Consider the following 57671-nt stretch of genomic DNA (forward strand, 5'->3'; position numbering starts at 1 on the left):
ACCACCCACCACCTACCACCTACCACCTACCACCTACCACCTACCACCTACCACCTACCACCTACCACCTACCACCTACCACCTACCACCCGGCACCCGGCACCCGGCACCTACCAGTCCCACCTCTCTTTCCTCCTCTCCCAGTTTGCCTATTGCCGAAACTCAGTGCAGGCTATGGCTGTAGCGCATCACAGTCATCGGTCTAGCACGAAAGGCATCTTATGGCCCAGGCAATCATGAATCCGGAAGAGGTCCGGCGGTTCGCTGAAGAACTGAAACGGTTCAACACGGACCTCCAGAGCCGTATGGGGTCCCTGCAGGCGAGGTTCGCGGCGTTGGGCGATAGCTGGCAGGACCAGGAACATGAAAAGTTCTCCGAGGAGTTCAAGCAGACGATGAAGGCTCTGAAGAAGTTCGTGGAGGTTTCCAATCAACACTCTCCGTACCTGCTCCGGAAGGCTCAGCGGATCGAGGACTATCTGAATCAGCGTTAACTCCACGTGCCCGAAAAAGCCAAAATCACTTCGGTCGATGCCTTGGAGGCGTTTCGGTCGAATCTGGTGGTCTACGTCTCGAAGGCTCGGCCTGCCCTCGAGGAGGTCAGCTCGGATGTCATGCGGCTTCGGCTGTGGCTGCAGGAGGATCGGACGGACCATTGGCAGGCTCAGGTGAAAAAGCGCCAGAGGGTCCTGGAACAGGCGCAACAGGCCCTCTTCAGCGCCCGAATGTCGAATCTCAACGAGGCCACTTCAACGGCCCAGTTTGATGTCCATCGCGCCAAGCGCGCTCTGGAGGAGGCGGCTGAGAAGCTTCACAAGGTCAAAGCCTGGGATAAGAAGTTCGAGTCGCTCTCGAGCCCTTGGCTTCGCCAGATGGAGAAGCTTCACAGCGTCCTGGCCCACGACCTGCCTCTGGCGGCGGCGCACCTTTCCGAGATGGTCCGGTTGCTGTCCGACTATGCCGAGCTCCGCGCCTCCGGTGGCGCTGCCGCTGGCGCTCAAGCTCCTGCTGCGGAAGCGATCGTTTCTGAAACCTCTGCGGACGCTCCAGCGTCTGCATCGAACGACTCTTCCCCTGTGATTGGTTCCGGGTGAGGCTGGATCCTTTGTACGGAGTTCCGCCTTTAGGCGGTTCCCTGAGGCTTGATGACTATGAAGATGCTAAAATCCTACGCTGCTAGGCCAATTCCTGCGCCTTTTCCGCCTGAAGGCGGAACTCCATGCAATAGAGCGAGTGTCTCATGGTGCCTTGGATCGGCAAGCAGCCTCACCAGGAAAGAATCACACCCCTAAGTTTCCTCCTGACATGAGCATCGTTGCCAATCGAACCCGTTTGGAATCCTCCACCCAGCAGCTGCTGGCGCAGTGGCGTCAAACCAAGGAATACTGGCAGGACGCCAAGGCGTCGGAGTTTGAGCGCAAGTACCTGGATGAGTTGCTCTCGAGCGTAAACGTCGCCGTCGCGGCGATGGAAGAATTGGAGAAACTGGCGTCGAAGGTAAGGATCGATTGTGAATAACCCTTGGGCAGTCAAGCAGGCACTGGAATGGGTGGAGCAGCTTCGGACGCTGGTCGCTGAGGCAACCTCGCGCGAGGAATGGCTGAACAACGATCTGTCCACCCGAACCAAGCTTGCTCGACAGCAGTGCCAAGCCGCGGTGGACGTCGTGCTTCGCCAGTTCGCCAGCGAGCGCACGGCAGTCGAAGCCGGACTTCAGTCGGCTCGCCAGCGGGTTCTTGAAACCTACGAGCGTCGCAAGGCTCGGTTTAAAGAAGCTCACAAATCGGCCAAAAAGCGCGCGCTCCTGGCGATTGAGGAGGAGGAGGGACGTCGCAAGTATAAGCTTCAGATGGGGACGATGCAGGCGACCCGTGACCGTGACTCGGGTTTGGCCGCGGCCGACAAGGCCTTGGACGCTTACCAGAAGGAGCGCGAGCAAGACTCCAAGCGTTTGGATCACCTGGAGGAGCGGGCAAATGCCTCTTTCAGCGGCTATGGACGGTGGCAGCGATGGCTAACCGGGCAGGGCACTCGCGCCGAGGTGGATGAGGCTCAGGACGAGCAGCAGATGGCCGAGCAGATCCGCGCCCTGATCGACCGAGTTGAATCCGACCTGCAGCGGTTCCGGAGCTTTTTCCTGCCCGCGTTGTTCCGCTTTCTTCCGTTGTGGGTGATCTTGGTGCTGGGGTTGGTTCCCATGGTTCCGGTGCTTCGCCAGTTTCAGATCCCGTTTCTTTCGTATCGCGATGCCGGCATCGCTGCCGGCGCGCTGTGCGTGCTGGGGCTCGTGCTTCATCTGTTGGGCCGTCGACAGGGAGATCCGGTGGCTCGGGAGATTGCCCTGGGATGTTTGAATTCACGGCGCCTGATCGAGCTAGGCTTGGTCAAGGCCGATCAGCGGCGGACTGCCGACCGTGAGCGGATCGAGAACACCTACCAGACCCGAGTTCAGGCCATCGAGCAGGATTGGACGCAGGCTCTGGCCGATGCCGGCTCTTGGCGCGAGAGCTGGCCCGCCCGGCTGCAGGCCAAGGAGACCAGGGCCTTCGAGACGAACGAGCGATTGCACCGGCTTCACCTGAGCCGCCACGAGCGTCAAGCCGCGGAGGTTTTGGGCAAGCTTCAGGGGATGGCGGATGCTCGGCAACAGGAGCTGCAGGCGGTCTGTACTGAGAAGGAGCAGCGGCTCAAGGCGGAGCATGATGCGCAATGGGCACAGCTGGAGTCGAACTGGAAGAGCCGCATTCCCGCCCTTTTGGCCGAAGTCAACGCGCAGCAGCAGCTCTCGACGACCTTGTTTCCGGCCTGGGATGCCCGATTTCTGGCCGCCTGGAAGCCGCCGCTGGAGTTGTCTCCGTCCGCTCGCTTGGGGGAACTCCGAGTCGACGTGTCGACATTCGCCAAGGGCCTTCCCAAGGATCCACGGTTGGCTTTTCCCGGGCCAGCCCGTTTGCTGGCGCCACTCGAGTTGGTGTATCCCGGCCAGGGTTCCATTTTGTTCGAGACGTCCGAAACCGGACGCGATGAGGCTGTTGCTTCGCTCAACAACTTAATGCTGCGGTTGCTCTCCACCGCACCTCCGGGAAAGGTTAACTTCACGGTGTTCGATCCGGTCGGGTTGGGACAGAACTTCGCGGGTGTCATGCATCTCGCCGATCACGAGGAGCACTTGATCAACGGTCGGATCTGGACTCAGACCGAACAGCTCGAGCAAAAGCTCGCGGATCTGAATGCGCATATGGAGAAGGTGATCCAGATGTATCTGCGCAACGAGTACCAGACCATCGCGGATTACAATCGGGAGGCTGGCAATATTGCCGAGAAGTATCTTTTCCTGGTTGTGGCCGACTTCCCCAGCGGCTTTAGCGAGACCGCGGTACGACGCCTTATGAGTATTGCCACGAGCGGGGCCCGTTGCGGCGTCTACACGCTCATCCACTGGGATAGGCGGCTGCCGCTTCCGCAGGATTTTGTTGCAGACGATCTGCGCAAAGCCAGTGTCGCCCTGACGGTCCGATCGGCTGATCTGATCTTTACCGGCAACGTCCTGCCGGGCACGCAGGTCGCTTTGGATTCGGGACCCGACGCCACTCTCGCCGTTGAGTTTGTTCACAAAATGGGACGAGCTAGCCGCGATTCGAATCGGGTGGAAGTCCCCTTCTCCCACGTGACGCCGCCCGATGCCGAGATGTGGACGCAGGAGACCACCTCTGAACTGCGGGTGCCGATCGGCAGAACTGGCGCCACCAAACTGCAATACCTGGCCATCGGCAAGGGCACTCGCCAGCACGCGTTGCTGGCCGGTAAAACGGGCTCCGGCAAATCCACGCTTTTCCATGTGGTGATCACCAATCTGGCTTTGTGGTGCAGTCCCGATCAAGTGGAGTTTTACCTGGTCGACTTCAAGAAGGGCGTTGAGTTTAAGTGTTATGCCACCCAGAAGCTACCGCATGCCCGCGTCGTGGCGATCGAGAGCGATCGCGAGTTTGGGCTGAGTGTGTTGCAGCGTTTGGACGAGGAACTCAAGCGCCGCGGCGATCTGTTCCGCAAGCTCGGCGTTCAGGATGTGGCCGGATACAAGAGATCGGGCGGCACCGAGCCGATGCCCAGGACCCTCTTGCTGATTGATGAGTTTCAGGAGTTCTTTGTGGAGGACGACAAGGTGGCGCAAGGAGCTTCGTTGCTTCTGGATCGAATTGTGCGCCAAGGCCGTGCGTTCGGCATTCATGTCATCCTGGGATCCCAGACCCTGGGTGGCGCTTACACGGTTGCCCGGGCGACCCTGGGTCAGATGGTCATCCGAATTGCACTGCAGTGCAATGAGGCGGATTCTTATCTGATCATGGATGAGAACAATTCGGCGCCGCGTTTGCTCTCGCGTCCCGGGGAGGGCATTTACAACGACAGCGCCGGCACCCCTGAGGGCAACAGTCCTTTCCAAGCCGTTTGGATCTCTGACGAGGAGCGCGATGCCGCGTTGTTGAAAGTCCGGCGGAAGGCGGCGGAGTCCTCCCGGGTGTATCCGGGTCCTTTCGTCTTCGAAGGGGATGCGCCGGCTGACTTGGCGGAGAACGAGCCCTTGCGCGCCTGCTTGGCGCAGGATCGGGTGCTTCCTTCCCGCAGCCCGCGGGTGTGGCTCGGGGCGCCCAATGCGATCAAAGGTCCGACCGAGGCGATCCTCCAGCGGCAAAGCGGCAATAATTTGTTGCTGGTGGGGCAGCGCGAAGAAGCGGTTCTAGCCATTGTCACAGCCGCGATCCTCTCCCTCGCCGCTCAGTCCCCGGCGGGAGCGTTGCGGGTTTATCTGTTCGACGCAGCGGCTCCGGGCACCCCTGAACGGGAGTACATCGAACGTTTGACCCGGGCGCTGCCGCAGCAGGTGACGTTGGTCGGAAACGGCGATGCGGCTCAGGTCATGAATGAGCTGACAGAGGAACTGAAACGTCGGGCCGAATCAACTGATCTGGCTGCGGAACCCCTCATCCTCACCTTGGTTCACGATCTGCAGAAGTTTAAACGCCTGCGCAATGAGGAGGAATTCAGTTTCTCCACTGACGACAGCGAGGCTCCGAACACCGGCGCTCAGTTCACCCGGCTCATCTCCGAGGGGCCTGCCTTGGGCCTGCATGTCATGGCTACTTGCGACACCTACAACAACGTGAACCGTTGCCTGAACCGCAAGACGCTCACCGAGTTCGAGATGCGGGTGCTGTTCCAGATGAGCGCCAACGATTCTGCCAGTCTGATCGACACTCCCAAGGCCAGCACCTTGGGGCTGCACAAGGCGATCTATTACAACGAGCAGCAGGGCTATCTCGAAGTGTTCCGGCCGTATGCGCTTCCGGACGCGGGTTGGATCGACGCGTCTGCGGCTCGCTTGGTGCGGCCGGCCTCCCCTCTCCCGGGTGCATGAATCCGAAACAGCAGTTCACCTCCGGGCTCCTCGTTTCTCTGTTATTCGCGGCGCTGTGTCTCTGGGGAGGCAATGCCTCGGCGCGGGATCTGTGGAGCACGGGGTATCATCCGGGCTGGACGCAGGGCCAAATGCCTGCGAGTGCGATTGACTATTCGGCGCTGAGCCACGTTATCCATTTCGCGGTGATTCCCCGAGTCGACGGAACACTGGACACCGAGACTCTGAGTCTGACGTCCAGTCATATCACCGACAGCGTAGCGCGTGGGCATGCCGCCGGAGTAAAGGTTTTGGTCTGCGTGGGCGGGGCCGGAACATCCGCGGGTTTTCGCGGAGCAACTCAACCTGCCAAGCTCGCCGGCTTCATCAATCGCCTGGTGACGTTCGTCACCTCGAAGGGTTACGATGGACTGGATGTGGATTGGGAACCGCTGGATGAGTCTGATACCCCCGCCTACCAAAACCTGATTCGCGGGTTGCGCTCGACTTTGACTCAAAGGAAGCCTGGTTCATTGCTCACGGCTGCGGCTGCGGAGCAACCCGCTCTCTTCAGTTCGGTTCAGGGGGAGTTCGATCAGATTAACGTGATGACCTACGACATGGCCGGCCCATGGCCGGGTTGGGTCACCTGGTTCAATGCGGCCTTGTTCGACGGCGGCTTTCGGTTTCCCAGCACCGGCGGTTTGATCACTTCGGCAGACGGCCTGATCAATCGATTCATCTCGGCCGGTGTTCAGCCCGCCAAACTCGGACTTGGCATCCCATTCTATGGGATTGTCTGGAAGGGTGGAACGGGACTTCCGGCTGGAGGGGCGACCTTGCCTCGCCAGGGATGGACATCTGCTCCGGAGGTCACTGCGGTGGCGTTCCGTGAGATCATGGCGAATCACTACACGGCGGCGCGCTATCGATGGGATCCGAATGCCTACGCTCCCTATCTGACCGTTAATAACCCGGGTTCGAGTGAGGATCTGTTTGTCGCCTATGATGACGAGCGATCTTGCCGAGCGAAGGTAAGCTATGCTCGTAACCGGGGGCTTGGCGGTGTGATGATCTGGGAGTTGAGCCAGGATTATCAGGCCTCATCGCCTTTGGCCCAACGTCATCCGTTGCTTGCGGCGATGAAGGAGTCGTTGGAGGCGCCGCGATTTAGTTCCATCGAGCAGGTGGGGCAGAGCGTACGTCTCAGTTTTCAAACCATGCCGCTCGCGCGTTACGCGGTTCAGTGGTCGACCGGGATTCCAGGAGGAGCTTGGTCCAATCTGGTGATCCGGATCGGTGACGGGGAGCAGATGGTGGTCAACGACAGCCTTGCCGGAAAGGGGCCGGCCCGATACTACCGGATTAAGACGCCACCGTGAGACGGGGCAACCTCAACCAGGTAGGGAGAGACTCCGTCGAGCCCATGCATGCCCAATGTGTGAACGAGCGTATTGAGTCACCGCGAAGAGCGATGATGGGTGATCTTCTTTACCTCCAAAATTGGGGACTATAGACAAGTTGGAGGAGATTCTCACTTCTTCGCACGAGTTCCTGAGGCCGAAGCCGAGAACCCACAGGGTTCAAAGAGGTTTTTTCAACCTGTTTTCTCTGTGTTCTTTGTGGTTTCCTTCAACTGTTTTTTCCAGGTTGAATCGGACAACGCAGGTTTCAGAAGCCGGTGGCATCGCTGCGCGATGCTGCGTACTTTTAACAGTTTCCGGGGGTGCGAGCACCCCCGGCTAAATTTCTTTGAACCCTGCGGGTTCGGGGCCTCTACCGCTTTTCGGCTTAAACCTTCAAGCCGCGGGCTTGAACCTGTGCTCGAGTGCGCTGGTGATCTTCCTGCAGGATCACTTGCCAGCCGCGTCGGACTCCCGTCTCAATGTTCTCCGGTCGATCATCGATATAGAGAATATTGCTCCCGCGGCATCCGGTCATCTGCTCCACCACCTCGTAGAGTTTGGCATCCGGTTTCATGGAGCCATGCTCATAGGAGAGGATGTATCCGTTGAAATTCGAGAAGAACGGATAGGCCTTCCGAATATGCGGGATGGCGATGTTGTTCGTGTTTGAAAAAATGAAGGTGGGGATCCCCAAACCGCGGATGGCGGCGTGAAGCTCGATCATCTCGTGCATCGGCTCGAAGATGTTGGAAAAGATATCCACGAATTCATCGAAGCTCCCGCGGAATCCGGTGGCCTGGCTCACCGCTTGGTAAAACTCCTGCTCGGTCATTAATCCGGTTTCAAACCGGTAGAGGAGCTGAGGTTGGAGAATAAGCTCTCGAATTTGCTCAACGTTTCTGACGCCACTTTCGGCGAGACGGCGGGAGGCGATTGAGTAGTCGAATTCCAACAGAACTTTGCCCAGGTCGAAAACGACCACTTGGGGAGACTTGATCGAGGGTTGAGACATCGGTTCGCGGCTTCGTGTTAAGGTTGGAAACGAGTGGGTGGATGCCTAGGTCAGCTCGCGGCGTCCTTCGAGCGCTCGATGAAGCGTGAGCTCATCAGCGAACTCGAGTCCGGTGCCCGCCGGCAGACCATGGGCGATCCGGGTGACTCGAATGCCCCGCGGGCTCAGCCGTTTGGCTAGATAATGGCTGGTGGCATCGCCTTCCACATCGGTGGCGAGAGCGAGGACAATCTCTCGGATCGGCTCCGTGCTGAGGCGGTTTTCCAGCTGGACGATGCGCAGGTCCTCGGGTCCTACCCCATTCAGGGGGGAAAGACGCCCCCCGAGAACATGGTAGCGCCCCCGGAAGTTGCCGGCTTTTTCCAGGCTGAGGATATCGACCGCCCGCTCCACCACGCAAACGAGCGCGCCGTCGCGCGAGGTGCTGGCGCAGATGGGGCAGGGGGTGGCTTCGGTCAGCGCCCCGCAAATGCCGCACAGGTGGACCTTCTCGCGAGCGGTGTTGAGCGCCTCGGCCAATCGGCGGATGGAAGCTGGTTCCGTCTGCACCACGTGCAAGGCCAGCCGCTCGGCCGAACGAGGGCCGATACCGGGTAGCTTGCTCAGTTCGTCCTGGAGGCGGGCGATGGCTTCGGGTAAGACGCTCACGAATTCCTGCCTACATGAGACCGGGGATGTTCATTCCGGCCGTGACCTTGCTCATCTCGGCGTTGGCGATATCGCGCGATCGGTTCAAGGCCTGGTTGACGGCAAGAAGGACCAGGTCCTCCAGCATGCCCACATCGCCGGAGGCGGCGGCTTGGGGATCGATCTTGATCGAAGCGATGGTGCTGTCCCCGCGGGCAACGACCTTCACGGCCCCGCCCCCGCTGGTTCCCTCGGCGGTCAGGTTAACCAAGCCTGCCTGCACTTCTTGCATCTGCTGCTGCATGCGCGCAGCTTGCTTCATCATTTTTCCAATACTCGACATAGGGTGATCTTCTAGGGGTTGTTTGAAAGGAAGATAGACCTGGGATCAGGAGCGAACTTCGACAATGCGACCGCGGAAGAGTTCCAGCGCCTTCTGAATCAGAGGGTCGTCCTTGAAGTCAGTTGGATTGAGCTGCACGGGAGGCGCAGGTGGCGGTGTGGCGGCCGCTCGAGCGGCCGGGGGGGGAGCCCCGTTGGGCGTCGCTGGGGACGGTTGTGATGGTGCAGGAGTCGCTCGTTGAGGTTCAGGTGCCGGCGTGGGAGCGGGTTTGGCCCGGTCCGCGGGAGCCGTCGCCTTGACGAATTTAACGTAGGTTCCCGGCCGGCCCAGCTCCTTGAGCTTGGTCTGGAGAAGCTCGATGTTCTTGCTGTTGTTGACGAGCTCAATGTGGTCGGCGAACTCGGGTTCAAAGCCAATGGTAAAAATGCTCCCTACATGCGAGACCGGGAACGCTTCGAGCAGGTAGCTGCGCGTAAACGGGCTCACGCGACCCACCGCCTCCAGCAGTTGGGGCCACAGGGCCTCGAGATCCGCCGGCCCGGTCGATGGAGGTGCAGCTTTGGAAGCAGATCCCGCGTCGATGATCTCCGCCGGGACAGCTGGGGCCGACGCAGCCGCGGCGGGCACAGCGGCAGCCCGCGGGGCGGGCGAGGATGATGGAGGCGCTGGCCGCTGAATCGCCGCCGGCGCCGCCATCGGTGCCGCACTCGCAACCGCCGCCGCCGGAGCTGCCGGAGTAGCCGCCGAGGAACCACGAGGGGCAGCGGAGCCTTGTGAGCGGAGTTGCTTGAGCTGTTCCAGAACGGCGTTGATGCCCAGCGAATTCCGAGCTTGGATCGCCTTCAAGAAGGCAACTTCGAGAAAAATCTTTTTGGAAGCCGCTTCACGCATCCGTCCCTCGGACTCAGTGAGTACCTCCATCATGCGCGTGAGGACTTCAGCGCTGGCTAGGGCCGCATGCTCGCGAAGCCCGGCTCCTTCGGTCTCTGATACCTCGAGCAAGCTGAGATCACCGCCTGAAACCTGATAGACCAGAAGGTTGCGAAAGTGGCTGAGCACATCCGAAAGCAGTCGAGTGAGATCCTTCCCATGACGACACAGGGCATCCAGCTCGCGTAGCACCGCGCCGGCATCTGCTCGCAAGATCCCCATCGCGATGGCTAGAACCTGGGCGTGGGAGGTGAGCCCGAACATGGAGAGCACATCTCCCTCCTCGATGTGGTTCCCGCAAAAACTGATCAGCTGATCGAGAGCGGACTCGGCGTCACGCATGCCGCCATCGGCTCCCCGGGCGATCGCGTGAAGCGCGGCTTCGTTGGCATCGACTTTTTCCAGCTTCGAGATATGGGCCAGGTGCTTAACAATCAGGGCCACAGGTATGCGGCGGAGATCAAAGCGCTGGCAGCGCGAGAGGATCGTGGGAAGGACTTTCTCCGGGTCCGTGGTGGCAAACATGAACTTCACATGTGCCGGTGGCTCCTCCAAGGTCTTCAACAGGGCGTTGAAGGCCGCGGTTGAGAGCATGTGAACCTCGTCAATGATGAAGATTTTGAACTTTGAGGAGGCGGGAGCGAATTTAACCGTGTCGCGCAGTTCCCGCACCTGGTCGACGCCGTTGTTGCTGGCACCGTCGATTTCTAGCACGTCCAGCGAACGCCCCTCGGTAATCTCCTGGCATCTTTCGTCGTCATCGCTGAAGTCCACACTGGGCCCCCCCGTGCAGTTCAGGCATTTCGCGAAGATGCGTGCGACCGTCGTTTTGCCGGTTCCTCGCGGGCCGCAAAACAGATACGCATGAGCAATCCGGTTTTGCGCAATGGCATTGGCCAGCGTCTGGGTGACATGCTCCTGGCCAACGACATCGGCGAACCGTTGCGGGCGATACTTTCTCGCAATGACCTGATATGACATGTGCGGCCCCGTCAAAAAAATAAAAAGCCAGGGTGACCACGGCGGATGGAGAGCAAACTGCCGTTGCTGCATTCCTGCCCTGGCGGGGTTCGTAAGTCCCCATTCCATGGGCCCTGGCAAAAGACGAGGAGATTAAGCCTGACCCCTTCTGAGGCGGCAAGCAGTTAATTGGGACTCTTGTCTGGGTGGGGGGCGGGGGGTAGGGAGAGACTCCGTCGAGCCCACAGCGGCCCGAGGCTGCGTTGCAGACGGAAGCTGAACCCCGATGAGGGCCTCTCCGCGTGGGTTATCCCTGAGCGCTTCTCGCCGTGGCTCTCTCCACCTTCCCAGATCCTGGGTATTCATGAGCAAGTCTTTGCGGATCCGGGTCATCCGAGAAATCCGCGGTGAGTTCATTTCCGGTTTTAGGTTCAACGCCCGGGAGTGGAGATGACAATCCGATAGAAGCGCTGAGCTGCCGGCGGATCCGCGTCCAGGTAGCTCGACTCGCCACCCGTGCCAGAGAGGGTGACGATGGTCTCCCAAGCGTCGATGGTCGCTGACCGTTGGATCTGATACGTGACGCCAGTTTCGCCGCGAAAGGAAAGTTCAAACCCGCTAGGGAGCGTTCGACCCACCAGGGCGGGACGCTCCGGGGGAAGGAAGGTGCCGAACAGCTCCAGCTTGAGGCGGGTTAGCTGGCCGGTATTCAGAAAGCGGCGGTCAGCCAGTTCGACGACCCATTCTCCTTCGGCCGGTTCCCCCCAGTGCCGCACCGACAAAAAGGTCCAGTTCAGGGTGGTGCCGAACGCTGGCGAATGAGGCTCGGCCAGCAGGCTGGTCATGCCACTAGGGGATTTCAACAGGAGGTGCAGATCGCCCCAGTCATCGTGGGTCAACTGCACCTGCAGGGTGGCGTGTTCGACCCTAAAGCGGGGAGCCATCACTGGAAGGGAGACGCGCAACCCAGTGGCTTGGTTGTCCGGAATGGACAGGTCGAGGTTCGACCGCTCGATGGCTGTCTGCTCGCGGTCCCCCAAGGGCTGCCACTGCGCCGCCAAGACGACTGCAGCCTCCGCATTCACCAACCCCGCTCCATATTTGTGGTTGAAATGAAGTCCCGCCCCATTGGTTTGCCAATCAAGATCTGAGGGGTCGTTGCGCACTGCGGACCGAATCAGAATTTCTTGAGCGTCCCGCCAGCCCAGTTGAGGATTCTTCGACAGCATCAAAGCCAGGGTCGCCGAGACCAGAGGGGCGGACGCCGAGGTGCCGGTAAAGTTGGTGGTGTAGTCTCCCGAAGCTGCGCCGTCGAGTCCGAGCAAATCGGTCGTGGTGAGTCGAGGCAGTCCGGAACTGCCGGAAGGAGCCGATACCACCAAGCACGCGCCCGGCTCTCCGTAAGAGGTTTGAGTACCGTGATCGTTTACCGATCCCACCGCGATCGTGTAGGGGGAGTTGGCGAAGCCGTCATAGTTGGCATTGTCGCCGACCCCGCGCCCGTTGCCTCCGGCAAACACGATCAGGCTCCCACGGCCACCCCGCCCGAGTTCTGCGGCGTCCTGAAGGGCTGCGGTGGCCAAAGGCCCGATACCCTCCAGCAGGCCCGTTCCGTCCGGGGCTCCCCAGCTGCAGTTTTTGACGGCCAGGCGATCATTGAGGTACAGCAAGGCTTCCGCTTCCGCGGAATCGGTGGTGGGGGCAGCGATTAACCGCAAGCTTACCAGCTGAGAGCGAGGCGCTCCCCCGGTTACTCCGATGCCATTCCCTTCGCGGGCAGCGATCAACCCCGCAACTTGGGTTCCGTGAATGTCCTCATCGAGGTTGCCGGGGCTTGGATCCCCGTCTCCGTCATTCCAGTCCCAGCCCGGTAGATCGCTCAGGTTCGGACTCAGGTCAGGGTGGGTGGATTGCAAGCCATCATCAACAATACCAATCGTAACGCCTTCGCCCCGGACTTGCTGCCACACCGGAAGGCAGTTCAGGTCGATGCCCGGCAATCCTCCAGACTGACCGGTGTTGCGGAGGTGCCATTGTCGGGGAAAAAGGGGATCGTTGGGCTCGGTCTTCCGACTGCGCTGGCGGGCTAGGACCGGTTCGAGCTGAGCGACCTCCGCGGCCGACATGAGCTTGCGAGCGAGTTCCAGCCCGGCATCGGGAGATCCGGCATCCACCATAAAATAATGTTGCCGCGACGCTATTGGATGCCATTCGCCGACGCCTAGCTCGCGGAAGATGCCTGGAGCTTGAGCGGGTTCGAACAACCGGACCAGCAGGCGACCGTCGAAAGTGGCTTTGGTTTGCTGCGTGTGAGGAACTCCGACGGGGCGCATGACCCAATGGTGCCTTACCACACCTCCAGGCTTTGCCCCAGTCGCGGGCTCCTGCGGCGTTGGCAAGGGAGTCGGATCCACTCCCCACTCTTGGATTTGGCCCGACCTCCAAATCGAAAGGCGTTTAACGGGCGGGCTGGCAACCGCTCCCGCAGCACCAAGCGGCCAGGCACCTAATGATAAGGTGATGGCAACCCCCGAAATGAAAGCTCCGATTCGCACGGCTTCTCCGTCTCAGATGCTGCCTCATCATCGGCTGAACGAGTGGCTTGCTCAAGGCCGGCCCTGGAGATTTCTAGCGGCTGACTTCACTTCCGACTTGTGAGACCGCCCGGACTGAAGTATAACCGACACGCTGGATGTCTAGTTCCAGGACACCAGCGAATTCCCGATATTCCAGAGTCGCTCTCCAGTCAAAACGGATTTTGACGATGGTTTCAACGGCCCCTAGGTGGGGCCAGTTGATGAGGGATAGCACGGAGAACCATCAGGACCCCCAGCGTCCACGGCTGGCGGGTTTAGCTGGCCAATTGATGATCAAGATCTTGGCCTGCTGGGATGGTTGCCGATGTGTGCCAGTAGACGTTGCCTTTATGTTACCGAGAATGCTTTGTAGGCTGTTGTTGGTTCGTGTTCTTCTGCCTGGGTTGATCGCGGCCCCCTTGCTAGTGCCTCTGACCGCCGTCCAGGCCGCCTGCCTTCCTCCGCCCGTCGGCCTCGCCACCCTGTATTCGGGTAATGGCAGCGCACTGGAGCCGGTAAGCGGACTCCATGGTCTCATGGGCGCCGGCGTGACAATCACCAATGCCTTCGCCGGCCAAGGCTTCGCCTTTCGGGATGATCCCTCGAGTGTCATGTATCTGCCCGAGAGCCCGGTCTGGTCGCCCACCAACAATCAGTTCAGCATCGAATGCTGGATCCAACCAAATTTTGCGGTGTCGGGGGACAAGTTGGACACGATTCTGTCCAAACGCGAAGGGTGCTCCACGGTCGCTTATCAGTTTGGAGTGTACAAGGGGCACCAAGGCCCGGCAAAGGTCGGCCTGCTGTACTTCAGCATTGGAGGCGTCGGGCTGGATTCCACCAATCGAATTCCCAACGACGGCCAGTTCCATCACGTGGCAGCCGTGTTCGATGGATCCCAAACCAACCAAAATATGCGGCTCTATCTGGATGGAGTGGCTGTGGGTGCCGCCTCGGTCTCGGTCACGATTCCCGTGACCTCGAGCGCTCCGGTCATCGGCCAGCACGGTGGCTGCAATTACTTCAGCAGTGCCGTGATGGACGAGATCAGTTTCTACAACCGGCCGCTGTCGCTTGCCGAGATTCAATCCATCCAAGCGGCCGGCTCTTCCGGAAAATGCATCCCAGCGGTAACGGGCGTTCCGGTTCCTTATTTTACTGATTTTGAGTCGGGGGCAGGAGCCGGTTGGTCGCTTCGTCTCACCGACGGCAGCGAACCCATGCGCTTCAGCCGATTTCTAGGTCGCTTGGGCAGTGACGACGTTCTGCTCACGCTCACCGGACTTTCGCCCGGCACCTCCTACACGCTGGGTTTTGACTTCTATGCCCTGGATTCTTTGGATGGAGGAAACACCTCCAGCGGCGACGTGCTCGGCGTCTGGGCGGACAATCAGCTTCTCTTCCGGGAAAGTTTCGCGAACTACAATGGCAATCCCCCGGGTGGCGTCCAAACCTTTCCACGCTCGCCGGACGAAGGACGTGCGGCCTTCGGTTTCGTGCCTTCCTATGTGGATGCCATCTATCGGAACATTGAGCTGACCTTCGTGCCGTCCAACTCAGTCTCGGTGCTGCGCTTCTGGGGCTTGAACTTGCAGGAGCTGGGGGACGAATCCTGGGGTATCGACAATGTCCGCGTTCGCTCCACGGCTGCGGCCGGGGCTCCCATCATCAGCTCCACCACCCTGCCGACGCCCGGCACCACCCAATCCATTGCGCTGGATCGATTCACGGTGGCCGCTTCCCGCCCTTTGCAACCTGCCGCAGCGACCAACCTGGCTAACTGGTCCCTCCGTTCCGCCGGCCCCAACTCCACGCTCGGGGACGGGGATGATGTCACGGTCGGACTCTCGGCCGCGCTGGTCCCCGCCTTCAACACCGGCCGGAGCATTCAGTTCACCATTTTGGGCGCCGTTCCCCTGCAGCCAGCGCGCTACCGGTTCTCCAGCGGAGCGGGTTTGGTGGATACCAATGGCGTGGCAGTGACGCCCTTCACCCAGGATTTCACCATCGTCCATCCGTCGCCGGGTCGGTTGGAGACTCCGGGTAGCGACAGCATCGCGACGGCCTCGGACCTCAGCATGATCGAGACCCCGGCGGGCTCTGGTTTCCAGACCGCCATTGGGTCTGGCATCTTCAGCGCTGCGGGCGATGTGGATTATTGGCGGTTCGATGCCGAGGTGGGGGATGTCGTCACGCTGCGCCTCGAGACGTTGGGAGCCGGTACCAATCCTCAGATGCAACTCCAGACGGTTTCGGGTTCGAACTTGGCCAGTGTCGGAGGCGGAGCTGATGGAGTTGTGGGCATCGATCGGTATCGGTTCGGTTCCCCGGGCACTTACTTTGTTCGGGTGTGGTCGGATCAGCGTCCGGCAGCCTACCGGCTGAGAGTGGATCTGGGTCGTAGTGCTCAACTCGAGGCTGAGCCGAACGATACGATTGCCCAAGCCACCCCGTTGACCCTGACCTTCGGGGCTGGGCTGGCCCAGGGTCGTGTCGCGGGAACCACCCTGGGTGCTGTCGACCTGTTCGCGCTGTTGAATCTCAATGCCGGCAACTCGGTCAGTGTGACCGCGCGTTATCCCGATGGCTCCACTTTGGCGCCGCAGGGGGTGGTTCTGAGCCTGCTCGCCGGCACTGAGCCGGTGGCGACGGTGGCTGGTAACTCCTTGAACTTTCTGCTTCAGGCGAGCACGAATTATTTGGTGAGGGTCACGTCGACCAACGCCGATCTCCGAAGCCAGTACGTCCTGGATATCGCAGTCAGCGACAGTGTTCCGCCTCAGATCACTTCGACCAGTTTTCCAGCGCAAGGCGGTTCCGCCGCTACGCTGTTCGACCGGTTTACGCTCGGTTTCTCGGAGGATATGAGCCCGGTTGCGGTGACCAACTCCTCGGTTTACGAGCTGCGCAGTGCGGGACCGGACGGGAACTTCAACACAGCCGACGATGCGATCTATCCCATCGTTCCGGATGCTTACTCAACCGGGTTGTCCGCGAGCTATTCGATATTGGATGGTCCGGTTCAGCCCGGCCTGACGCGGCTTCGTGTGAGCACTGGTCTTAGCGACCGGATCGGAAATGGTCTGGCCAGCACCTTCCAGCTCACCTTCACGATCACCAACCCGCCGGGCTATTTTATGGAGACCCGCGGCAATGACGTAGCCGGCAAAGCAGCGTTGTTCCTCAACCCTGGCAACGGGAATCCCAGCGGCACTCTCGGTTTTGCCTACAATCTCACCGGATCTAACAACCCAGAGTTCATGGCGGCCGCCGACCTGAATGGTGATGGTCGCCCGGACCTGGCTGTCGCTCAGCGAGCGGGTGGGGTGATGATTTACACCAACGACGGAACCGGACAGTTAATCGCATCCACCAACCTCACGGGCATCAACGATGCCGTGTCCGTGGTGGTGGGCAGGTTCAATAACGACACTCTTCCGGACCTGGCGGCGACGAGCTACAACGGGGCGTCGGTCGTCTTGGCTTTGGGAGTGCCGGGCGGTTGGGTTGTGGGAACTCCCATCACCGGCGCGCCGGGGGCTTACCAGCATGTCGGGGCTGATTTCAACAACGATGGTTTCACGGATCTCGCCGTGCCGAATTTCAATGGCGGATCGCTCGTTGTGCTGCTGTGCAATGGCAACGGCGGTTTTGCCCCGCCGGTCTCGTATCCCGTGACCGGCAATGTGATGCAGGTGGCGGCTGGGAAACTCAACAACGATGCCCACGTGGATCTGGTGGCGACCAGCACCTCTGGCAACGTTGCTGCCCTCTTGGGTAAAGGTGATGGCACCTTCCAACCAGCAGTGAATTATCCCTCGGGAGCCGGCACTCGGGCGGTGGCGATCGGAGATGTGAATGGAGACAGCTTGCTGGATGTTGTTTCCGCCGCCGTGGGAGATGACACGGTGAACGTTCTGCTGGGCAAAGGTGACGGGACCTTCCTGGCCCGTGTGGATTACAGCTCTGGAGTGTCCGATCCCTATCATCTCGGGTTGGGTGACTTCGATGGCGACGGACGACTGGATGTCTTGGTCCCGGGTTATGGAAGCGGCAACTGGTCGCTGCTCATCAACAACGGCGCCGGTGGTTTTGAAGATCCTAAAGTCTACCCTCTGGGAAATAGTCCGATCGGCACCGCGATCGCCGACTTCAACGCGGACGGTCGTCAGGATGTCGTGTTGAGCCGCTATTCCTCGCGGCTGTTGTCGGCTTACTACGGGTTGCCAAATCTCGCGCCCGCCGAAGATCCCGCGGGCTCCGGCGTTCGAACCCATCTCGCCCGGGGCACGCTCTCCACTGGTGCGGATCAGGACTACTATCAGTTTTTCGGGCAGGCTGGCGAACGAGTGGTGGTGGCGATTGAGGTGCCGGGTGCTCCCAGCAACTCGGGACTCCGGGTTGATCTGTATCGATACGATGATGTCATTCTGAACACCTTCTACGCCACCAGCAGTGGCTGGGGGCAGTCTCCTCCGCTGACGCTGGCGCAGAAAGGCACCTTCTTCGTGCGAGTCACGGAGAATCATGGCTATCGTGGAGAGTATCGCATCCGGGTCACTCGGGTGCCTGCCACGATCGGGTTTGAGGTGGAGGACAATAACACCATCGCGGGAGCGAACTATCCCTCCTTTGTATCCACCAACAGCCAGCTGACTGGCGTGATGGCCGGGTACCTTAGCTACGGCGATGCGCTTGGGGATCACTTCGACCTTGGGTTCCTCGAGGCTGGCACCACTATCAATCTGGGCCTCCAGCAACCCTCCTCCGCCGGGGTTCGTGGCGTGCTCTCGGTTTTGGACGGCTCCGGCCAAGTGCAATCCTCCTCCGCCTCTGGTTCCACCAACCTGAGCTATGTGGTTCCTGTCGGTCCAGGAGGCAACTACTCGGCCCGTATTCTGGCCGATCCCCTGCCGCCTGCCCAAACGTTTGGCGGCACGCCGGGAAGCTCCCTGTTGTTCAACGGCCTCAACCAATATGTGCGGGTGCCGGACGCGCCCGCCCTTCGTCCGGCCAACCTCACACTCGAATGCTGGGTGAATTTCGCCGCTCCGGTGGATGCTGATGTCCTGGTCGCCAAAGGACTGGGCAACGGCGACGACAATTCCTATGCCCTTTGGTATAGCAAGCCCGAAGGAGTCCTTCGAGGCTACATCTCCGGCGGCCCGACGTTGAGCGTGCCTTGGGTTCCTGAGATTGGACGTTGGTACCACCTGGCCTATGTGTTCGATGATGCCGCCAATCTCCAATCGCTCTATGTAGATGGCCAGACCGTGACGGCAGGCACGGTCAACACGTCGATCAACTACGACACGCGGCCGCTGCACTTGGGGGCCGATTCCGTGGGCGATGGGGTGAATCATCATTTTGCCGGCAAGCTGGATGAGATCCGAGTTTGGACTGTGGCGCGGGCTTCCAATGAGATTGCGAGCGCACGCTCCCTGCGTCTGGTCGGCACCGAGCCCGGGCTCGCCGCCTACTGGCGTCTGGATGACGGCGTGGGTGCGGTGGCGGCGGACGCGACTCCGAACTCCAATCAGGGCGCTCTGATCGGGTTCCCGGTTTGGTCTCCTTCAGGCACCGCCGCCCCGTCGTCTGCCCCGCTGGCTGCTCAGTACCTCCTGCGTCTGAACCTCCAGGAAGCCAAGTCCCTGCAGGTTGTCACCACGACTCTGCCTTCGGAAAGCGCCTCTATTAGCAATCTCGTGCAGAGCTTCGTCGTGGGATTCAACGAGGAGCTGGATCCCCAGATCAACCTGCTGAACCGGGTGGTCTATACCCAGGGCTCCCGCCAGTTCGTGGTTTCCGACACGGCCTTGAGCTGGATCGATGCCGAATCCTTGGCGGTCTCCTTAGGTGGTCACCTGGCGCGCGTCACCAGCGCTGATCAGAACGCGTTCCTGGCTCGAACGTTCTCGGCCGCTGCGACCGGCGATCTCTGGATCGGTTACAACGACCGATCCGCCGAGAATTCATTCTCGTGGGTGGGCTCCGGGGCTCCCGGTTATGTTAATTGGCAGAACGGGCAGCCTGATAACAATGGCGGCGCCGACGGGGCCGTCTTGGCGATTCCTGGCGGCGGATGGTACGATGATGTTATCCGCACGCAACGCCGAGGGTTAATTGAAGTTCCCCAACTCCCGGATGCGGACGGAGACGGTCTGGCCTCCTCGTTGGATCCCTACGCCTCGGACCGCTTGAACGGATTTGACCTGCGCGCCTCGGGGACGGACGGACTCTTCGACACCGGGGACGACTTGCTGTACCGGCTGAGGCTGAACACCTACGCGCGGGGCACCAACGTTTCGTTCTTTGTGGTGGACGGTCCGCTTCAATACGGTTCCTACCGCTTTTCGGTCACCCCAAGTATTAAGGATCGGTTTGGAAACGCCTTGGCTGCGAGCTTCGTCCGGCGGTTTGCGGTAGTTCCTGTTTCCGGCTTTGGAATCGAGGGACGCACCAACGGGACTTTGGGTCTGGCTACCCCGGTCACAGGCAGCCTGCCGGGTGCCGCCTTGGACGGCAGCTTCCAGGAAACCTACCGGTTGTCCAAGGGTTCCAAGGCCCACCACCTGGTGGCAACCAATCTGAACGGCGATGCCAACATCGATCTGGTGGTGAATAATTTTGATGACGGCACCCTGTCTGTCTTCTTAGGCCAGCCCGACTCGAGCTTCATCAATCTGACCAACGTTCCGGTAGGGAGCGGGCCGGTCGGATTCTCACTCGCCGATTTCAACAAGGACGGGAAGCTCGACCTAAGTGTCGACCTTTATCAGGCGGCGCGCATGGCGATTTTGCTGGGTGATGGGACCGGTCGCTTCACCGCGTTGACGAACTATGTGACTCCGAGCCAGCCCTACTATCAGGCGGTCGGAGATCTCAATGCCGACGGGAATCTGGATGTGGCCGTGGCGACCGTGGCCGGGGGGAGGGTGACTTTGTTCTTCGGTTTGGGGAATGGCGCCTTCAATCCCGGCGTGGATATCACAACCGGTGCCGGAGCCTTTAGCGTGGCTATTGGGGATATCGCCGGGGATGGCACGGCTGACGACCTTGCGGTGGCCAATCGCAGCGCTCAAACTCTGAGCGTCCTGATCGCCAACGGGGGAGGGACCTATGCCGCTCCGGTGCAATATCCCGTCACCACCACCGCCGGCGCGCTCGCCTTGTATGACTTTAACAGCGACACCTTCCTCGATGCCGTTGTCGTGGCCGGAGGCGATATCAACTACTTCGCCGGCCGGGGCGACGGAACCTTCTTGGATCGCAAGACGTTCGCGGTTCCGACCAGCGATCCCTACGAGACTGCTCTGGCGGATATTGATGGCAACGGAACGATGGATCTCGTCCTGCCCGCCTACGGAAACAGTCGGTTGGTCACCGTGCTCAACTTGGGAGACGATCAGTTTGGTGGCGTGCTGAATTACGCCATCTCTGGCCGCCCTATCTCGGCGGTGGTGCACGACTTCAACAAAGATGGGCGACTCGACATCGCGACGGCCAACCACGACTCGGCCGATATCGCCTTCCTCTACGGAAAGGGCACCCAAATCCCCACGTTGGATCCGGCTACCCGGCTTCGGAGTGTTGCGGCTCGCGGCATGCTTGCGGAGGCCTCCGACCTGGATTACTGGAGCTTCTCCGGCCGGTTGGGCGATCGGCTGACCTTGGCGCTTGAATCCTTGGGGGCAGCTGCGAGCAGTCAGCTTCGCTATTACCTGTATCGGCCTGATGGTTCGGAGGTGGACAACTTCGTGACTGATAATCTCGGCCGCGGGGAGTTCAGCGTCGGTCTGACCGCCGCAGGAACCTACTCCATTCGAGTGGAGCGTTATGACGCCTATGCCGGGGAGTACCGCCTCCGGGTCACGCTGGCTCCGGGTGCTTATCAGAACGAGTCGGAGAGCAACAACACCATCGCCACCGCCGACCCGGTGGCCTTCAGCTTAGCCGATGGCCGTCAAACGGCCGACCTCTTTGGCTACTTCAGCAGCGGGGATTCCGGCGACTATTTCCGGTTAGGCAACCTCTCCCCCGGAACGGAGATCTCCCTCACGCCCCAGAGGCCTGCCAGCGGCACCGTTTTGGCGACTCCGGCGGTTTACGATGCGTCCGAGGCTCTCGTGGCTCTCGCGGCGCCGGGACAGACGAATCTGAGTTATGTCATCCCAGCGGGGCAGTCAGGTGCGCACTATGCGCGGCTGATTCCCACGTTCCTGCGGTCGCCGAACAATGCCACCAATGCGCTCTGGTTTGATGGGGCTGATGACAGCGTCCGTGTTGGCGCCTGGTCGCCAGGCAAGCGATGGACGGCTCAGGCATGGATCTTTCCAACAGCGACCCCAGCGGGGCGGCGCACGATCGTCGGCGGGCTCGGAGGTTGCCAGGACTGGGCCTTAACTCTTCAAGATGGTCGGCCGGGGCTGGCCTATCGTCCAACCGATGGGGCCAGCTCGTGCAGTGCGAGTATCGCCGCGGCAACGCCCGTCGATCTCGCGCGCTGGTATCACGTGGCTGGGGTGTCGGATGGCACCAATGTTTTCCTCTATGTTAACGGCATTCTCGCAGGTACCGCTGCCGTGGATCCCGCCTGGAACCCATATGCGGGTGGCGTGTGGATTGGCGGTGAGGTGTGTTGCGGAAACTATTTTGCAGGCCTGATCAGCTCGGTGTCGATTTGGAATCGGCCGCTTTCCGCCGCCGAAATTGGTTCGTTCCTGGCGGCGAACCCCGTGGGGAATGAAACGGGTTTGGTGGGATATTGGCCCTTGGATGACGGCGCGGGTAATACGGCTCGCGATCTCAGTTCTGTGAATCGACCGGGCACCCTCTTCAATGCCCCGAACTGGAGTCCGCTCTCCCCTCTCAGTCGAGGTGGTTTGGGAGTTCAAGCGGAATATCGGTTAAACATTTCGCTACGCGACACCTCATCGCCCTTTGTTACCACCACCACCCTGCCGGCGGCCGGATCCTCCATCGGAACCCTGCTGGATCGGTTCAGCCTGAGCTACTCCGAGGACATGTCGCCTGCGACCGTGCTCTCCACGAATTCCTATGAACTGAGAAACGCCGGCGCCAACCAGATTTTCGATGCGCAGGATGACTCCTTCTATACCGTTCAAAACTCCCCCGCCTACGCCAACGGGCTGACTGCGAATTACCTCATTCCGGATGGCCCGCTTCAGCCCGGGCTCTACCGGCTTACCGTCCGCACCCAGCTAACGGACACGAGCGGCACACCATTGGCCTCGAACTATGTTCACCAGTTCTCGGTCACCAACACGCCCGGCTTTATTCAGGAAAGCCGCGCCAACGATAGCATCGCGACGGCCGTGGGATTGGGCGCGCCGGTTCCCGGATCGCTCGGGTTATTCCGCGCGGGCAGTCCGGTCGCGGTGGGGACCAATCCCGAGTATTCCCTGCTCGCGGATCTGAATGGTGATGCCAAGCAGGACCTGCTCGTCGTGAACTATGGAGAGAACACCTTCTCGGTATTCCTCGGCGGGGGCGATGGCTCCTTCGCCTTGAAGACGAACTGGACCTCGACGGCCGCCGGACCGCTTCAACCGGTGCTGACCAACTTCAACGGCGATGCCTTCCCTGATTTTGCGGTGGGGAACTATGGAGCCGGCTCAGTATCCATCTACCTGGGCAATGGCAATGGATCCTTCCGCGTCTTGACCAACTATGCAACCGGAACCCAGGTGGTCGGCATGGCCGCGGGCGATTTCAACGGCGATGGGCGCGTGGATCTTGCTTCCGCCAATTATGGCAGCGGCAATGTCAGCGTGCTTCTCGGTCTCGGTGGCGGGCTCTTCCAGCCGGCGGTGCAGTATCCCGTGGGCGGAGCACCCTATCAGCTCGTCACGGGTGACTTTAACAAGGATGGCCGCCTTGATCTGGTGACGGCTACCTACAACACGGACAACCTGGCTTTGTTATTGGGCAAAGGGGATGGCACTTTCCCAGCGCCGTCCACCATCCCGACCGGCAATGCGCCGTATGCGGTGCAATCCGGAGATCTGGATGCGGATGGGAATGCTGACCTGGTAACCAGCGGCTCGGATGGAGTGCTCTTGGTGTTTCGCGGCAATGGCAACGGCAGCTTTCAGACTCCGCTCAAGCTGGCGACCGGTTTGGGTCTGAACTACTACATCGCCATCGGCGACTTGGACAAGAACGGGCGCGCGGACCTTGTGGCAACGGGTTTCAATGTGGATCGGGTGGGTATCCTCTTCCAAACCGGCCCTCTGAACTTCGAGCCCTCGGTAAGCTATGCCACCGGGGGGCGTCCGCTGGGCATCAACATCGGGGACATCAACAACGACAATCGTCCCGATCTAGCGATCGTCAACTATGGGTCGGCCCAGATGACGTTCCTGTTGGGGCGGGAGAAGGAAACTCTTTCGCCCGATGGCGGTGATCAAACCTTTGCGCTGGCCCGCGGCGTGATCTTCAGCAATGCGGACACGGACTACTGGAGCTTCCCGGCAGGGGCCGGCGACTCGGTTCAAGTCGTGATCGAAAATCCCGGTGATCCCGCCGCCAGCGGCCGCTGTATCGACTTGTATTCGCCGGCCGGCGGCAGTGCCATCGAAACTTGGTGCGCCGATTACAATGGACGGGGCACTTTCTCTCGAGTTTTACCCAGCGCCGGAATTTACTCATTGCGCGTCCGCTACAACTACAGTTTCGCCGGGGAGTATCGATTGCGGGTCTCGGTGGTCTCTGCTCCCGTGCAGGTGGAGGTCGAATCCAATGACAGTACGGGAGCCTCGCAGAGCCTAACCTGGACCGAATCGCCGACCAAGCGCTCGGCCAAAGTCTTCGGAACAATCCATCGGGACGACTCTGCCGGCGACTTTTTCCGCTTGGGCAATCTGTCGGCGGGTGTGCTCCTCCAGTTGAGCCACACGGCTCCGGCGAGCAGCACGCTCTCGCATCAGTGGGCGGTCTACAAGGGAAACACCCTCCTGACCAACGCGCCGGCAGCGGCCGCGAGCTTCGCCTACGCGATTCCGCCGGGGGCAGGCGATGATTATTATGTTCGGGTAACTGCCTTGAGCGGGACCTCCGGACTTCAAGCCACCTATTTCTTGGGCTTGGAGGTTTTCGATGGAGAAGGGCCCCAGGTGGTATCCACGACGTTGCCTCCCTCCGGGAGTGCGAGCGAAAGTCTTATCGATCGGTTCTCGTTGGAAGTCAGCGAGGACTTGAATGTCGAGATCGCCCGGCTGGCACAGCGCCCGGTGGTCAACGGAACGCATGCGTATCAGCGCACCAGTGTCAGCACATCCTGGCGCAACGCGAGCGAGGAAGCCCGGCTGCTCGGCGGGACATTGGTCACGATCAACGATGTGCTGGAGAATCAATGGCTCAACGACACCTTCGGTGGCGGCCTGTGGATCGGTCTGTCTGATGAGTTGCAGGAAGGAAGCTTCGTCTGGCAGGACGGGGCGGCCACCACCTTCGTCAATTGGAATGCCGGTGAGCCCAGCAATTCCGCCAATGAGGACTTTGCCGTTCTCCTGGACGGTGGAAAATGGAATGACGAGGGATTGGCCGGATCCCACTTCGGGATCATGGAGTTCGCGGGCAGCGATGGGGACGGCGACGGGATTCCCGATGTCGTCGACGTCTATCCCAGCGACCCCTACAATCTCTTCGACCTTCGCGGGGCCGGAGCCGACGATGCTTTCGACACCTCCGATGATGTTCGCTACACGCTTCAAGCCCCGGCCTATACGTCGGGGACCTCGCTGGCTTTCGCGGTGCTGAACGGGCCGATTCAGCCCGGCCGCGCGCGCCTCCGCGTGACCACGTCGCTGCGTGACCGTTTGGGCAACCCATCCACTGCCGTTTACGACCAGGTATTCAGCATTGTTTCCATCCCTGGCTTGCAGGCGGCGAGCCAGACCAACTCCACCCCGTCCACCGCCACACCCCTGGCGTTGCAGGAAGGTCCAGTCAATTTCCGGACCGCTTTGGCCCGCGGCAAGTTGTTCGGCAATGGCGACGCGGAGTATTGGAGTTTCAACGGTAAGGCCGGCGATTTGGTCAGCATCGCAGCGGAGGTTCCAGGCGCGCCTGGAGCCACGGGACTGCGGTATCGAGTGCTCTCAACGACGGGCGCGGCTATCATAGATTTATACGCCGAGTACGCGGGCTTTGGCCAGTCCGACCCCGTGACCCTCGCCAGCAATGGTGTTTACCGGGTGCTGGTGACCCAGAACTATGGTTATTATGGCGAGTATCGTTTCCGAGTGGCGCTCTCAACCCCACCCCTGCAGGTCGAAAACGAGGCCAACGATTCCATTGCCACGGCCTCCTCGTTGGCGCTTCAGCAGGATGGCAATGCCCGCTTCGGTGCGGCCATGGGAACCCAAGGCAAGGCGGCCGATCTCGACTACTTTGCCCTGGGCAACATCACGAATGGTTCCTCTGTGTTCCTGAACGTGCGCCTGCCGCAGGGGAGTACCTACGTCCCCGTGGTGGCGCTCTACAACGCCGCGGGCCAGTATCAGAATGAGGTCGTTGGCGGACGCGCCGGCGATGAGATCGCCGAGGTCCGCGTGTTGGCCACAGGGAATTACTTCGCGCTGGTCCGGGGCGGTGGTGGCAGCCTGTCCGATATCCGATCCCAGTACCAGCTCGACGTGCAGGTAGTGCCTACCGGATCGGTGAGTTTCCCCAATCTGCAAGTCACCGACCTAAGCCTTCCCGGAGGAAGTCCGCTGAGCGGCCAGTCCATCTCGTTTGGTTTCTCTGTGACCAACGTAGGACAGCTGGCTACCCCCGTGAGTTCCTGGGTTGATCGTGCCGTCCTTTCCCTAAACCCCGTTCTGGGCGATGCGGATGATATTCCGCTGGGATTCTTCAACCGGGTTGGAACGTTGAACCCCGGCGTGGGCTACGCCGTGAACGGGTCGGCCACCTTGCCCGAGGGCGTGAGTGGCGATTACCTCCTGATTGCCCAAACGGACGCGGGCAATGCCGTGAACGAATTCATTTTCGAAACGGACAACATCACGGTCTCGGGCAATAGCTTCCGAATCAACCGGGCTCCCTATCCCGACCTCAAGGTCGAGGATCTGCAGGCGACCGGTCCTACCGGACAGGGCATCTACACCCTTCGCTGGCGGACGGCAAACCGCGGCGATGGTCTAGCCAAGACTGGCTTCCGTGATCGTTTGGTGGTGCGCAACCTCAACAATGGCCAGGTCATCGTCACCTCGGACATCCCCGTCCCGGCAGGCTTGGCGGTGGGTGCATCGCTCCAGCGAGAGACGACCGTGACCACTACCAACGCAGGCACCTACCAGGTGCAGGTAACCACCGATGCGCTGAATGAGAATTATGAGTTTGATGCGGCGGGCCACGACAGCGCGGAGCTTAACACCGCCGTGACTCAATTCGTCATCGCGCAGTTCTTTGAGATCGCCGTGGGTGCCAGCCCCTCCGAGGGGGGCGCGGTGACCGGTGCGGGTTCGTATGTGAGTGGGAATCCCCTGACGGTTACGGCCAAGGCCAATACCAACGACCGACCCTACTTCTTTGTGAACTGGACCGAGGCTGGGGTGTTCCAGAGTGCATCGCCGAGCTATTCCTTCACGGTGTCCCGTCCGCGCAGTCTGGTGGCAAACTTCAGCCTGCCCGCCTACTCCATCACCGCCTCGAACAATCCCGTGGTCGCCGGGAGCATCGAGGGTCAAGGAACCTATTTCCACGGCGCCAGTGCGGTGTTGATCGCCAATCCGAATCCTGGCTATCGCTTTGTGAACTGGACCGAGCAAGGTCAGGTGGTTGGATTGCTTCCTAGGCTGACGAATACCATCACGGCTCAGCGCTTCTTGGTCGCCAATTATGCGGAAGCCAATCCGTTCCATGTGGTCACCACAGCAACCTCTCCCAGTGGCCTGGCGGTCATCAGCGGTTCCGGCACCTACTCAAATGGCCAGTCAACCACCATCACCGCTCCGGCTCGACTGACCAACTCGCCAACTCTTTTCACGTTCCGCGAGTTTCGCCTGAACGGATCTCCCGCCGGATCCACTCGGTCGTTCAGCAAGACATTCTCGACCCTGGATCCCACCAACTTGCAGTACATCGCCTACTACGATTCCAACAGTCTTCTGCCCGTCGTGGTGCGCGCGAGTGGTGGGTTCACAAACATCGGCGTCGGGGGCTACACCACGGTCACCAACCCGGTGCCGGCGAGCTCGGACTACCGTATCAGCCTGCAGTTTGACCGATCGATGAACCCGGCGATCAATCCCCTCGTCCTGGTCACCAACAGCTCGGGGGCGGCGCAGCCCAGCCTCACGGGCGCGGGCTACTGGCTTTCCACCATCGAAACGAACGACACCTACCGGACGCCGGCTATCGGGTTCGGCCCGGGACTGGATGGCTTGTCGCTGGTAAAGGTCTCCCGTGCCCAAGACAAGACGGGCTTGACGATGGCGGCGGCCGATGTCCTGGCGTTGGTGGTTGATGTCACGCCGCCCGTCCAACCCTCCCCCGTTCTAGTTTCCTCAAATTCGGCATCGGCCACCTTTGGTTGGTCTAGCTATGCGGCACCCGCCGATCTGGGTGGATTCCGGGTTTATCGCGCCTCGACACCCTTCACAGTGCTAACCGGTCTGACTCCGATTACCACCCTGGGGCGGAACGCTCGATCCCATGTCTTCACCGGGCTGTCCTTGGACACCCCCTATCACATCGCCATCGTCGCGCTCGACGCCGCGGGCAACGCTCCTTCGACGGTCGCTTCCATCCCCATGTCCTTGCCGCGGTCGGTTCCGGCTCCGGTGGCGCTCGTACTCACTGCCCAGGACGCCTCGTCGGCTTCGCTTTCGTGGGCCGGCTACTCCACGGCTAATCTGCTTGGATTTGAGGGATTCTGGTTATTTTACGAAACGACGCCGTTCACATCCGTGCAGGGCTTGACTCCCAAACAGACCCTGGGCGCAGGAGTTCGCTCCGCCGAGGTGTTGGGTCTGGATCGATCCTTTACTTATTATGTGGCTGTCGTTGGTTACAATTCGGCCGGCGGTCACAACCCGCAGGTGACGACTCAAACCTGGAAGGATCCCTTTGCCGGACGGATCACCTCCAACTTGAACCTCGGTTCCGCCGATGCGCCGGTGGTGGATATCCTGCAGCCGATGGTGATCACCAGCAATGCGACCCTCACGGTTCGAGCCGGGACCACGATTCGCTTCGCCGCGGGCGCCGGAATTACGGTCGAACAGGGACGGCTGGTGGCGAGTGGTAGTGCGTTGGATCCGATCGTCTTCACCTCTGCCAATGATATCGCCGGGCTTGAGGCCAATCCGGGTGACTGGAAGGGGATCACGCTGAGCGCGGGTGCAACCGGATCGGTTCTCCGGCACGTGTTCGTCCAGTTTGGTGGCGGCCTGACCCTTAGCAACGTCTCGCCCACCGTGGAGGCGTTTACAGCGCTTCGCAACTCGCCGGCTGGGCTCACTTTGCTGGGCTCCGCCTCGCTGACGACAACCGAGGCTTTGATCGCCTTCAACGACATCGGACTGATCAGCACCAGCACTGGAGTGGTGAACCTCCGACAATCGGTGGTGAAGAACAATCCTACCAACGCTTTCTCAGCGGGTGCTGGCTCCATCATTGCGACTCAAAACTGGTGGGGAACCTCGGTCGCCGGGGAGATCGATGGCTCTCTGCGCGGGACTGTCAACCGATCCGGATTCCTGTTGGGCGAGCCCTTGCTGACGCCCGCGATCGGGCTGTCCAACGGCGTGACCCAAGTGGGTAGCCGCGACATCCGCCTCCGGCTCGCCTGCCGCACCGCCGACTCCGTGCGTGTGAGCGAGGATTCCGCCTTCCTGGCCATCTTCTATCAGGCCTTCCGCAGCCCATTGGATTATCAGTTGAGCGACGGGGGTGGTTCGAAAACGGTCTACGCTCAGTTCCGCAGTGTAACGGGTCAAACGAGCGCTCCGGTTGCTCTGACACTCAGCTACATCACCGCCGGTCCCAATCTGACCGCCTTCAGCCTTACGGAGGGGCAGGTCCTCACGCGACCCTTGACGGTCACGGCAGGCGCCTCTGCGCCTTTGGGGATGGCGGGCATCGACTTCCTGGTCGATGGTCAGCTGGTCGCCACCCAGCCCGGCGGCGCGTTTGCTTATCGTTACGATATGCGCTCGTCCACCAACGGAGTGCACCGCGTTCGCCTTGCCGCCCGCGACACCAGCGGGAACCTCGCCACGCGGGAGCTGAACGTGACGTTCAATCTGTCGCCTCCGCCCGCACCGTTGATCACCACTCCCGCCAGCGATCTGAACGGAAGCGAGAGCACGATCTCCGTGCGGGGCACAGCTGAGCCTCTGATCCCGATTCGTTTGGTGCAGAACAGTGCCCCGGCCGCAACTGGTGCCGCCGACGCTGCCGGCAATTGGAGCTTCGACAACGTATCGCTGGTGGAAGGCAACAATGCCTTCGTTGCGACGGCTTTCGACACCCTAGGCTCCGCGGTTTCCGGGATCCGCAATGTGGTCCGAGACACCGGACCACCCGCTGCTCCTGTGCTGGACACTCTGTACTACAACGTCATCGAGGGGTTAGGTCTGTCCTGGACGTTTGCGACCGCTGGCGAGCGACCGGCGTTCTTCCGTGTCTATTGGCACTCGAACAGCTTCACGACCACCGCGCAGGCCAGTCGTCAAAGTCCGATCTTGACCGCGATGAACTACCGTCCCTCGGGGCTCACGCCGGGAAACTACTATTTCGCGGTGGTTGGTTACGACAGCGCGGGGAATGCCAGTGCGCTCTCCAACCTGGCTCCCTTCAACTACGATCCCGTCCCGCCGTCCTTCACGGTTTCCTACAGCAAGGTTTCACCTGTGGCAGTAGGCCCTCTGAGGATCACTCTCGTTTCCTCGGAGCCGCTCGTTTCCGTTCCCTCGCTGACCCTGGTACCCACCGGCAGCACGCCGGTGGCACTCACCCTTAGCAACGCGGCCTTGAACACCTTTGAGGCGACTCTGAATGTCACGCCTTCCTTTGCCTCTGGTGCCTTGGGTTTGGTGGTGTCGGGCCGGGACCTTTCCGGCAACACCTTCAATGGACCGCCTCAGGGTCCGTCGATGGCTATTGATGTCCGGCCTCCCACCGGCAGCATTGTCACGGTGCCTGGAGCGCCGGTTCAAACGACGAACGCGACGCTGGTAACGGTGAGCCTCACGCTCAATGAACCCGCGAAACCCGGGACTACCCCGACGGTGGGCTTCACCCCGCCGGTCGGACCGCTCGTCAACATCCCGGTCACCGGAAACGGCTCCAACTGGATTGGATCGTTCACCGCCGTGGCCGCCATGGGTTCTGGGTATGGCACGTTCACCCTCAACGCGCGCGACGCGCTGGACAACATCGGTCAACTGATCACTTCCGGCCAAACGTTGGAGCTCTACAACACAGCGCTGCCCAAGCCGCCCGGACAGCCGGTTAACTTCTCCGCCAGCAGCTTGAGTGAGGGTCGGGTTCGATTGTCATGGACCGCCGTCTCGAATGCCGAGAGCTACCGCCTCTATTCGCAGCCCGGCACCAATGTGTTCCTAACTCCGACCAACATGGTCGCTGAGACCATCCTTTCTAACAGCTGGATCGATTTGCCGCCGTCGGACGGTTACCACCTCTACAGTGTGACCGCTGTTCGTCGGGGTTCGGAAGGAACCAACTCCATCACCCGCGCCGTGATCTCGGATCGAACGCCGCCTCCCACTCCGGTTCAGGTGGCCGTCCAACTGCTGAGCAGCGGCGTCCAGGTTTCATGGGCGGCTGGAGCCGGTGAGGTCCCCTCCCTGTTCAAGGTCTATCGCAACGGCCAAGCGATCCGCACCGTGAATGGCTCGGGGGCTACGGCCATTGTTGACTCTCCGCCGCGTGGGGTGATGAGCTATACGGTGGCTTCCGTGGATGCGCTGGGCAACGAAGCGATCAGCAGCGCCGCCAACATCGAACTGTTTGTGGGCGCGGTTCAGAACTTCACTGCGCTGGTGCGTTCGGGTGAACCGCCTCAGTTGACCTGGAACTCCTCGGACAACACCGCCGTCGGATACAATGTCTACCGCAACGGCATCAAACAGAACGGCGCCCCGCTGACAGCGCTTCAGTTCACTGATGCGTTGGGCGTTCAAGCTGGCAGCCGTATCCAGTACATCGTCAGGGCCGTCAACTCGACCAACGCCGAGAGCGCCCCGAGGACGGTCAACGTGAACGATGTCTCACTGGGATTCTTCCACAACCTCGCCGGCGATGTGGAGCAGCCGCTGGTAACCGACTACTTCGACAACCTGTTGGTGATCGTGTCGAATCGAACGACCTCTGCGGCTTTGCCCTTGGGCGTGGTTCAGGTTCACCGTTCGATCCTGGGCTTGCCGTCGCTCTCCCGGAGCAACCAGGTGCACGAGCCGGTGCCCGAGGGCGGGGTGCTCGAGACCTCGGTCATCATGCCGGCAGCGAAGGCTCCGGAGCCGGAAGGCTTCCTGGTGCGCGCTATTCAGGACGCCGATGCCGGTGGCAGCCGGGCGATCTACGAGGAAGCATTCGCTGGCGGAGCGGTGGTGCGTCCTGCGACTCGCATGACCTTGAACGCCACCCAACAGCCTCTGGCCGGTGGCCTTTCGACCCTGAGCCTGACGGTCTTCAATCAGGGGTTTGCCGATTTGGATCTGCTGGTCACACGTGCCAATGGGTCTGACCCCGGAGATCTGTCGATCTCGGTCCAAAACTCCCTCGGAGCCGAAGTCAGTAAACTGGATTACATCGGCGTTCCTCCTGGAACCATCTTCACTTCCGACGGCCGGGGCTATCTGCGCATTCCTCCCGCCGGATCGCGCTCGATCACCATCCCGGGGGTTCTGGTCCCTGAATCCCTGGGGACCAACAGCGCCGCGTTCGTGGCCACGTTCAGCAAGCTCTACTACCGGCTCGGTCAGGAGAACGAAGACGTCTCCGGGCCGATCTCCGGCTCCATGGTCTCTGCTTTGGCGGTCACCCCGTACTATGGCGTTGCGACGACCGACAGCCGGCTTTATGCCGACCGCGATCCCATTATCATCAGCGGCCAGGCCATCGACCGGGCGACCGGCCAGCCGAAGCCCAACGCCCCGCTGCGCATCGGGTTTTCGATCAGTGGCGCCAAGTTCTGGAACAACGTGACCAGCGATATCTCCGGTAGCTTCACCTACACCTACAATCCTCCTCAGGGTATGAGCGGCACCTTGAACATCTGGGCCGCCCACCCCGATGTGGTCGACACTCTCAATCAGGCCGAGGTGAAATTGTATCGCTGCTACCTCAGCCCTGCCAATGTGGATATTCGGATGTCCAAGAACGGGACCCAGCGGTTTTTCCTCACCCTCATCAACACGGGTGACGAGGAGCTCACCGGCTTCGCTCTGGCAAGCAGCGCCTACACCTTCGTGGGTGACGTCAAGACCCCGACCTCGACCGTCACCGCGCGTTCGTTGATGGAAACCAACTTCGTGCTGCGCCCTCGATCCACCGAGAAGATCAACTTCGAATTGGTGGCCACCCTTGACGCCCCCGACAACGCGGTCATCGACTTCAACCTTCGCTCCAGCGAAGGAGCCTCGGCCACCTTCCACGCCAACTTGACGTTGCTCCAGGCGAACCCGCTGCTCGTTCTGACGGATCCCTCGGTGGGCTATGTGGAGGCGAGCGTCAATCGAGGTGACATCCGCAGCCGGTCAGTCACCATCGTCAACCGCGGCTTGCGTCCGCTGCAAGGCGTCACCATGCAGCTCCCGACGAATGTCACCTGGATGTCGGTGAACCTGCCAGCCAACTCCAACGGAGTGGTCAACCTGCCCGACCTCCCGATCGGGTCGAGCAACAGCTTTACGGTGGTCTTTGCCCCGCCCGCCTCGACGCCGCTGGATGCTTTTCAGGACAAGCTGATCATCCGGGGAACCAACTCGCCCGCCGTCTTTGAGACCGGGCTTTTCGCTCTCGTCACTTCACAGGCCAAGGGGAGTGTGCGCTTCTTCGTCGACAACATTCTGGTGGAGCCGGTGCCCAATGCCACCGTGCGCATTCGAAACACCCTGATCGGTCAGGACTTCACGGTGAAGACCGATGCCAACGGCTTTGTGACCGTGAATGATCTGCAGGAAGGTCCATGGGCCTGGCAGGTAACGGCGGCGGGTCATTCCGCCGAGGTGGGCGTCATCGAAGTGATCCCTGACCAAACGGTGCTGGTGGAAACCCGGCTCTCGCGGGCCCTGGTCACGGTCAACTTCTCCGTCGTCCCGGTGCCCTACACCGATCGCTACGAGATCGTCATTGAGCAGACCTTTGAAACGCATGTGCCCGCTCCCGTGCTCGTGCTCACGCCGCCGCACATGGATTTCAAGAACGTAGGCTATGGCTATGAGGCCACCTACATCATGACCGCCAAGAACTACGGCCTGATCCAGATGACGGATGTCACCATCCGAGGCATGAGCGATGGTCGAGGTGGCGTCTTGTCCCCGCTCATCAGCTATCTGCCCGTGCTCCGCGCCCAGGAATCCGTCGAGATCCCGATGCGCTTCACCTTCCAGGCTCCGAACACCGGGTCCGTCGCCGGGGCGGGCAAGGTGGCCAGAACCTATACCGATCGGCGTAAGAGTCTGACCCGCGACATCGACGCCGATGGAAATATCACGGGTGGCGTTCAGTTCCCGCCTTCCTTCGGCGACAACGCGACACCGTCGCAGGCCTTTGCGGACTGCGCCACCGGCGGGTTGGGCGGGTTGGCGGATCTGGTGGGCGGCCTGATGGCGATCGCCAACGCCTGCGCGACCTGTGCTGACTTGCGCACGGCCATGGCCATCGCAGCGAGCGCCGCGATTACCTACTCGGTGCTCTGCTCGCCCAACTTCAGTCCCATTCCGGTCTCACCTCTCCCATGCCCTTCGGGGAACTGGGTGGTCTCCTTCTTTATCAACCTGGCCAGTTGTGCGTGCCAAGCGTTAGGATGCTTTGGTGCGGGTGACGGCGGAAGCAGTAGTCCGGGCTCCGGTTTGGGTCGCGGACCTCAAAGCTTCTCGCAGTTCAGCCCGGGCGGTCCCGGATGCTTCACGGCTGACACACTGGTTACCCTGGCCGATGGATCCACCAAGCGCATCGATGCGGCGGTGGTTGGGGACCGAGTTAAGACGGGGCCCGGCTCCGGCGACTATGCGGTGGTGCGCGAAGTCCAGACCCGCAAGGTGGTCGACCTGCTGGTGATTCATTCCGAGAGCCGCACCTTGGAGACCACCGCGGAACACATGCTCTGGTTGGACGGCAAAGGCTGGTCCCAAGCGGGTCAAGTTCGGGTGGGCGACTGGCTGACCGACACCACTGGCGAGCGCGTCCGGGTCAACAGGATCGAGCATCAGCCCGGGGAATTCACCGTCCACACTCTCATCAACTCCGGCGATCATACCTTCTATGCCAATGGCCTGCTGGTGCAGGACAGCTGCGGAGCTCCGTCGGTGGTCGCGCCGTTCTCCGGCTTCACCCTTCCGCCGCCCAGGATTGAGGACGCGCGGGCAAAGGAGGTGGCCCGATGAACACCCCTCTCACACTCCCTCGAACTGAATCAGCTCTGGATATGTTCCTGCCTAGAACTTTGAAGACACTCGCGCATCGCTGGCTGATGGTGATCAGCCTGATTCTCCCGCTGGCCAGCCTCCAGGGCCAGCAGCAATTCCAGGGCGTCTGTTCCCGGGTCAAAATGGTCATCGAACAGGAGCTGACCTTGGAGCGAATCGGGTTTGAAGCGACCCTGGAGGTGACGGATAATGATGGGGCCGATCCGATCACTGACTTCTTTGCGGAGCTGACGTTCGAGAATCCGGTCGGTGGAACCAATGGCGCGCCGGTCGATGCCTCATCGCTCTTTTTCGTTCGGGCCCCGACTTTCCAAAACATCAACAGCATCGATGGGAATGGAGTGATCGCTCCCACCACCAAAGCGGTTATCCGGTGGTTCATCATCCCCAAGATCGCTGCGGGTGGAACCAGCCCCGCCGGGTTGCGCTATCGCGTGGGTTGCAAGTTGGCCGGCAAGATCCGTGGGGCCACCATTCCTGGTGATGTCTTGTTCGCGGTTCCGGACACGATCACCGTCCGTCCCGAACCCCAGCTCGAGATTAACTATTTCCAGCCTCGCGATGTGCAAGGCGATGATCCGTTCACTCCCGAAGTTGAGAGTCCCATCCCGTTCACCCTGGGTGTGTTGGTGAAGAACGTGGGCCACGGTCCGGCTCGTAAGCTTAAGATCGATTCCAAGCAGCCGCGGATCGTCGAGAACATCAATGGATTGTTGTTGGTGGCTCAGTTGCTCGGCGCGCGTGTTGCGGACGTTCCGCAGCGGACCCCCAGCCTGTTGGTGGATCTGGGCGACATCCAGCCTGGACAGACTCGCAAGGGTTCCTGGGATATGATCACCTCGCTGTCGGGCGAGTTCGTAGATTTTCGCGCCAGTTATCGGCATGCGACGGAACTAGGCGGGGAGGAGACCTCGGTCATCATCGCTCTCAACGCCCATTTTATCGCGAAGGAGGTTCTTAACGACGAGCCGGGGCGCGATCAGCTCAAGGATTTTCTCGCTGACGTAGACCGGGATGTCGACATGTATCCGGACAGCCTTTACGAAAGTCAGGGCGAGGTGCTGCCCGTGAACCTGCTTTCCGACGCCACGGTCATCGGCAGCGCCGGGGCAGGCGGAAGCTTCGAAGTTCGAGTGAGCGCCGACAAGGACGGGTGGGGTTACGTGCGAGTGGTCGACCCCGGGCAAGCCAAGCTGAAGATCGGGAGTGTGGTTCGTTCCGATGGCAAGGTCGTCAACACGAACAATGTCTGGACGAATATCCGCTACACCAAGCTGGGAAACACGCGTCAGAACTGGCTCAATATTTTCGATCGGGTCGACCTGGGTAACTACACCTACCGAATAACGTATGCTGCCGGCGGTCCCGACACCATAGCTCCCGTCACCACCTTGCACTTCGCCGGCCCGGCGACCGAGTCTGGCTCCACGGTGTTTATCACGCCCGCAACGCAGATGTACTTCATCTCCGAGGACGTGAATCCGGTCAGCATCGTCTACAGTCTCACCAATTCTCCGTTCATTCCGGCCTTACCCTTCACACTCAACCAGCCGGGGAATTACAAAATCGTGTACTATGCCACCGACAACGCGGGTAACCGGGAGGTGGCCAAAACCAACCTCCTGGTGGTCTCGGGTGAGGCCTCGTTGGATTTTTCCAAAGTCACCTCGCCAGCGGACGCGATCTTTGTTCCAGGCGATGCTCTCTCCATTCGGCCGTCCGAGGCTCCCATCCAGTTTCAGATTCAACCCAATCCCGCGGAGACGGCAGCCAAGCTGGACATCTTTCAGGGTGTGATCGGCTGGGTAACCGTCAGCAATACCCCGAGCTCGCCGACCCGCAATACCTCCGCGACGCTCACCATCGGCGGGGACCAGGTGCAGTGGTATCGGTATCGTTTGGATTCTGCTGCGTGGAGCGCCGAAATTCCGGTCACCTCCCCGCTCGTTTTGAGCAATCTGTCCAATGGTCCGCACACGGTCGCAGTGCTGGGGCGATCCAGCCAGGGTAGCTACCTTCCCGAAACCAGCGCTGTGGTGGTGGGATGGACGATCAACCCCACCGCGCCGCCGGTCTTGATCTCGGGTGTTCCCCCGACGCCGAGCCGGCTGCGAAACGCGACTCTGACGATTGGCGGATCCGGAGTGACCGATTACCGCTGGACCCTCAACGGCTCTTTCTTCCGCGCGGAGACTCCCGTGGCTAACCCGCTCATCCTCCCGACTCTCGATCCGACTCAGCAGGTGGTGTCGGTGGTGGGCAAGTCAGGCGGCATCTTCCAGCTGATCAGCAACGCGACCACAGCGACCTGGCTCACGGATCCCACCTATGGATCCGATTTTTCGTCGCTTCCCAAAGTATACACCCGAGTGTTTACCAACGTGGCAACCAACCTCATCTCCTTCAACTGGGATGGGAAAGACCAAGGGGGTGCCATTCTGCCGCCCGGGTATTACACGGCCCGCATCACCCTCAGCGATGCGCTGGGCCGTACCAATTTCACGACGCGGCTGATCCAAATCGGCAACCTCACTTCCGATCCACAGACCTTGGCCGATGTCATCCGTGGCCCGCGCAACCCTCATGCCCGGGGACGCTGGGGCGTGTGGCAGGATCAAAGCGACGGCTATTCTCAAGTGTACGCGCAGAATCTCGCGGAGTCAGGCACCCAACCCTTAAAGCTCACTTCTGGGATCCTGAGCCAGGAGTCGCCCAAAACCGATGGGCGTCATGTGGTCTGGCAAGGCCGACAGACGAATGCAACTTGGGACATCTACATCAAGGATCTGCAGAGCGCCGCACCTCCCCGAAAGATCACTGACACCGCCAATCGCGATGAGGTGAATCCGTGCATCGAGTGGCCGTGGGTCGTTTTCCAAAGTCGCGTGGCCGGCAACGCCAGCGCCCCGTGGCAGTTGCGCGCCTACCATGCCGTCTCGGGGGACACCGTGATCGTTTCCTCCTCGACCCAGGATCAGCTGGATCCCGACATCCAGGAGGGCCGAGTGGTTTGGCAGGACTTCCGCAATGTCGGATTCGGAGAAATCTATTTCAAGAATCTGGAGACTGGCGAAGCGCGAAGGATCACCACCAACCCCTTCGGTCAGTACAGCCCGGCGATCTACGATCGATGGATCGTCTGGGCGGACAACCGCAACGACCAGGTGGATATTTACGGATACGATCTGTTCCGGGACACGGAAGTCCGCATCACTCAGACTCCCGAGGATGAGTTCCGTCCCTACTTGGACGGAACTTGGCTGGCGTGCCTGGAGGACTCTTTGGGAGTTACCCAACCCAACGTCCGCCTGATTCATCTTCCCACTCTGCGGGCGGTACCCATCACCCGCACCCGCACCCAAAAGGACCGCGTGGCCATCTCGGGTGGCCGCGCCGTCTGGCAAGAGGCGGTGACCAACCTGGCTCGAATTCAGGTGGCCGAGCTGCCCGCACTCCAGGCTGTCTTCCAGAATGCCAACGCCGTGGCGATTACGCCGGCCATGGCTTCTTCGCAGCGCAATGCCCACACCTTGCTGACCCTCTGGCATCAGCAAGCCGGCATCCAGTCGATCAGCCGTTATTCCTCCCTGGTTCCCAAGCCCGTGAAGGAGACGGCCACTTGGAGCGGTGCCGGGCCGAGTGGCGCCAACTTTGATCTCGTGGCGGGAAGCTTCCTCTGGATCGAGTTTGAGTCTGGCCGAGTTCTCGACCTCGGGGCAGCTGGTGCCGCCAGCCTGAACCTGGCCTCCGGTGTCAATGCCTTCAGTTTCTCACGCTTTCCCAGTCAATACAGCGCCTACCAGTTGCTCGGTCAGCTGGGGGTCGCCAATGCCCGTGGGGTTCGGATGTTGGACTCCGAATCCGGCCGGTGGCTGGTGGCCAGTTATGAGTCCGGGCGTTTGGTGGGTAACGACTTCCTGATACCCAAGGTTGCCGTCCTTTTGCTCGATATGGCGAATCCGGTGAACAATTTCCGTCCTTGATCCGATCCCGATGAAAACGATCTCTACTTTATTCATGTTGCGCCGACTCTCCTGCGTTGCCGTGGCCTTGGCCCTGGGGCTTCTGCAGCTTCCCGCCGTCCAACCTGCGGAGGTTCAACGCCGCATGCAGGCCGGCGAGAAGGTGATGTTCATCGATGTGCGCAGCACGGATTTTTTCCAGAAGGGGCATGTGCCGGGCGCCATGAATGTGCCTGTTGGTTTGCTGGCAGAGAAGCGCCTGCCCAAGCTCGGACGGGTGGTTCTGTATGATGACGGTCTGGGCGGTGGACAGGCCGAGACGGCTCTGCCGCTGCTCAACGCCAAGCCCGGCATTCAAGCCGAGATCCTCGAAGGTGGATTTGCCGGCTGGACCGAGTCGGGTGGCGCCACCACCGCCGCTTTTGGGATTTCGAAAGAAGAGATCCCGATGATCACCTATCAAAAGCTCAAGGCGGTTTCCCCTGACGATGTCGTGCTAGTGGATTTGCGCACGGTGACACCCGCGCCGGCCGCCGGCCCAGCTGCCAAGTCGACCGTGGCCGCGCCCGCGCTGACCGACTTGCGTTCGGAGTTTCCCGGAATGCCCGTCACCAAGTCACCTTTCGCGCTGGCGACGACCCGCAAATCGGGCACCCCTGGAGCCGGGGGCAGTCCCTTGCTGGTGTTGGTGGACAATGGCGATGGCAAGGCCGAGGAAACCGCGCGAGCGCTGCGAGCCAACGGGGCCACACGGTTTGTGATTTTAGCGGGCGGCGAAAGAACGCTGTCCCGCCAGGGCCAGCCGGGGTTGCAACGATTGGGACAGACCGTGGAGGCTCCGGCCGATTTCCCGGCAACCATCACGACCTCTACCAATCGAAATAAGTAGGCGCATCCGCTCCATTTTATGACGCTCCTGGGGATTACAAACTTGGAAACAAACCTCGCTGTTCCGTTCCTGCGCTCCGCATGGTTGCGTTGGACGGTATTGCTTGCCTGCTGCGGATCGGCCTTGGCTCCGCTCGAAACAGCAGCTCAGACCGCCCAGACGAATACGATCGTCGCCAACGTCACGCCGAGCGGCTTCACCCTCGTTTGGCGTGGCCCGATCGGAGCCGCGCCGGATGTGCGACTCTTTGCCGACGAGGCGGGCACACAAAGCCTCGATGGGCAGCTGGGCGTTGAGCCTTATCCCGTTCACACGGGTTATCCCCGGGCCACCAACACTTTTGAAAAGCGGCTCAGCAAGGCCTGGCTGCGCGGGAAGACGACTGGTTACGGGCTCGAATCAGTCCGCGTCACGGGCGCGAAGCCGTCGACCACTTACTATTATCAAGTTGTTTCCAGCTCCGCCACCGCGACGAACCTGACTCCGCAGACGCCGCCCTTGCCCTTCGTTCGCACCGCCGAACGCAACTCCCTCGTGCCTGACTCGGTGCAGGTGCTGATGGACGTTCAGGGCTTGGACGTGGCGGGCCGAATCGTCACCCTGACTCACTCCAACTCCGTGAGCGCCTTGGCTTCCGTGGTGGGGGATGGCGCAGGAACGAATCAGGTCTGGTTTAACCTCGCCGAGCTGATCGACCTGGCGGGAGGCAGTAATTTTACTCCCAACGGCAGCCTGCGCTTCGTGGCTCAGGTTCTTGGTGCCGGTCCGGATGGGGGGCGCGCCTTGCCGGTCAACGTCGAGTTTACCGACGCCTTCCGAGTGGCTCGATCCGTCCTTTCCCAGGCGACCAGCGAGTTGGTCGTGGTTTCCTTGGGATCGGGGGTGATGCAAGGGGGCGAGACCAGCAGCGTGCCGGTCTCCCTCGATGCGACCATCCCGTTGGGCAGTCTGAGCCTAAATTTCCGGATTCCCCCCGGGCATTTGACGAATCTGGTTTTGGAGGCGATCGCTCCGGAGGTGGATCCTACCAAGCTCGCGTTAACGCCTGCGGCCGGGGGCTTTTGGTCGGCCAAAATCGTCCCGCGACCCGGGCAGGCCTTGTTTGCCGCGACCGAACTTGTCCGCCTCAAGTTCGCGGCGCTCGGACAGGTGCCTTCCGCTTTCGTTCCTTTGCAGCTTTCGACGGTGAGTGCGACCAAGCCGGACAACACCGTGGCGAATGTCGCTCTCTTCCGCTCCGGCCGAATGGTCGTGGTGGTGAACGAGCCCCTCTTGGAGGCCCATCCGGGAGTGGATGAAACGCGGCCGGTGACCCTCTATGGCAAGCCCTCGTTTGGCTACGCGATCGAGTCGGCTGGGAACACTCAGGGTCCTTGGACGCTGCAGACGAAGGTGGCCATGACCAATCTTTCGCGACTTCTGAACCTTCCCTCGATTCCGCAGCCGCTGACCTTCTATCGCGCCTATGAAATTGCGGCCGGAGCTCCCGAGTTGCAGATCACTCGTCGCTCATCAAATCAGGTTGATCTGTTGGTGTTTGGGGCTGCTGGCAAGAACTACACCTTGCAGTCCGCGCGCAGCCTGACTCCGCCGCTGGTGTGGAACGATGTCTTGACCTTCAGTCTCACCAACTCGGTTCGCACTTTGGAAGGTATTCGGACCACCAACCCGGCCTCCTTCCTCCGCCTGTTCACGCCTTGACCACGGGGCGGAGTCCCGTCGTTAATAGTCCTATAAACCAAAGGCGCTGGCTGCGCTCCAGCCTTCGCCCGAATCGCTATGACATCATGAAAACAATGGTTACCTTTCTTCTCACCTTGGCTCTGGGTGTGGCGCCGGCGATGGCGGTAGATATGTTTTTGAAGCTCGGGGATTTGAAAGGGGAGAGTGTTGACGCCTACCACAAGGACGAAATTGATGTGCTGGCCTGGTCATGGGGCATGAGTCAGTCCGGCACGACTCACACGGGGGGTGGAGGGGGAGCGGGGAAAGCGAGCTTTCAAGATCTAAACCTCACCAAGTATGTGGATCGAACGAGCGTGAAGTTGATCGAGGGGGTCGCGACTGGTAAACACTTTCCGTCGGCCGTATTGGTCGTCCGCAAGTCGGGTGACAAGCCGGTTGAATACCTCAAGATTACCCTGGAGGATGTGATCATCACCTCCCTGTCGACGGGCGGATCCCGCGGCGAAACTTTGCTCACGGAGAATGTCTCCCTGAACTTTCGCAAGTTTAAGGTGGAGTATGTTCCCCTGAATCCAAAGACCGGGGCACCGGAGACGGCGATTCCTTTCAGCTGGGATATCTCCTTGAACGCTGCTCCCTAACCGAGTGTGGCTCGACGGAGCGAACCACCGTGCCGGTGGAACCTATCATGAAGCGTCTGCTGCATCTTTCCGCATGCTTATTGGCCTGGCTGCTGCTCTGCGTCGGTAATCGGGCGCTGGCCTCTATGGATGTGTTCCTCCGCCTGACGTCGGCCACGGGTGAGTCGGTGGATCCGGCACACGCCCAGGATATCGAGTTGCTTTCCTGGCAATGGGGAGCCGCGAACTCAAGCACGACCCACGTGGGCGGCGCTGCAGCGGGGAAATCAACGTTTCAGAATCTTTCCCTCTCCAAGTTCGTGGATCGTTCGACTCCGATTTTGATGTCTGCCGTGGCGAAGGGAACTCATATCGAACGGGCCATTCTTTACGTCCGTGGGACTGGCGGCAAGCCCGTTGAGTTCTACAAAGTGGTTTGTGAGAATGTGTTGGTGACGAGTGTTCAGCTGGGCGGTCATCGGGGTGCGGATCGCTTGACCGAGCAAGTTGTCCTGAATGTTCAAAAGATCGGGGTGGAGTATGTGAGAATCGACGCTCAAGGCCTCCCGGCAGCTCCGGAGCAGTTCAGTTGGGATATTCTCGCGGGTGTTCCCGCCGGTTTGAGTTTTTCGGACCCCGTGGACTTCGATGGGGACGGCCTTCCGGACACTTGGGAACGCGCGTATGGCACACAGCCCAATACTCAGGACGGTGATGCTGATGTGGATCGGGATGGAGCCACGAATCTGGAGGAGTATTTGGCCGGAACTGATCCCTCCAAACCCAATTCCGTCTTTACTGCGAAGCTGGATCCCCCGACTGCCCGTGGGGTGGCCACCCTGAGTTGGAACAGTGTTTCCGGGCTTGTTTATCGAGTTTTGGTTTCAGACCGCCCCGAGGGCGAGTTTCAACTGCTTCAAACCGTGCCCTCCGCCGGAACTGGTACCACCTCCGTTTTGGTGGGCGCCAACCTCGCTCGAAAGTTCTTCCGAGTTGAGGCTCTTCCAGCGCAGTGAGGCTTTGGGGCGGTCGCATTCTTCCATCGATGGGCGCCATCCTCATCGGTTTCCGTCCCCACCCCCACGACCAAACGCGTGAACGTACGTTCAACGAGTTGGTCGTGGAGAGGTCGGCCGGGTGAGGAAGCCTTGTGACCTCGGCGCTATAGTCGTCGGGGTGTAGGAGTCGATCACGAGACATTGGTAGCTTGATTCCTTCTCAGGTGAACGGAATGGCTCTTCGTGGCGTGAAGGAAAAGCGGTGGCATGCCACACGCAGTCCATAAGGGCGGTCGCATTCTTCCGTCGATGGGCGCCATCCTCATTGGTTTCCGTCCCCACCCCCACGACCAAACGCGTGAACGTACGTTCAACGAGTTCGTCGTGGAGAGGTCGGCCGGGTGAGGAAGCCTTGTGACCTCGGCGCTATAGTTGTCGGGGTGTAGGAGTCGATCACGAGTCATGGGTTGCTTGATTACTTAGCAGGTGAACGGAATGGCTCTTCGTGGCGTGAAGGAAAAGCGGTGGCATGCCACGCGCAGGCCATAAGGGCGGTCGCGTTCTTCCGCCGATGGGCGCCATCCTCATCGGTTTCCGTCCCCACCCCCACGACCAAACGCGTGAACGTACGTTCAACGAGTTGGTCGTGGAGAGGTCGGCCGGGTGGGAAGCCCCGTGACCTCGGCCCTACGGTTGTCGGGGTGGAGGAGTCGGTCAGTGTTCCCGTTGCATCTTGCCGTTTAGTTCTGGATCGCGCGGAAGAATTGTGACTCCTCGGTCGGATCGACCGGGATCACATCCATGTAGTCGATCAAGACGCCGCTCCAGAAGGGCGTCCATTGGAAGCCCGGAGCCAGCGATGGAGTCGACTCGATGTTGTAGGTGTCTCCTGATCCGTAGATCGTGAGATCCACCTGTTGCGCGGATTCCACCATCTCGAGCAAGGGTTCCCTGCCCAGGTAAACGACCCGGCCGGGTTGCCCCAAGGCTCGAGGCAGTGGCGACCCGTTGGACTGTATGGCCGCCACATTGGAGATGAACAATGGCACGAAGGCGGAGCTTTGGTTGGCAACCGTTTGGAACGTCAATTGCGACACGATACGCTCTCCGCTCAGACTGACTCCGGGTAAGGTTCCGAGCTGCACTTGATAGCGGTTCCCTCCCAACGCCTGGATGCGGGCGGAGGCCAGGGGTGAGGCGGCGGTTGGCAGAGTGAATCCGGTCAGCCGCCCTTCCGGCACCTGTACCGTGAAGCTCACGTTGGTGGCCGGGATGGTGGTAAAGATGACGATGGGAACACTGGCCGATTGACCGGCTAGTGCGATGCCGTGACCCAATCGCGCCTCCAGATAGTCGCCAACAATGATGCGCAAGGGCTGACTGGCGGTGAGTGACGGAGCCCCGTTGTCGGTGACTTGGATGGTGACTTGATTGGTGCTTCGCGCGTATTCGGCTGACGGTGTCCAGGTGAACACGCCAGTGTTGCGGTCGATGCGCGCACCGCGGGGAGCCCCGGCACCCAAGCTAAAGAAAAACTCCTGGGCCGGACGGTCTGGATCCGTTGCCGAGTTGGTCACCACCAGGGTGGTTTGAACCAGGGCCGCCTGGAGGGGAATAGCATTCAGGGAAGGAGCCTGATTCACCTCTCGAACCCGCAGCCGCAGGGTGCGGCTGGCGGCTTGGCGGGGTGATCCGTTGTCGCGAACAGTGACTGTGATCGGATAATCTCCGGGGCCCTGATCTTCCGACGGGGTCCAGCGCAGGATGCCAAGGGCCGGGTCGAGACTCAGACCTTGAGGAGCACCCGCAGCCAGTTCCCACGTCAGGGTCTGTTCAGGAAGATCGTTGTCGCTCGCCAGGATCCGTTCGGCCAAGGCGATGCCTTCATCAGCCAGGATCTCGGTTGAGGCACTGACGAAGCTCGGGGCGCTGTTAAGCTCACGCACAGTTACCTGGACGCTTTGGGTGGCGATCAGGCTCGGCTCGCCGTTGTCAGTTGCGGTCAGGATGAATCGCGCGACGCTGCCGCCCTGGGCTTCTCCGGTCTGCCAGCGAATGTTTCCGGAAGCCGAATCTATGGTGGCTCCGGCCGGGGCCGAGATTAGGGCATAGCTAATGGTCTGGCGTGGTAGATCGATGTCGATGGCGTTGGCCCGGAGATTGAGCTGGGTGCCTTCGTCGATGGTGACATCTGCCAGCGGTATCAGAGTGGGTGGGGTGTTGGCGCTGTTCGCGGTAGTCTGCGCATCGGGCAGGGTGGGCACAATTTCGACGTTTCCGTCGAGGTCCGTGGCTCGGCTGTAGAAGGAATAGCGGGACCCGTTGATCCCATCGAAGAGCGCGCTTCGCAGCGTGGTTCGGGCGAGCCAATTGGTGTAGGGACTGCCGTTTATCGAAACGAAGATATCGAAGAAAGCGATCCCGGATTCGCCCGCCCCATCGCTGCCCGACCATTCGACCGCGAAGCGCGACGGACTGCTGGCCGGAAGGGCCGCCACCGCGCTCGCCGGGGCGTTGGTATCGGCGACGGTTGGTGCGAATCGGAGCGTGTAACTTCCCGAGCTGTTGTGATCCAAGAGATGCAAGAGCTGTTCGCGCACGGCACCCGTTTGCGCCGATGGGAAGCTGCGATCGGTAGTCCAGATGTTCGGTCCAAGCCGCAGGGTTTTGCCATCGGCGCGAGTGGCGCTGACGAGGCGGAAGTCGGCTCCGGGATTGGGCAGGCGCAGGTAGCTCCACCCAGGACTCATGGTGGTGGTCAGTTGCACCACCAGATCATTGGTGGTGGCCGGGCTATCAACCCTGGGGTTGCTCGCCAGGGTGACGGGTTCGTTCAAGCCGGTGCTGAGGTAGATCACGTCGGGCAGACTTTGCTGGTCCGGTGAATCATTGACCAAGAAGTCGGGGAGGGAGTCGCTCCCAACCCGGTCATCCTGCACGAGATGGATCAGCTCGTGCACGGTTACCGCCTCGATCAGCGACAGGTTTTTGCCACCGAGCGCGTCCACGTGCTCGAAGCTGGCCCGGTAGTCGATGAACTTGCCTTGGAGGTTGGAAGCCATGTCCCACAGCACGGTCTTGGAGGCACCGGGATCGATGGTGCCCAGGTTCAGAGTGAACGAAGGATCGACAGGCTGATTGTCGAGACGTGCTCCGATGAGCTTGAAATCAATGTCGAGCCCCTTCTCATTCTCGATGATGCGCGGCTGCGCGGATGCGATTCGGAAGTTGCGAGCAGTGCCCGCCCCGCCGTTGCGAGCGCGCAATCCGAGGACGAACGGTTCGGAGGGTTCGATTTCCAGGGTGAACGGATCATCCGAGTAGACGTCGCGCTGCTGGAAGTATTCCAGGGTCAGTCGCGCCTCCGGCAGGACCGTGATCGCCCCGGGCAGAAGTTGGATGGTCACAGTCTGACCGTTTTCCTTGAAGCGCAGCGTTCCGCCGATGTAGTAGCCGGTCGGTTGGGTGGGTGCGGCATCGAGCGTGGGGATGAAGAGGTATTCGGCGGATCCGGTCGCGGTGTTGGCGAGTGTCCCCGAGCCGTCGACGGCTGAGAGGCCGCTGAGCGTGGGGCCGCGAACCGCGAACAGCGAGGCGGCGGATTGGTTGTTTCCATCCCGGAAATCCACCGTGAGCTGGATATCGGTCAAGCTACCTCCCGAGTTGTTCTCCAGCACGAGCGTCCCTCGGAAAGCGGATCGGGTGAGGGTGATGTCCTGGCTCAGTTCCATGCGAACCTTAGCGCAGACGGCTGCTGGAGGCGGCAGCGTTCCTCCTAAACCCTGGAGTTCTGGTCCGGCGAGGGCAGGCGGAACTGGGAAGGGTTGATTGCAGGGAACCTCACTCACCAGGGTCACCGTGCCAAAGTTGACGAAACCGGGGGCGGAGCCCACGGGCGAGAATCCAAGCGAGCTCAGATAATTGGAGGCAACGTTGAACATCTGCGGAATTCGCTCCGGCGGGGCACACCCGCAGAAATCGCTGATGCCAAAACCGAACGGACCGTCGACGGAGCCGAAGTCGCCGGAGCGCAGATACCCGCGCACGCGAGCCTTTTGGCACTCGTTCATCTTGCCGAGAAGACAATCAAGCTCAGCCTCAGCAGCGAGGCGACTCGCCGTCATGAAGTCGATTCGGGTGATATCCGCGTTGGGGAATTGACAGCCTGTTTCCGGCACGCAGATGACCTGGAGCGTCACGTCCGCTTCCTTGAACACGAAATTCTCTCCGCATTTGAAGCTGGTATCAATCGGCATGTGGATGACGCATTCGGTGCCCTCGCAGGTTTCCGGGCCGGCCAGTCCCACGGCTCCCTGAAGACCGACGGTCCCGGGAGGGGGAGCATCCGCCACTTGAATGGTGACGGGCACGGAGATGGACGTCAGTGCGGGCAGTTCCTCGATCTCCGTCACCAGCGGGGTGATGATCAATTTAGGGTGGCTGGGGACGGGGATGCGCACCCGCTGCAGGGCGATCCTTCCGGTGTTGCGCAGGCGGATTTCAAATTGGCTGACTCGACCTGGAGTCACGAGCGGCATGATCTGAGGATTCTCCACCACCAAGTTCGGCTGGGGCACCTCGGTTTCGAATTGGGGTTGGAGCACGACTCGATAGTGATCCTCGATCTGGGTGGGAACGACACTCCATTCGTAGCGGACGGTTTCCTGGGTCAGGAACACTTCTTGTTCCTTGGTGATGCCGGGGACCACCCGGATTCCTCCACGCGTGCTGCCATGTCCGGGAGCCGAAGCTTCGAGTAAGTAGTCTCCTTCGAGGAGATTGTTGAACCGGACCTGGCCAGCCGAATCCGTGCGGGCCTGGGCGACGATGCCATTGGTGAAGGGGTCGCGCAGCACCAGCGTGGCGTTGGTCAGTTTGGGAGCGCCGCTGACGAAATACGTGTATTCGTCGGTCGCGGTGAGCACCAGGTCGCCCCGGGCCTCGGAGAGGGCCCGGAACGTGAACGGAACGCTGACACTTGCCTGTTCCTGTCCGATGACCGAGAGGCTTCCGCTATAGACCGTCAGCGGCAGATTGGTCGCGGGGTTGAGAGCGAGAACGATGGTAGTGCGACCGGCCGGCGGTATGGAGGGTAGGGGGGACGGAGATACCAGAGACAGCCAGGGAGTCACTGGCAGCGCGACGCTGAGTTCGCCACTGGCGACGCCCCCTCGGTTGATCACATCGAACTGCACCAAGGTCTGAGTTCCACGGAGCATACCGCGTTGGAGGGACGCGGGTTCGGCCACGAGTTCGGCGGTGGGGGGAGCGATGACGAAGTCGATGGGTATTCGCAGAATGGCTCCTTCGGCGGAAGTGACCACCAGTGCAATTCTTCCGCTCGCACCGCTGGTGAGCGTTGTGAGTAGGCTGAAGTTGAGAGTGGCGACTTGGTTGCCGGCGAGGCTATTGGTCATCGCTGCGGCCAATTCGAAGCCCAACGGCACGCCTTCTCCGGCGACTTCGATTCCAGTGAGGGGCAGCGGGCTGAGATTTCGGACTTCAATCGATCCACTGGCCAGCTCATTGGGGGCAAGGCGCAAGCTGACTTGCCAGGGTACCGCGGCCATTCCCAGCAGAGTGAACTGGTCCTGCGCCTCGTCCTCGCGGACGCGAGGGTGATCGGCACCGATGGTGTAGACGCCGGCTTCTCCGGGTATGGGCTGGAAGGTCGTGCTAAAATTGCCTTGGGCATCGGACACCACCTGGAGAACCCGACGAACTTGGTTCACATTGATGCGCACCGTCGCGGTGCGGAACGACGCCGGAGACCCGTCGGTGCTGAGGAACGTGCGTCCCTGGAGAGGGATCGGTGTGCCGGAGATGGCGGAATCGATGTCGGTGCTCACCGTCGCCCGATAGGACGGCCGAACCGCGATGGGTCCTGAGACCAGGACGTTGTTGCGGTCGGAGCCCTCGGTGAGGGTGCGGGTTGCATCCGTCCGCACGAGGACCCAGTAGGTTCCTGGATCCGAGGGGAGCAGGAACGATCTCGATCTGGAATACCCTTCGCCGACCAACAGTGGCCCTTGATTCGTGACGGCGGTTATCAGGCTGGCGTTGGCACCCTGGGCATCGGTTGAGAGATACACCTCATCGACCCAGGTTCCCACCGCTGTCGCGAGTCCGCTGTTGGTGACGCTCCAGATGGCGCTAATCAGCCCGTCGGTCAGTGAGCTGGGCGGCACGGTCACCTCCACTACCGCCAGGTCGGGCACATCGATGTCGGTAACGGTCAGCGGGGCGGTTCCGGGGTTGTAGCCGACGGCCAGCGCAGTGAAGACTACCTCTTTGATTCCATCGCTCACTCCGTCGCTCACCCCTCGAACGGTGATGTTGGTGGCGGTCACCCCTACAGGAAGCAGGACAGTGGCCGGAGCGGTCGCCTGGCCTGCCGGTGTGGCGTTGATGGAGACGGTGAGCGAGTTGGTGGGAGGGGTATTGCGGCTGACGATCGCGAGCGTGCTGGCTCCTTCCTCGATCACTGCGGACTGGAAAGCGATGTTCAAGGTGGGGCCGTCATCCTCCCTCACGGTAAGCACGGATGAGGCGGTTGCTCCTGGGATGGGAGACCCGTCGCTGCCGATCGCCTGGGCCACGAGGTTTACTGTCTGCGCTCCATAGGCGAGGGTGTCGTTTCTGACATTGACGGGGAAGGCCACGCCGGGCTGGTTGGCTGGGATGGTGACTTCGGATGGCAGTTGGACCAGGTTGCCGCCATTGGTGCTCAATAGCACCCGCAGCGTCGCTGAGCTGATGGGGCTGCGCGTCAAGGTCGCGATCGCGGCGGGGTTCAAAGTCGCTTCTCCCACCGAGGAATCACTGAGCTGGAGCGTGAGGGCCACCGTGTCGTTCTCGAGCAGGGTTATGGAAGTGGAGACCGGAGAAAAGCCGGTTGCAGAGGCGAAAATGGAGGCGACGCGGTTTCCGGTGACGACATCATCGTCGGTCAGAGTGAGGTTAAAGCTGGTGTTGGTTTGGCCAGGCAGAAAGGTGACACTGGCGGGCACGGCGATGGCGCCTGGCCTATCGCTGGTGAGACTGACTGTCAGCGGGAGGTTCGTTTGGGCATTGCGACTCAGCTGGCCGGTCAGTGCGCCCGGGCTGGCGGCCTCTGAGATCGTCGTCGCGCTCAGGCGGAGCGCCAGTGCGGGCGAGTCATTGTCGAGGACCACCAGTTGGTTGGTAACCGTCACATGGCCGGGCGCCTGGGCGGTGAGCGTGATGGTGACATCTCCTAGCGCAACCGCATCATCCCTGATTTCAATCCAGAAAGTGCCGGAAGCGGCACCGATCGGCAGGGTCAAACTTCCTGGGATGATCGCTCGCGAAGGTTGGCTGTTTCCGAGTGCGACGGTGAGCGCCGCGGTGGTATCGCTGTTGCGGACGACAGTCGCCTGGACCGCCTGAGATCCCGCGTTCTCGCTGACCCTGGTGGAGCTGAGTTGGAGCGTGAGGATGGTGGGCACCGAGGTGGGCTGCGACGAGACCCCGACGTTATTGGTCTCATTTTCTTCAAAGACCCGGTTGGCCGCGTCGGTTTCCACGACGAAATAGCGAGCCCCGGCCCCGAAAGCGGGCAGGCTTACCTGTTGGGTGCGAGTGAGGGATTGACCTGCATTTAGGATTCCGGCGAAGGAAACCGACGCGAGGAAGGTATCGCTTCCCGGTGTTGGATCCTGCGAAAGAAACAGCTGATCGGCCCAGCCATTGGTAGCTGGTGTCGTCCCGTTATTCCTCACCGTCCAGACCACCGGCACTTGCTGCCCTGACTGAGCTTGAGCGGGAGCGGTCACGCTGGTGATTACCAGGTCGGGGTAGGGGCGGTCGGCGATACTGATGCGAACCGTGGAGTCGTTGTTGGATTCTCCGGTGCCAGCTGGATTGTGCTCCACCAGCTGATTGAGCGCATCGGTGGAGATGGTGATTTCCAGCCCGCCGATGCCTCGAGCGCCGTCGGGAAGGCGCAAGGATTGTTGTCGCGCACGGGCGGCCCCGGCGGGTAGGGGGCCGTTGCCCACCAGCGTGGGGGTGTAGGGAAGCAGGGTGTTGAGCAATACCTCGGCCGTGTTCGTGTTTCGCACGAGAACTCGATCGTAGAAGGCTCCGGAAGCGAGCGTGTTTCCTTGGTTGGTGGTGTTCCATTGGATGACCAGCTCCGCTCCGGCCTGGAGGGCGGGGCTGGCGGTGATCGCCAGTCCGGCCACCCGGAGATCGGGAGCTGAGAGGGTCACCAGACGCTGCGAGTTGTTCTGTTCCCCGGTTCCGGCCGGATTGTACTCGAAGAGTTCATCGGTTTCGTCGGCGGAGACGGTGATCTCGAATGCACCGAACGCCGTCGAGTCCGCCGGGACCGTAAACTGAAGTGAACGGGTCCTTGAGGATGCGGGAGCGATGGGCCCCTGTTCGGGATCCGATTCCTCGTAGGGCAGGGAAGTGCTGAGAATGATGGACGAGGTGTTCGTGTTGCGGATTCGGACGCTCTCGCTCCAGGAGCCGAGGGTGGCTCGGTTTCCGGAGTTGGTCGTGATCCAACGCAGAGTGATGGTTTGCCCGTTGGTCCAGCCGGACAGCGGTTCGGCCGAAAGCTGGATGGTTTGCAGATCGGGATAGGGTGCTAGCGATGCCGTGGTGTTGATTGAAGCGCTATTGTTCGCCTCAGCCGTGCTGGAGCCGTTCTGTTCGGTCAGGTTGTTGAGGGTGTCGGTAGTGACCGTCACTTGCAGAGCGCCCGCGCTGCCCGAGCCATCCGGAAGTTGTATGGAGAGACTGCGAGCCCGTGACTGCGCGGGTTCAATCGGACCGGAGGTGGCATCATCGTAGGCGAGAGTGCGGCTGACCAGTACCTGGCTGGTGCCGGTGTTTCTGACCGTCACCTGCTCCGTGAAGGAACTGCCGGTGGCGGCGGCGCCCTCGTTGCGAGTGGTCCATCGGACCAGGACGCTTTGGCCGGACTGCAGGTTGGCGTTCGGCGTCAGGGTGACTCCGCTTACCGTCAGGTCTGGGGCGATATTGGTGTTGAAGAGCGTCTGGGACAATGGGGGCGGGTTAAGCACGAGCAGGAACGAATACTGACCTTCGGCGCTGGTGTCCGAATAGCGCCCCTCGACGGCCAGCACATAGTCGCCGGTTTCCAAGAGAGAGAATTCCCGGTCCGTCGTGATGGACTGGGCATCCAGGCTCACGTTGCCGTAGGGCGAATAGATTTTGCAGTAGGGGGTGGCGCTAAAGCCCGAGGTGGGCCGGCCGTCAAAGTAAAAGCGCGCTCCCGCCTGGGCTTCAAACCGATAGAGCCGACTGCTGACGCCCGGGGCCAGGGTTCCATTGACCACCTGGCCGAGGGTCATCGGAGTGGCTGTGGAGGCATCGATCAACCTGAACGCATAGCTGCCCAGAGTCGCCGCGTTAGGGTCGATGACCAGCTGGTATTCTCCCGCAGCCAACTCCAGCAGAGCGTTTCCGTCCGCGCTGTCGGTGCTCCAGAGTTGTCGGGAATCAAACAAGGTGCCGGTTGGGCCGGTCAGGGTGGCGGTGATGCTGCTGTCGCTCAGGGTGTCGAAGAACACCCGAAGTGGCTGCGTCAGGCTGAAGCGGTGGTAGTGACGCTGCCCTGGTATCGAAATGGATCCTTCCACCCGGGCGCCCACCGTCATGGTGTTGGTGAGGTCGGTGATGGAGTGAATCAGGAAGGAGAACAAACCGTTTGTGGAGGTGTCGCTGTAGCGTCCCTCCACCGACATGAGATAGCTGCCGGTCTGCGGCAGCGGAGGGAGTTCGATATCGGTGGTAACCTGCGTGTTGTCCATCACGAGGTCGCCCAGTGGCGAGTAGATCTTCATGTAGGGGGCGGAGCTGAAGCCGCTGGTCGGTCGTCCGTCCACGTAGAGCCGTTGACCGGTGGTCGCATTGAATCGGTAAAGGCGAAGCGAGTTGCCGGGTTCGAGATTTCCGTTGACCAGGGCTCCGGTTGTGAAGGGCTGTGCTGATGAGGAGTCCACCAGCCGGAAGGCGAACTCTCCGACGGTCGCTGCCGCGGGATCCACGACCAGCACATGGTTGCCGGCCAGGAGATTCAGGATCGATCTTCCGTCGACGCTGTCCGAGCTCCAGAACGCCCGGGAGCTGACGATTTCACCCTGAGGACCGAACAGGCTCCAAGTGAGGTCATTGTTGGCCAGACTGTCGAAGAACACGGTGGCGGGAGTGGACAGATTGAGCTGGTAGTAACGGCGATGCCCGGGAGTCGTAAGGGACCCGGCCACCCGTTCGCCCAGAACGATGGTATTGGTCGTGTCACCCCTGGAGTGGAGAAGGAAGCTGAAGCTCCCGCTCGCCGCGGTCTCGTTGGGCCGGCCTTCGATCGAGATCAGGTACGTGCCGGTTTCAGGAGCGATCAGATTGTCGGTGTCGGAGGAGATGCTGTCGGAGAGAACCAGCTTGCCGCGAGGGGACAAGATTCGTAGGGAGGGAATAGCGGAGAATCCGACAGCCGGCCGTCCATCCATGAACATGGCGTCACCCGCCTGTGCTTCGAATCGGCGCAGGACCGTTGCTCCGGCTGGTTCGAGTGTTCCGCTCACCAGGGTGTCGCGAGAAATGGTCGTCGCCGTGGCGGCATCCAGCACACGGAACGAGTAAGCTCCCGCCAGCCCGGTGATCGTGAGGCCGTATTCACCCGCTGGGCACATCACGGAAGAGTCCGAAATGAACGCGCTATCGGACGACCAGAAGGCGCGATTGTTGACCACGAGCCCGGAAGGGCCTGCCAAGCTCCAGGAGACGGAACTGTAAGTCAGCGCGTCGAAGTAGAGACGGGTTGGGGCGCTCAGCGCAAAACGGTAAAGATTGGTGCTGGTGGCGGTGGGCAGGCTCCCGCTCACGGTCGTCCCGAGGGCGAGGAGGGAGCCGGTGAATGGCGTGGGGGGAACGTTTCCAGCGGAAACCACTCGGAACTGGTAGGCTCCGGCGGCCTGGTCGAGATGGTGTCCTTCCACCAGCAGGGTGTAGGCCCCGCCCACCAAGAAGCGATTTGTTTCCGAGTCGGACAGGTGATTTCCGAAAACCTTGGTTCCGTCGGGATCCAGCAAACGCCAGTAGAGATTGGGAAGGTTGGCTTTGCTAATCCAGTCAAAGAAGTACCGATCCCCGGGGGTGACCTCGAGGCGATACACGTCGGTCCGGTTACCTGGGCTGAGGTTGCCGCCCACGGTGACTCCGGGGCTGATTGGAGATCCGCTGGTAAGGTTCAGGAGGCGGAATGAGAACGCCCCAGTGTTATCGCCGGTAGCTGAGATAGTGAGGGTATATTCGCCTGGGGTGAGCGTGTGGACTGGATCCGCCGAGCCGGAACCATCGGAACTGATGAAGCTCCGCCGGCTCACCCATTGCTGTCCGGCTCCTTGAAGTGTCCAGAGCATGGACGAGTCATTGCTCAGGGAGTCGAAGTAGACTTGGGTGCTGGCGGGGACGGAGAAACGGTACTCCTGGGTCTGTCCGGGAGTGGTGATGTTCCCGGAAACCTCGCTGCCGAGGACGAGAGAACGAGCCCCATCGACAACATTCCAGATCGTGAAGCTGTAGTTTCCGCTGGCGGTATCCGCGGGGTGCCCCTCCACGAGGAGCGTGTAGACGCCCCCTTCGGTGAGCAGCAGGGGGCCTACATCGGCGATGCCCCCGCCGAAGATCCGCTCGCCGCGCGAATTGATGCATCGCCAGTAGGCATTAGGCATTCCGGTTTGAGCCACTAGATCAAAGTAAGCCTCGGTGCCTGCCGAAACGGCGAAGCTGAAGGCGTCGGTCTCTCTGGCCGGGTCGAGAGTCCGAGCAATGGTAGCATTCAGAGGAACGATTTCCGCAGAGCCCAGGTCCAGAAGCCGAAAGCTGAAGTCGCCGGTTTCGTCCCGCATGCCCTTGACCTGGAGTTGGTAGGCGCCCGGGGGCAGGTTTAACGGGGGGATTCCCTGAGCGGCATCCGAAGAAGCGAAGCCCCGTTCGTTGATGATCCTGCCCGAAGGACCGTCCAAGGACCATACCACCCCAGCATTCGGGATGATGGCATCGAACGAGACCGAGGTTCGGTTGATCAGGCTGAAGGTGTATAGGTGGGTTTGCCCTGGCAAGGTGACCGTCCCTTGCACGAGAGTGTTCAGTGCCAGGGAGTGGACTTCGTCCTGGGGGGTGACGAGACTAAACGTGTAGTTGCCGATCGTGGCTTCGGAGTGATAGCCATCGATGACCACTGTATAGGTGCCTCCGGCGGTGAGCACTCGAGGGCCCACGTCGGCCAAGCCTTGGGAAAAGACCGCATTTCCAACCGAGTCCACGCATCGCCAGTAGGCGTTGGGCATACCCGAGTTGTTCACCGAGTTGAAGAAAATGCGAGTACCTGGCGGGGTGGTGAACCGAAAAGCGTCGACTTCGTTGGCTGGATTCAGCGTTCCCGAAATGGGGGTGTTCAGGCCGACTTGCTGGGCAGCGGAAAGGTCAACCAGTCGAAAGCCGTAGCCGCCCGTGGTGTCCCCGGTTGCCGTCACAGTTAGGGTGTAGTCACCCGCGGGCGCAAACCTGATATGCCCGGGACTAAAGCCATCAATGCTGGCCAATGGCACGTTGTTCACCAGGCGCCCGGAGGGCCCTTCAAGCAGCACTCGCAGAGGAGAATTGGTCCGGGAATCCACCGCGATGATTCGATCAGTGGGAACGGTGAAGAGGTAGCGCTTCGTTTGCCCGGGCGATTCGATCTGGTCGGACACGACGTCGCCCAATGCGATGGTTTCGAGCCCGTCCTGGATCGGCACCAGGTCGATGCGGAAGGCGTTGGCGGCTCCATCTTCGGCGTAATAGCCGTCGACGACGAGTGAGTACGTGCCGGTCAGCTTCAGATTCAAAGGTCCGCGGTCTCCCCCTCGAAGGTTGGATTGTTCCAGGAAATTATTTTGCGGATCGTAGAGTCGCCAGGTCGCATTTGGAGGGTTGTTGGTGGTGGATACATCGACGAAGAGACGCGAGCCCGCGCTGGCCGCGAAGCGATAGATTCGGCTTTCCTGCAAGGGAGTCAGGTTCCCGAGGATCGGTGTGCCGGGAACGACGGTGGAACCAGAGCTCTCGGTGAGTAGTCGGAGTCGATAGGGGGAGGTGCCGGCACTCGTCCGGCGCACGTAGAAATGGTAATCCCCGGCCGGCAGCAGCAGCAACGGGACCCCCGCATGGCTCTCGCTGTTATTCAGCGTGGAGTGGTTCACTGCCACTCCGCTCGGGCCTTCCATCCAGAGTTGAACGTTGGCGCTGTTGGTGAGCGAGTCCACTAGGACCCGGGTCTCCTCGGCTAGCGTGAAATGGTAAGAGTTGGTGGAAGCGTTGACCAACTCCCCGGCGATCACTTGGTTCAGAGTGTAGGGGGTTCCGGGGAGCGGGGGGGGCGGCGTGTTTCCGAGGAACTCGGGTAGAAAAGAATATCGCATCGCCTCCTGATTGGAGACATACCCCTCGACTAGGACGGTGTATTCGCCGCTCACACCCAGGGTTAACGGTGGTTCCGTGGCGAAGCCGCGACTGAACGTTTCCCTGTTGTAGGGATCGATCAGCCGCCACCAGATATTGCCAGGCGTGGAGACAAAGAGGCGCCTGAAGGAGAATTGGTCTCCGGCGTTGGCCGTGAACCGATAGAGGTGGGAGTCGTTGCCCAGGCTGAGCGTGTTGGAGACCACGGTGTCCGGAGTGAGCAGGCGGGCTGACTCCAGATTGACGAAACGAAACTGATATCCATTGGTGCTGGCGTTGAGTCCGTCCAAGTCGAGCCGGTAGAATCCAGGCTCCAGCGACACGATGGCTCCACTCCCGGCATCGGACTGGTTGAAAGGACGGGAATCCACATGGACCCGTGTGGGCCCCTCCAGCGTCCACCGGACATTGGACTCGTTGGTAAGGGCATCGAAGTAAAACCGGCTGCGGGCGGAGAGGCTGAAGGTATAGCGGTCCACCTCGCCGGGAATCCCGATGGTGCCGCTCACAATATTGGTCGAGCTGACTTGCGCCGGTGCCTCGGCAGTCGGGTGAAGCAACCAGAGGATGGCTAACGGAAGCACTCGAGGACTGAACCGACGAAGTAACGAGGATACGACACACATACGCAAATCGGAATTCATGATTGAGCCAGTGTTAAGGGTGCGACGCAGCCGCGCTTGGAGCAAGAAAAAACCCATCCTCGCTGTTTACGAAAATGGCTGAGCACTTCTTTCATTCGGCGTTTAGATTTCTTGCCCTGCCCTGTTGGCTCACGGTGGCCGCACCTTCAACTCCTTGGCAGTGTGGCATGGGCGCTATTAAACCACGGTTAATCGAATCTGAAATCGATTTCAGGTAGGAGGTGACGTGCCGTTTTGACACAACGAATCCTCCTAGTCCTTTCGATTCCAGTGGACGGCAAGAAATGATGAATCTATTGAAAGGGGAATGCGCATTTCTTTCATTCTCTCCCTGGGGCTTCTGGTGGTCGGTTGGGTGTTGGGTTTGACCGCTCCGACCCGACTTGCGGCTGCTTCGAGCGTGGAAATTCCGGCCAGTGACGACGGGTTGCCGGGCGCTGGACCCATTCGGCGCTATGATTGGTTCAAGGAGTTGTGGAGGG

Annotated in this window: 17 protein-coding genes and 1 other RNA gene; 11 read left to right on the forward strand and 7 right to left on the reverse strand. The window is 60.9% G+C overall.

The genetic code is table 11. The features are described from left to right. Positions 1-221 precede the first annotated feature (221 nt). The 5 genes from JNN07_04955 to JNN07_04975 all read left to right on the forward strand — a co-directional run bounded on the left by JNN07_04955 (position 222) and on the right by JNN07_04975 (position 6774). On the forward strand, positions 222-494 hold the full coding sequence (locus JNN07_04955; protein ID MBL9167067.1) for a WXG100 family type VII secretion target: 273 nt from the start codon (positions 222-224) through the stop codon (positions 492-494). Between the two features lie 6 nt (positions 495-500). Beyond that, positions 501-1094, forward strand: coding sequence for a hypothetical protein (locus tag JNN07_04960; protein MBL9167068.1), 594 nt, complete (start codon positions 501-503; stop codon positions 1092-1094). Between the two features lie 211 nt (positions 1095-1305). Then, complete coding sequence (locus JNN07_04965; protein ID MBL9167069.1) at positions 1306-1518, forward strand: hypothetical protein; 213 nt, start codon at positions 1306-1308, stop codon at positions 1516-1518. Beyond that, complete coding sequence (locus tag JNN07_04970) at positions 1511-5413, forward strand: ATP-binding protein (GenBank protein MBL9167070.1); 3903 nt, start codon at positions 1511-1513, stop codon at positions 5411-5413. The genes JNN07_04965 and JNN07_04970 overlap by 8 nt, the downstream gene beginning before the upstream one ends. Next, positions 5410-6774, forward strand: a complete 1365-nt coding sequence (locus JNN07_04975) for a glycoside hydrolase family 18 protein (GenBank protein ID MBL9167071.1) — start codon at positions 5410-5412, stop codon at positions 6772-6774. Before JNN07_04970 ends, JNN07_04975 begins: the two co-directional genes overlap by 4 nt. 409 nt (positions 6775-7183) lie before the next feature. Here JNN07_04975 and JNN07_04980 read toward each other — a convergent pair whose 3' ends face one another. The 6 genes from JNN07_04980 to JNN07_05005 form a co-directional block, all read right to left on the reverse strand. Continuing rightward, on the reverse strand, positions 7184-7810 hold the full coding sequence (locus JNN07_04980; protein MBL9167072.1) for an HAD family phosphatase: 627 nt from the start codon (positions 7808-7810) through the stop codon (positions 7184-7186). A 45-nt stretch (positions 7811-7855) separates the two neighbouring features. Further along, positions 7856-8458: a recombination protein RecR gene (recR, locus tag JNN07_04985; GenBank protein MBL9167073.1), complete on the reverse strand. Its 603-nt coding sequence runs from the start codon at positions 8456-8458 to the stop codon at positions 7856-7858. A gap of 10 nt (positions 8459-8468) precedes the next feature. After that, positions 8469-8780 (reverse strand): YbaB/EbfC family nucleoid-associated protein, encoded by a 312-nt coding sequence (locus tag JNN07_04990; GenBank protein MBL9167074.1) that lies wholly within the window; start codon positions 8778-8780, stop codon positions 8469-8471. A gap of 45 nt (positions 8781-8825) precedes the next feature. Next, positions 8826-10691 (reverse strand): DNA polymerase III subunit gamma/tau, encoded by a 1866-nt coding sequence (gene dnaX / locus JNN07_04995; GenBank protein ID MBL9167075.1) that lies wholly within the window; start codon positions 10689-10691, stop codon positions 8826-8828. 22 nt (positions 10692-10713) lie between these two features. After that, an RNA gene (ffs, locus tag JNN07_05000) (signal recognition particle sRNA small type) lies at positions 10714-10810 on the reverse strand. A gap of 291 nt (positions 10811-11101) precedes the next feature. Next, a complete protein-coding gene (locus tag JNN07_05005) occupies positions 11102-13003 on the reverse strand; it encodes a S8 family serine peptidase (GenBank protein ID MBL9167076.1) in 1902 nt (633 codons plus the stop codon). Between the two features lie 605 nt (positions 13004-13608). On the opposite strand from JNN07_05005, the gene JNN07_05010 reads away from it, so the two are divergent. The 6 genes from JNN07_05010 (at position 13609) to JNN07_05035 (ending at position 43063) form a co-directional block, all read left to right on the forward strand. Continuing rightward, positions 13609-34848, forward strand: a complete 21240-nt coding sequence (locus tag JNN07_05010) for a VCBS repeat-containing protein (protein ID MBL9167077.1) — start codon at positions 13609-13611, stop codon at positions 34846-34848. After that, positions 34845-38873, forward strand: a complete 4029-nt coding sequence (locus JNN07_05015; protein ID MBL9167078.1) for a hypothetical protein — start codon at positions 34845-34847, stop codon at positions 38871-38873. The genes JNN07_05010 and JNN07_05015 overlap by 4 nt, the downstream gene beginning before the upstream one ends. A 10-nt stretch (positions 38874-38883) precedes the next feature. Then, the gene (locus JNN07_05020; protein MBL9167079.1) at positions 38884-39741 is read left to right on the forward strand and encodes a rhodanese-like domain-containing protein; all 858 of its coding nucleotides are present in this window, start codon (positions 38884-38886) and stop codon (positions 39739-39741) included. A gap of 18 nt (positions 39742-39759) precedes the next feature. Continuing rightward, complete coding sequence (locus JNN07_05025; protein ID MBL9167080.1) at positions 39760-41442, forward strand: hypothetical protein; 1683 nt, start codon at positions 39760-39762, stop codon at positions 41440-41442. A 140-nt stretch (positions 41443-41582) separates the two neighbouring features. Continuing rightward, the gene (locus tag JNN07_05030; GenBank protein ID MBL9167081.1) at positions 41583-42068 is read left to right on the forward strand and encodes a type VI secretion system tube protein Hcp; all 486 of its coding nucleotides are present in this window, start codon (positions 41583-41585) and stop codon (positions 42066-42068) included. A gap of 47 nt (positions 42069-42115) precedes the next feature. Continuing rightward, a complete protein-coding gene (locus tag JNN07_05035) occupies positions 42116-43063 on the forward strand; it encodes a type VI secretion system tube protein Hcp (protein ID MBL9167082.1) in 948 nt (315 codons plus the stop codon). A gap of 722 nt (positions 43064-43785) precedes the next feature. Here the strand turns inward: JNN07_05035 and JNN07_05040 are convergent. Further along, on the reverse strand, positions 43786-57189 hold the full coding sequence (locus JNN07_05040) for a putative Ig domain-containing protein (GenBank protein ID MBL9167083.1): 13404 nt from the start codon (positions 57187-57189) through the stop codon (positions 43786-43788). Between the last annotated feature and the right edge of the window lie 482 nt (positions 57190-57671).

This window comes from Verrucomicrobiales bacterium (assembly GCA_016793885.1).
Lineage (GTDB): Bacteria > Verrucomicrobiota > Verrucomicrobiia > Limisphaerales > UBA11320 > UBA11320.

What these genes read in the sequence shown, in the direction of transcription:
- JNN07_05015 (MBL9167078.1), top strand. Translation starts at nt 34,845, where the DNA reads ATGAACACCCCTCTCACACTCCCTCGAACTGAATCAGCTCTGGATATG.
- JNN07_05025 (MBL9167080.1), top strand. Translation starts at nt 39,760, where the DNA reads ATGACGCTCCTGGGGATTACAAACTTGGAAACAAACCTCGCTGTTCCG.
- JNN07_05040 (MBL9167083.1), bottom strand. Translation starts at nt 57,189, where the DNA reads ATGAATTCCGATTTGCGTATGTGTGTCGTATCCTCGTTACTTCGTCGG.
- JNN07_04980 (MBL9167072.1), bottom strand. Translation starts at nt 7,810, where the DNA reads ATGTCTCAACCCTCGATCAAGTCTCCCCAAGTGGTCGTTTTCGACCTG.
- JNN07_04975 (MBL9167071.1), top strand. Translation starts at nt 5,410, where the DNA reads ATGAATCCGAAACAGCAGTTCACCTCCGGGCTCCTCGTTTCTCTGTTA.
- JNN07_04955 (MBL9167067.1), top strand. Translation starts at nt 222, where the DNA reads ATGGCCCAGGCAATCATGAATCCGGAAGAGGTCCGGCGGTTCGCTGAA.
- JNN07_04990 (MBL9167074.1), bottom strand. Translation starts at nt 8,780, where the DNA reads ATGTCGAGTATTGGAAAAATGATGAAGCAAGCTGCGCGCATGCAGCAG.
- JNN07_04965 (MBL9167069.1), top strand. Translation starts at nt 1,306, where the DNA reads ATGAGCATCGTTGCCAATCGAACCCGTTTGGAATCCTCCACCCAGCAG.
- dnaX (MBL9167075.1), bottom strand. Translation starts at nt 10,691, where the DNA reads ATGTCATATCAGGTCATTGCGAGAAAGTATCGCCCGCAACGGTTCGCC.
- JNN07_05020 (MBL9167079.1), top strand. Translation starts at nt 38,884, where the DNA reads ATGAAAACGATCTCTACTTTATTCATGTTGCGCCGACTCTCCTGCGTT.
- JNN07_05010 (MBL9167077.1), top strand. Translation starts at nt 13,609, where the DNA reads ATGCTTTGTAGGCTGTTGTTGGTTCGTGTTCTTCTGCCTGGGTTGATC.
- JNN07_05030 (MBL9167081.1), top strand. Translation starts at nt 41,583, where the DNA reads ATGGCGGTAGATATGTTTTTGAAGCTCGGGGATTTGAAAGGGGAGAGT.
- JNN07_05005 (MBL9167076.1), bottom strand. Translation starts at nt 13,003, where the DNA reads ATGCGCCCCGTCGGAGTTCCTCACACGCAGCAAACCAAAGCCACTTTC.
- JNN07_05035 (MBL9167082.1), top strand. Translation starts at nt 42,116, where the DNA reads ATGAAGCGTCTGCTGCATCTTTCCGCATGCTTATTGGCCTGGCTGCTG.